The sequence below is a fragment of the Streptomyces sp. NPDC059832 genome (assembly GCF_042731715.1).
In the GTDB taxonomy this organism is placed as follows: domain Bacteria; phylum Actinomycetota; class Actinomycetes; order Streptomycetales; family Streptomycetaceae; genus Streptomyces.
The window spans coordinates 1-56112 of sequence record NZ_JBHWIY010000022.1 but is presented as its reverse complement, the minus strand read 5'-3'; the positions used below and the strand labels follow the sequence as shown (position 1 = coordinate 56112).

The window sequence follows — 56112 nt, the reverse complement described above, 5'->3', positions numbered from 1 at the left end:
CCAGGCCAAGGGGCGTCCTTCTCCATCCGGGGCCTCGCTCCCAGGGACCGCACCGCCGCGTGGGAACGCGCGCTGTCACAGGTCTTCGCGGGTCTAGAGGTCGCCGTGGAGGGCGACCGCCCGTGGGCGGGCGAGCTGACTGCCGAGCGCTTCGGCGCGCTCCAGATCGCCACTGAGGAGTTCGGCCCGGGAACGATCCTGCGCAGTGCCCGCTCGGTGGCCGCCGACCCCAGCACCCACATCCTCGTACGTCTGCAACTGGACGGCACCGCAACGCTGTTGCAGGACGGCCGCGTCGCCGAACTCCGGCCCGGCCGACTGGCGTTCCACGACGCGCGGCGCCCGTACCGGATCGTGCTGCCCACGCGGCAGCGGGCCCGGGTCCTCATGATGCCCCGCGCCCTGCTCCGGCTGGAGGAAGGGCAGCTGTCCGCGCTGACGGCAACCGTGGTGGACGACGCCGAGGAGGGAGCAGCGGCCTTGCTGCTGCCGCTGCTGCGCGGGCTCGTCGACGAGATCACGCGGACCCCTGCCACCGGACGCGACCACCTCGCCCGCATCGCGGCGGAGATCCTGGCCACCCTGGCCCTGGAGCAGGTCAGCAGTCGGCCCGCGCCCGCACTGTGGGAGCGGATCACGGCATCCGCCCAGGCCCGGTTGCAGGACCCCGGACTCAGCCCTCAGAGCATCGCCGACCAGCACGGCATCTCCCTGCGCTACCTGCATCGCCTCTTCCAGCTGCAGGGCACCACCGTCAACGCCTGGGTGCGGACGAGACGGCTCGAGTCGGCGCACGAGGAACTCGCCACGGCCGGCGCGGCCCACAGGTCGATCGCGGCGGTGGCCGCCCGCTGGGGTTTCACCAACCCCTCCCACTTCAGCCGGACGTTCCGCGAAACGTATGGGATGTCGCCGGTGCAGTGGCGCGCTGCGCACCTGGAGACCTGACATCCGGCCGGAACTGTTCCCGGAATGGCAAGACCCGGGGCGCTGTCAGCATGATCGCTCCCGCGCTCGGCGCCTAGCTTTCGCCGTATGCGGTTCCTGCGGAAAGGAACGGAAATGAAGCGCAGAGCGATGGCGTGGATGCTGCCCGCCCTCATGGTGGCACTGAGCCTTGTGGGATCCGGGGCGCCGTCCTCGGCCCAGGACGGGGCAGCCGCCGCGTCGGCCTCGACCACGGCGGTAGGTCCCCAGTACGACACCACGCACGTCTATGTCACCCCCGGAGCGGTGGACGCGTTCGTCGCCAGCTGGGGCGCGACCTTCGGCGGTACCCACACGGCCAAGGTCCTCACGACCGTCACGCCGACGCCCAGCAAGACGGAGTCGGAACTGGTGATGTCGCCCGTCGGCAACCTGTCCGTGTTCGACTTCCGGACGCCCGCCCCGTACCCGTTCGGCGCCGAACGGACGGGCTGGCTCATGAGCGACTTCGACAAGGGCGTCCGACTGGCCAGGCAGAGCGGGGCGCAACTGGTCGTCGAGCCCTTCGACGACCCCATCGGGCGGGACGCGATCGTCCAGTTCCCGGGCGGCATCAACGCCCAGCTGTACTGGCACACCACGGCGCCGTCATACGAACCCCTGGAATCCGTGCCGGACAACCGCGTCTACCTGACGCCCGACTCGGTGGGCCGATTCCTCGGCTCCTACCTGCAGTTCACCGGGGGGCGTGTCGTCGCCGACCGCCGGGCGGCGGACGGCGGTGACATCGGCTTGCCCAAGGAGACATATCGCCGGATCGCCATCCGCTCCCCGTTCGGCTGCACGGTCGTGAGCGTCACCGACGGCCATCTTCCCTACCCGTTCGGACGGGAGACCACCGGATACGCGGTGAAGGACCTCGTCGTGACACTGCGGAAGGCCGAGGCAGCGGGCGCGAAAGTGCTGTGGGGCCCGTACACCGGCGACGGCTACTCCAGCGCCATGGTGCAGTTCCCCGGCGGTTATGTGGCCGAACTGCATCAGGACAGCGGTCACCGGTGATCGACGGGGCGGCGTTCGACCTGGCGACTGATATCGCGCATCCAACGGCCGGCCCGGCCGGATCCGGCTATGACGTGGAGACGGATCTCGGCGTGGAGCCGCGTTGGCGTGGCGGCTCAGCCGTTCATCCAGCTTTCCAGGCCATTCTCCGACTTCACCGGCACCCCGGACCGCGTCGGTCCCGGGCGCCCTTCGTAGCGCCGGCTCGTCCCTGGCGACGAACCGGTCGATTCCATCGAGGGCATCGGCGAACTGCGCCGGCGGTTCGCCGGCTGAGCACACACGTTGAGTCTTCACACCGGAAAGGAACACCACCATGTCCGCAGCCGAGCGATGGTCACGGACCGGCCTGCTGGCCACAGCCGTGGCGGCGGCCCTCACGATTACCGTCACCGGCGCGGCGACCGCCACTGCCGGTCCGGTCCCGGACGCACGCTTCCTCGCGCATCTGAACATGACCGACGGGCAGCGACCGGAGAACATAGCCCTGGAGCCCGGCGGCGGCGCGTACGTCACCTTCGCCTTCTCCCGCCAGGTCGCCCGCATCACCCCCGACGGCCGGGCGCACGTCCTGGCAACCCTGCCGTCACCCCGGGCCGGGTCCGTCACCCCGGTCCTTACCTCGCCGTTTCTCGGCGGTATCGTCCGCACCCACGACGGGACGCTGTACTTCTTGTACGCCACGGGTACCAGCGAGCTGACCGGTGTGTGGCGCCTGCGCCCCGGGGGCGCTCCACAGCGCATCGCCGCGCTTCCGGCCGACAGCCTGCCCAACGGCCTGGCACTCGACAGGCACAGTGGCCTGCTGTACGTAGCCGATTCGGCCCTCGGCATCGTCTGGCGGGTGCCGGTTGCGGGCAGCACGCCCACCCGGTGGGCCGCCGCCCCCGAGCTGCTGCCCACCGGATTCCTGGGTGCCAACGGCATCAAGATCCACAACGGGGCGGCCTGGGTGTCCAACCTGGACAAGGGCACCGTGCTGCGCATTCCCCTCACGTGCCACGGCAGCGCCGGGCCCATCGAGACCCGGGCCACCGGACTGGTCGACATCGACGACTTCGACTTCACAGGCGCCGGTGACACCCTGCTCGCGGCGATCAACAAGGACAACGAGGTCGCCCTGGTCAGGCCCGACGGGAGCCACAGCATCGTGCTGACCACCGCCGACGGGCTGCAGAACCCCACTTCGCTCGCCGTACGGGGCGGCACGGCGTACATCGCCAGCGGCGCCTATTTCACGAACAGCGACCCCAACGTACTCGCGGTCCACATCGAGCACGGCAAGTGGCGGAAGGAATCGATGTGATGGGTGACCAGGAAGCCGTGGACACCAACGATTTCGACCCGGACGCCTTCCTGGTCGTACCGGCCCGGACCTTCGAGGAACTGCACGTCGGCGAGGTCTTCCGTGCGCCCAGTCGGAACCTCTGAGCGGTGGCTTCACGACCACGTGGTCGTCGTTGTCGCTGCCCGCGACGAGCCGCCGTGCGCCGTAGGACCCGCAGTGGGTCGCCGTCCACCGTGACGACCTGCAGCGGGCCCAGCGGGGACATACGGATCGTGCCGCGGTCGACCACGTCGGGAACGCCCATGTCCACCGCCCCGAACGTACGGGACAGAGCGTTGCAACCGTACGTTGGCCGTCGGTGGTCGGGCGCCGTGTCCGTGGTGTGGAGGGCGCCCGAGGGACCGGGCTCCAGCAGTGAAGAATCCGACGACATGATCTCCGCCCCAGGCCTGTGCGTTTTCCGGACACACCGAGCCAGTGGGGGCGAGTTCGCCACATCGCGTGAACGTGTGAGATCCGGGCCGGACCGGATCGCACGGGCGTGCTTGTGAGATCCGGGCCGACAGGCGGACGGCAGGTTCAGCGGGCGCTCGCCCAGGCGCGCTGCGCCCAGTCGGCGAAGCCGGTCCAGCGGATCTCCGGGTGGGCATCGTGAAGTGCGGGGATGTCGACGCGGTAGCCGGGGCCGTTCAGGAACGTCCACATCGCATGCATGTCCGGATTGCCGATGGCCGTCAGCGGTACGCGCTCATGGCGGACTTCCCGTCCCACCGCGGCACCGAGCGCAGTCGCCATCCGTGCCGGAGTGGGGGCGTCGGAGGCCAGTTCGATACGCCGTCCGACATACGGAACAGGGTTGAGCAGCACTTTCGCCGCGAACGCGCCGAGGTCGGGGCGGGCGAGCTGCTGCAACGGCCGATCGGGCGGCAGCGGCAGATCGAGAACACCGTCGAGGATGCGTTCCGCTCCGCCGAGTGCGTTGTCGAAGAAGTACGTCGGTCCCAGGATCGTGTACGGCACATCTCCCGCGGCCAGCTCCGCCTCGATGCGCGCCTTGCTCTCGAAGTGCGGTACGCCGCTGTCCTGATCGGCCCCGGCGACCGAGCTGAACACGAGATGCGGGACGCGCGCCTGCGCCGCGGCGGAGAGGATGGCACGCCCCTGGCCCACCTCCGCCTCGACACCGGCCTCGAAGGGTGTGGTGAAAGCGAACACACCGGCCACCCCTTGCATGGCTGCGGCGAGCGACCCGCGTTCGCTCAGGGACCCCGCCACCACGTCGACGTCCCGGCCGGCCAGTTTCCGCGCGGCACTGTGGCCGGGGTCGCGGACCAGCGCCCTGATCCGGGCCCCGCGGGCCAGCAGCGCGTCGATCACGGCCCTGCCCTGTCCACCGGTCGCCGCAAGCACCAATACCGGTTCATCAGACATTGAAGAACTCCTCTCCCAACAGAGGGCACCGGATCGGCAGCCGGCCCCAGCGGTCATCATCCGTGCCGGACGACGGGGCACGGTGCCGACGCGCGGAAGAAGGGCACTGGAGGGCATGTCCCGGTGCGCGCACAGTCATGACGGCCGTGCACCCGGCGCCTGGCGTTTCCCACCGCACGCGATTGCCGGAAGAGGAACCCATGTGGTTCGGCATCTTCACGCCCTCATGGCCGCCGTCCCTCCGAAGCGGTACCCGGGGACGATGTCACCGCGCGCGAAAGGAAGTTGTCCGGCCTCCGCTTCGACTGAGGCCGGCCGCCACGGGCCCTGCCGAGCCGCCGCCGGCCAGGTCCCCGCCTCGCCCGAGGCGGACGACCGCGGTGGGCGGCCGGGCGGGCAGGCCGAGGTCCTGCTCCTGCATCGCGATCACCACCGAGGTCTCGGGCAGTGTCCGGAACAGCGCGGCCAGCAGCGCCTCGGCGGTGGGCCGGTCCAGGCCGGCGGTGGGTTCGTCCAGCAGGAGCACCAGGGGGCGGCGCAGCACGGCGCGTCCGATCGCGAGGCGCCGTCGCTGCCCCTGGGACAGCAGACGTCCGCCGGGCCCCACCGGGGTGTCGAGCGGCAGCGCGGAGAGACCGACCACTTTCTGTACGGCCCGCAGGGCGGCGGTGTCGGCCGAGGGGGCGGCTTGACGGAGGTTGGCCGCCACCGTGTCGTCGGCCAGCCAGTCGTCGGCCTCCACCAGGGTGACCGTCTCGGCGACGATCCGGGCCGGCAGCTCGTGCACCGGTGTGTCGTCGAGGAGGACCGTGCCGACAGGGGCCGGTATCCGTCCGGCGAGCTGTCCGAGCAGCGTCGACTTCCCGCTGCCGTTGGGGCCGGTGACCAGCACCAGGCCGGGGCCGGACAGGGTCGTGGAGAGGGTTGCAGGCGAGCCGGGAAGCGGCAGTCCGTCTGTTTCCAGGACGTGTGAGGTCGGCCGCTGCCGACCCGCGGGTGGCTCCTCGGCAGCGAGGGGCGCGAGGCGTCCGGCTGCTTCGCCCGCCTGGGTCAGCAGGTGCAGCAGCCGGGGTAGCCGCTCCAGCAACTCCCACCCAGCGGCCACCAGCAGCACCTCGCCCACCACGGAGGCGACCGGCTGAGCCGGGGCCGCGCACAGGGCGATCACCAGCACCGAAGCCTGGCCGACGGCGGCCAGCAGGCGCAGCGCCAGACGTCCCAGCCGTTCGGCTCGGGCGGCGGCCCACTCGGCGGATTCGACAGTCGCCATCGCGGCCGTCGCCGACCGTCGCGCCTGCGGTACGGCGTCCAGGCAGCGCAGTTCGTCGAAGGCGGCCCGGCTGCCGAGCAGCACGGTACGGAGCTCGGACCTGGCCTCGGCAGCGGTGCCCAGATGGGCTCGTGCGCGGCGGTGGGCTCGCCGGGCGCAGACCAGCCCGGCCGCCCAGACGACCAGCTCTGCCGCCCCCAGGAGCGGCATCGCCCACAGCAGCAGGATCTCGATCAGGCACGCGGTGGTGACGGCCGCCGCGAGCGGTGCGCAGACGTTTGCGGGCAGACCCGCGACGGTCTCTACGTCGGAGGTGAGCCGGGCGAGCAGTGTCCCGTCGCGTTGTCCGCGCAGCTCACGGGGGGTGAGCCGGGCGGCGCCACGGGCCAGCTGGGTGCGCAGCGTCACGGAGGCGGACAGCAACGTCCGGTGGCTGACCAGGCGTTCGAGGTAGCGCAGTCCGGTGCGGGCCAGAGCCAGCGTCCGCACGGCACCCGAGGGATACATCCAGGACCAGGTGGTGTTGGCCTGGAGGGTGACCACGGTACAGGTCGTCAGAAACCATCCGGACACGCCGAGGAGCGCGGCACCGCCGAGTTCGGCCGCGATGGCCAGCAGTGTGCCGGCCAGCAGGGCGCGGCGCGGAGCCGCCATGCGCAGCAGACGCCAGGCGCCGCTCCCGTTCACCGGACTCTCCCGTGCCTCAGTGTGATGACCTGGTCCGCCAGCGGCAGCAGTGCCGGACTGTGGGTGGCGAGCAGGACCGTACGGTCGCGGGCCAGCGTCCGCAGTGCTGACAGGACCCGCGCTTCAGCCTCCGGGTCCAGGTGCGCGGTGGGTTCGTCCAGGCACAGCAGGGGCGCGTCCCGCAACAGCGCCCGGACCAGCGCCAGTTGCTGGGACTGGCCGGAGGACAGGCCGGTGCCGCGTTCGCCGAGCGGTGTGTCCAGTCCGTGGGGCAGCGCGGTCAGAAGGTCTTCGAAGCCGAGGGAGGCGATGGCGCCGAGCAGGTCGTGGTCGCTCGCGGTGGGCCGGGCCAGGAGAAGGTTCTCGCGCAGGGTGCCGGGCAGCAGGTGTGCCGGCTGGCCCACCCAGGAGACCCGGCCGGGATCGGCGGGGACGGCCCGTCCGTCCAGCATGTGGAGCGCCCGTCCCTCGTGCGGGGCGGACAGGCCCGCCGCGACGGCCAGCAGGGTGGACTTGCCCGCCCCGCTCGGTCCGGTGACGACGAGACACCGGGCCGGTGCGAGCTCCACACCGACCCGGTCCAGAGCAGGTGCCGTACGCCCCGGGTGACGGATCGTCACGGCTTCCAGACGTACGCCGGGAGGCGACGAGCCTCGGACCGGCCGGAGCGGCACGGCCGACGGCAGGTCCGTCTCCTCGGGTGCGTCCAGGATCGGGGCCAGCAGCTCGGCGGCGGCAGCGGCTCGGGCGCGGGCGTGGTAGCCGGCGGCCAGGTCCCGGGCCGGGGCGAAGTAGGCGGGTACCAGGACGAGGACGAACAGCGCGGCGGACAGGCTCATGTGGTCCGGGACGACGGGCAGGTGCAGATAATCGAGCAGGACCAGGCCGCAGTAGGTCGCCACCACGGCGAGGGTGCCGGTGATGAGCAGCTCGACCCACGCGGTCGACAGAAAGGCGATCCGCAGCACCTTCTCGGTCCGCCGGGCGACCTCCCGGTCGTCCCGCTCCAGGGCACGGGCCGCCTCGTCGTGTGCGCCGAGCCCGACCAGGGTGGGCAGCCCGCGCAGATGGTCCAGCAGCCCGGCCTGATGGGTGCGGATCCCGGCCAACTGGGCGCGGACAGCGCTCTGTGTGCCGAGGCCGATGACCTTCAGGTTGGCCGGGAGCAGCGGGGTGGCGGCCAGCACGAGCAGGGCGACGAACCAGCTGCGGCAGGCGACGGCGGCCAGGACGAGGCCACTGCCGAGCAGCATGGTCGTCCGTGCGGGCACGTATCCGGTGAGCCAGTCGGTCAGCTGGTCCACCTCGCCGTCGACGGCCCGGTCGGGTGCAGTCTCGCCCAGGTCGGTGCGGGCCGGCCCGCGGGCGGGCAGCGCCGTTTCGATGATCCGGCGGCGCAATGTCTCGCGTACCACGCGGGCGCCACGGGCGGCTGCCGCGTCACCCGCGGTCAACAGGCAGGCGCGCAGGGCGACTCCGGCCGCGGTCAGCAGGGCGGGCAGCACCAGGGCCGTCGCGGGCACCTCGCCGTGCAGCGCCGACAGACCGCGTTGCGCGCCCCAGGAGAGCCCGCCCGCCCACAGCACCGTGCCCGACCGGGCCGAGCCGCGCAGGATCCCCGCGCGACGCAGCTCGGACCGGGCGACCGCCGCCCAGGCCTTCAGCCTGACGGGCGCCGGATCGTCGGTCCGGTCCGCGGCCAGCTCGTCCAGCAGTACGGCGGTGTCGCTCACGAGGTGGTCTCCGCCCCGGTGTCCGCGTCGAAGTATCCGGCGCGGGCGTCACGGCGGTCGCCGACGATCCAGGCGGCCAGTGCGGTGCAGCCCAGCACCGTGACGCCGATCGGTCCGATGAGGTCGCAGACGCCGCCGAACACGTCCTGGGAGAGGCCGGTGGCCAGGACGCCGAGCACCGTCAGCAGGACGCGTCGCACGATCGTCCGTGGTGCGCCGGTGGACTTCGGTGCGGCCGGAAGCGAGCGGCCCCGGGCGGGCAACGGCGGTGCGGGGTCCTCCAGCGGATCGCTGTACTTGCCGCGGAAACTCCGCCACGCGTAGATGTTGTAGGCCAGGACGAACGGCATACACAGGCCGACGCCGAGGACCAGGAACAGCTGGGAGGAGTGCGGGCTCGCCGCCTGATGGACGGTCAGGCCGGGCGGCACGATCACCGGCAGGGAGACGGCGGCGAGGCCCAGCAGCCCACTGGCGGTCATGGTGGCCACGGCCGCGAATGGCCGCCAGTCTGGGCTGCGGCCGAAGCCGTGCCAGGCGACGGCGCCTGCCACGGCGGCGACCCCCACGGCGAGCCAGAACAGCACAGCCCGTACCGGCTGGCCCAGGTGGAACTGCTGCGGTTCGGCGCCCGGCAGCAGCAGGCCGAGCACGAGCGCCATGACCACGGTGGCCGACAGCAGGGACCGTCCGGTGCGCCGGACCCCCGACCGCGACCACCCTTCGGTCTTGTCCTGCAGCCAGGCGGCCCCGGCCAGCAGGTACACGACGACCAGACCGAGGGCGCACAGCACACCGTAGAGGCTGAACCAGTCGAAGGCCCCGCCGTGGAAAGCTCCGTTCCGCTGCTGCGGGCCGGTGAGCACGGCACCGAGGACGAGGCCCTGGCACACGGTGGCCGCGAGCGAAGCCCCGCCGAAGAGCAGCGCCCAGCCCCGCCGGTAGCGGCCTGCCGCGCTGTGCATCTCCAGGCCCAGTCCGCGCAGGATGATCGATACCAGCATGACGATCAGCGGCAGATAGACGCCGGGCAGCACCACGGCGTAGGCGCCGGGCAGGCCGGCCCACAGGACCACGCCGACCAGGATGAGCCAGCTCTCGTTGGCGTCCCAGGCGGTGGCGACGATCTCGCCGTATTCCCGCCGGCGCTCGGGCCCGGCCGCCAGACTGAGCATCCCCACGCCGAGGTCGTAGCCGTCGAGGACGACGTACATGCCGAGCGAGAAGAGGACCAGGGCGTAAGCGGCGTACTCAAGCAACGAGGGCCTCCGGGACGTCGGGCGAAGCGGGGCCGGTGGGCAGTGCCTCGGGGCCGGCCTTGACCGTACGGACGATGTAGCGGGCCCAGATGGCCAGCAGGGTGACGTAGAGCAGGACGAAGCACACGAGTGTGGCGGCGACTTCGGGTGTGCTGAGGTGGGAGACCGCGTCAGCGGTGCGCAACTGGCCGTAGACGACCCAGGGTTGGCGGCCCGTCTCGGCGACGATCCAGCCGCCGGTGATGGCGATGATCCCGGCCGGGGTCATCCACACCATCCACCGCAGAAAGCGTGGCGAGTCGTACAGGCGCCGGCGCATGCGCAGGACCACGCCCGTGAAGGCCGTGCCGAACATGAGCAGCGCGGTGAAGTACATGGCGCGGAAGCCGTAGAAGGTGGCCCACATGTTGGGGCGTTCGTCGGGTGGGGTCTGCAGCAGTCCGGGCGTTGTCGTCCTGCCGCTGAGGTCCTGGGCGATGACCGAGCCGAGGTAGGGAATCTCGACGTGCAGCCGGTTCTCGCCCTTGTCGGTGTCGGGGACGACGAGCAGGTTGTAGCCGTTGTTGTCGCTCTGCCAGTTGCCTTCGAACGCCTCCAGCTTGGGCAGTTGGTGCTGTCCCATGAAGACGGCGGTGCCGTCACCGACGTACAGCTGCACCGGCATCAGCACACCGAGGACGCCGAGGGCGATGGACAGACAGCGGCGGGCCATGGGCTGGGCGGAGGACCGTTTCTTCACCAGGTACCAGGCGGAAATGCCGCCGACGAACCAGGCGGAGCTGATCAGCACGGCCAGCAGCATGTGCGGGAAGCGGTGGGCGAAGGCCGGGTTGAGCAGGATGCCGATCCAGTCCTTCGCGTGGAACTGGCCGTCGACCTTCTCGTAGCCGACCGGGTTCTGCATCCAGCTGTTGGCCGACAGGATCCAGGTGGTGGACAGCAGGGTTCCGAAGGCGACCATCCAGCCGGCCAGGGCCATGGTGCGCGGGCGGATCCGTCCGTCCCCGTACAGCATCAGGCCGATGAAACCCGCTTCCAGGAAGAAGGCCGTGATCACCTCCATGCCGATGGTGACCCCGATGACCGGACCCACCGCGTGGGCGTACGTGCCCCAGTTCAGGCCGAACTCGAAGGTCATCACCGTGCCCGCGACGACGCCCAGGCCGAACCCGACCGCGAAGATCTTCTTCCAGAACCGGAAGATCTGCAGGTAGAGGGGATTGCCCGTGCGCACGTAGACCGTGTAGACGACTGCGAGCAGCACGGAGAGCCCAACGGTGAGCGCTGGGAAGGTCATATGGAAGATCGCGGTGATCGCGAACTGCCAGCGGGACAGTTCGACGACGGTGGACGAAGCCATGGGCACTCCAGGGGAGCAGCGATGTGACGGGCGTCGGGCGCGGTCCGGGCCACCGGACCGCGCCCGGGGCGGGGACACGCACCGCATGAGCGGAAGGGGCGTGGCACCCGCAGCCTGACGCCGTCGGGACGTCCGCCGGTCCACTCGCCCGACGCTGCGCACCTCTGAGTGCCGTGCGGACGGCTCAGGCGCGCACCAGCGGGGTGTCCACCAGGTGCTCGGCCAGGAACCATGCCTGCAGTTCGCCGGTGCGGACGATCTGCGAGACCAGCAGGTCGTTGGTGCCGTCGTCGCCCAGCTCGGCGGTGCGGGTGGCCGCGTCATGGGCATCCGTGAGGATGATCTCGTGGGCTTCGAGCAGTCGCGAGAGCATGGCCGGTACCTCCTCCACACCGTCCGGCGGGCGCGGAATCGACGTGATACCGGCGACGTGCCGCGGATCGCCCACGGCGACACCTCCCAGCGTCTGGACACGCTCGGCGAGGATGTCGACGAGTTCCAGTTGCTCTCCCGCGTGCTTGTCCAGGAGCAGGTGCAGCTGGTAGAAGGTCGCGCCCCGCATGCTCCAGTGGTGCTTCTTGTAGAGGCCGTAGAGTATCTGGGTGTCCGCCAGCACCTTGTTCAGGCGCTGGGAGGAGTACATGCGCGCCTCGTAGGACAGAGCGAGGGGGAACTGCTTGACGGTCCCGAACTCCTGGATGACCGAGCCCTTCTGGTGCAACCACGGCTGGCTGCTCGTGGGCTGGGAGCTGGTGGTCATGGCGTGCCTCCTGCGATGTCGTGCCGAAACGTGCGCGGTCGACGCTAGGGGCCGGACCGAGGGCCGCGTTGTCCGCGAGCGCACGCGTAGGTGCCCCTGAGCGCACCGGATCCGGGAGAGTGCGATGCACCACATCCGACGCCCGCACGCTGATCCACCAGGGATTACGGGGCAGCCCTTAGTATTCGAGCAGCTGAATTCCACCGGCGTGCCGTCCATCGAAATGGCGTCGGAATGGTGTCAGCTCCCGCAAAGACACGAACGGGGTGTTGCTGTGGAGCAATGGACAAGGCGTGAGGACGAGCGGCTGCTTTCCGGGAAAGGCCGGTATGTTGCCGATATCCACGTTCCTGGATGTCTGGACGCGGCATTCGTGAGAAGCAAGGTGGCCCACGGCGTACTGCGCGCCGTGGACTGCACGGCGGCCCGTGATGTGCCCGGGGTCGTGGGAGCCTGGTCGGCCGCGGATCTGCCGGAGCTTCCGCCGGTTCCGTACACCCTGCTGGCCAGGCTCTCCACGGAGGACGCCGTAGCGGGCCGGGAGTGGCCGGCCCTCGTGACGGACCGGGTGCGATATCCGGGCGAGGCGCTGGCGGTCGTCCTCGGGGAGGACCGGTACCGGGCCGAGGACGGGGCCGCCGAGGTCACCACCACGATCGATCCGCTGCCCGCCGTGGTGACACCCGCCGCGGCGCTGGACGATTCCGTACGGCTGTTCGACGGACTGAGCAACATCGCCCTGCGCGGCGAGGCGGGAGAGCCCGTCGATCCGTCCGTCTGGCAGGACGCCGCCGCCGTGGTCGAGGCCACGTACCGTCAGCAACTGCTGATGCCCAGCCCCATGGAATGCCGGACGATCCTCGCCGTACCGGACGGAGACCGGCTGACGGTGTGGTCGGGGCACCAGATGCCGCACCGGCTACGGCGTGAACTGGCAGCGACTCTGGGCTGGTCCGCCGACCGGATCCGGGTCGTCGTCCCGGACACCGGAGGCGCTTTCGGGTCGAAGAGTGCCGCGTTCCCCGAGTTCGTGGTTGTCGTCCACCTGGCGGTGAAGCTCGGCCGGCCGGTCCGATGGATCGAGGACCGCCTGGAGTCCATGCTCGTCGCCACCCGGGGCCGGGGACAGGACCAGACCGTACGCCTGGCCGCCGACGCGGAAGGACGGCTCCTCGCCTACGAGCTGACGATCGACGCCGATGTCGGCGCCTATCCGCACCTGGGCGCGGGACTGCCGATGCAGACGGCGTGGATGGCGACCGGCGCGTACACGACCCCACGCGTCCATGCGACCCTGCGGTCGGTGCTCACCAACACCATGGTGACCTACCCGTACCGTGGCGCCGGGCGTCCCGAGGCGGTGATCGCGATCGAGCGGGCGATGGACCTGCTCGCCCGGCGACTCGGGATCGACCCGATCGAGCTGCGGCGGCGCAACTTCATTCCGCCCGATGCCTTCCCGTACGAGACGCCGACCGGACGCCGCTACGACAGCGGGGACTACGCCGCCGCCCTGGACCTGGCGCTGGAGACGCTCGGCCACGAGGAGTGGAGCGCGGAGCGGGCCCGTCGTCGCGAGGATCCGGACGCGCTGCCGCTGGGCATCGGTGTCTCGTGCTATGTGGAGCGCTCGGGCGGCGAATCCGGTGGCCTGCACGAGTTCGGCAGCCTGGAAGTCCACGAGGACGGCACCGTCACCGCACGCTGCGGAGCGGCCCCGAGCGGCCAGGGGCACGAGACGGTCTTCCCCGCCTTGGTGGCCAAGGTCCTCGGCATCCCGGAGGCGCAGGTCCGCCTCGTCGAGGGCGACACCGACGAACAGCCCGAAGGACTGGGCTCGTTCGCCAGCCGGTCGGCCCAGGTCGACGGCGCCATGCTCCAGCACGCCGCGACCCGCCTGATCGAGGAGGCGCGCGCCAGGGCGGCGAACCTGTGGGACCTTTCGGTCGACGAGATCGAGTGGGCGGACGGCGCCGTACACACCGCCCACGACGGCTCGGCGGCCACCGGCCTCGGCGATCTGGTGAAGTCGACCGGCCCGTTGCGGGTGGAGGAGCGCTACGAGGCCGCCATGGCGTTCCCCTTCGGCGCACACGCTGCGGTGACCGAGGTGGATCCGGAGCTGGGCACGGTGAACGTCCTGCGGCTCGTGGCAGTCGACGACTGCGGCGTGGTCCTCAACCCCACGGTGGTGCGCGGGCAGGCGTTCGGATCGGCCGTACAGGGTATCGGCCAGGCCCTCTACGAAGGCATGACGTTCGACGACGCCGGCGTGCCGCAGCTGGCGAACGGATTCCTGGACTACCTGCTCCCGACGTTCACGGAGGTCCCGCCCATCGACATCAAGGACACTCGCACACCCGGCCCCGGCACCCCGCTGGGCGCCAAGGGCGCGGGGGAGTCGGGCTGCATCGGTACCCCGGCCGCCATTGTCAACGCCGTGGCAGATGCCCTGCGGATCGCCGATCCCGGCCTGCTGCAGATGCCGCTCACCCCGGGCAGTGTCTGGCGGGCGGCGCAGGCCCCGAAACATGAGGAAGGCGTCCGGTGAAACCCGCGTCCTTCGACTATGTGGTCCCCCGCACGGTCGCCGAGGCCGTCGAGGCACTCGGCGGCACCAGGCGCAAGGCCCAGGTGCTCGCCGGAGGACAGAGCCTGATCCTGGAGATGCACCTGCAGCGCATCCGCCCCGAACTCGTCGTCGACATCAACCGCATCCCGGAACTGGATTGCATGAGCGTCGAGGGCGACGAACTGCGCGTGGGCGCCCTCGTCCGCCACGCGGCCTTCGAGCCGGCCGGTGCCGTACCGGGCCCGCTCGGCACCCTGCTGTCACGGGCCGTCGTCAACATCGCCCACCCGCCGATCCGTTCTCGCGGGACCATGGCCGGCAGCTTCGGCTGGGCCCATCCCGCCTCGGAATGGTGCGCCATCGGCGTCGCCCTGGACGCCGTCGTGGAGGTGACCGGCCCCGACGACGCCCGCGCGATCCCGGCCGGCGACTACTTCCTGGGGCCGTACCGCACCGCACGCCGACCGCAGGAACTGATCACCGCCGTACGGCTCCCGCTGCTCGGCGAGCACACCGGGGTCGGCTTCGTCGAGCACCGCCGTACCCACTTCTGCTTCGCCCAGGTTGCCGTCGCGGCCGCTCTCACGGTGCACGACGGAGTGATCGGCGACGCGCGGATCGGACTGGTCAACTCCGCCGACCGCCCGGTACGGGCCCGTGCCGCCGAACGCACCCTGCTCGATACCGAAATCGGCCCGCTCCCCGCGGGGCGGCGGCTGCCCGACGACCATCCGTTCGCCCGCGCCGGCCGCGTCGCCGCCCGGGAGGACGCCGCACCGCTCGCCGAACCGTACGCCGACGTGGAGTACAAGCGGCAGGCCATCGCCGTCCTGGTCGGCAGAACACTCCGCGAGGCGGCGCTCGATCTGCGCGCACGTCTCGCCGCACGCGAGGGGGACCACCGATGAAGATCACGCTCACGGTGAACGGAACCGCACACCGCCTCGACGTGGAGCCCCGGCGCCTGCTCGCCGACGTCCTGCGTGACGACCTGGGCCTGACCGGTACGCATCTGGGGTGCGAGCACGGCATCTGCGGGGCCTGCACCGTGCTCATGGACGGCGAGCCGGTCCGCGCGTGCCTGGTGCTGGCCGTGCAGTGCGACGGCAGCTCCGTCCGTACGGTGGAGGGCCTCGAGGGACCCGACGGAGAACCCCACCCGCTGCAACGTGCCTTCTCGGCCGAGCACGCGCTCCAGTGCGGCTTCTGCACACCCGGCTTCCTCATGGTGGCCGCAGGAGCGCTCGATACCGATCCCGACCTCGCAGACCACCCGGAGGCCATCGCGGGCGTCGTCGGCTCCAACATCTGCCGGTGCACAGGCTACGAACCCATCCGACGCGCCATCACACGCGCGGCCCAGGAACAACGGGAAGCCACCGCATGACATTCGTCTGCCCCCGGCGGGAACGCGGCTCCCCGGAGTCGGCGACGGCCGTCAGGTCACGCGCAACCCGCCGTCCACGAAGAGATCCACGGCGTTGATGCCGGTGTTACGGAGGAGGAACTCGGTGGCGCCTACGACCTCCGCCGTCGTCACCAGGCGCCCGATGGGGGTGCGTGGCGCGTGGGGATGGTCCGGCACGTCGATCCACTTCGGGCTGTCTCCCACGACGCCCGGGTGGATCGCGTTGACGCGACGGGGCGCGAGCTCCACCGCCAAGGTCCGCACCAGGGCGCTGATGCCCCCGTTGGCGGTGGTCACCATGGTGGAGCCGGGATAGGGGCGTTCCTTGGCCAGGCCGCCGAAGAGCACCACGGACGCATCGAAGGTCAGCCGGTCGTGCAGAGCCCGCACCGTCTCGACGTAGGCAACCAGCTTGATGGTCACGGTCCGCACCGCGGCCGCGATGTCGAAGTCGTCGATGGAGTTGGTGCTCTGCTCGATGGCGCTGATGACCAGACAGTCGACCTCGCCCACCTCGGCGAGTGCGTCGGCGATCGTCTCCGGCCGTGCCAGGTCGAGAGCCAGCCCCTGGGCAGCGCCACCGATCTCCCTGGCCACGGCCGTGGCGCGCTCCTGGGAGCGGCTGGTGATGACGACGCTGTCGCCGCGGTCCGCGAGCCGCTGGGCCACGGCACGACCCAGCCCACTGCTTCCCCCTACAAGGACGGAGGTGGTCACGATCCAGCTCCCTACCGTGCGACGACCGACGAGTAACGGACAGAACGGGATGAACCCTACTGAAAGCTGACTGCCGTCAGTCTGTCATCGCAGCGTGGCACGTGCCGAGTGCGCGGTTTTCAGGAGGCGTCGGCATGCCCGCCTGTGTTCAGACGCCGGTGCTGTGACCTGCCCGGCCGCCACGGGGCAGGCCTTTGTCCCACAGCCTCCGGCTACGCGCACCTCCCTGGCACCCACAGCCCGAGGCTCCCTTCCCGGCGGCCTGCGCCAGTCGGTGGAGGTCGACGCCCGCCATCGGGGAAACCTGCATGCTGAGAGCTTCGAGCCACTGATCACCATGCTGGTCCGCAGTGACGACCCCTATGTGGAGCGGGACGCGGTCTTCGGGGTCAGGCGGTCGCTGGTGGTGGACTTCGTCCAGCACGATGCGGGGGAATCCGCTCCGGACAGCACCCGCATGGACGAGCCGTTCCAGACGGTGGAGCGGACCTTCGGGCCGGCTCGCAAGGAGCGGTGAAGGTGTCCCGCATCCCGCTGGTCTCCTCGAGTCATGCCCAGAGCTGCCGAGGCCACCGGCCTGATCAAGAAGGTCGCCGCAGGGGTGGCCTCATGAGACCGCTCCTGGCTCCGTGTCATGCGTAAACGCGTCGAGCGGCTTGTCCGGAACGGGGCGGCGCCCGGTCCGAGCTGCCACGTACAAGACCTGCTCCCGGAGTGCGTGCCCGTGTGTTACCCGCCCGCCGCACCGATGGTCCGTACGGTGAGTTCCTTGGCGTGTGCTCGGGCTCCCGCGCCGGTACGGGGCGTCACCGCCGCCGCGCGCTCGACGGGGCCGTGATCCCGGCGCGACGTCGCTGGGGGGGTAGGTCTGCCGAGCGGTGTCTGTTCAAGTGGCGCGGGCCTGACCGTCCCATATATTACGTTTTGCGAAACAGTTGTGTCACCGGCGGCAGTCCGGAGGCCGGTTGGGCTGCCGGGTGCGGTCGCGCGCGGTTTGAGCCGGGGCCGGTTCACGGAATCCGATGGCGGCAGCGCCGTACGGTTCGGCACCGGGCTCCTTGCCTGAGAGGAACCATGACTGACGAGACATCCGCGAGCCTGGAGGACGGGTGGAGCGGTGAAGGGTGCCCGGCGGGTGCGTTTGCCCGTCGGTCGTTTCTGCACGGCGCCGCCGCGGGCGTGGCCGGAGTGGCGGGCGGGGCAGCCTCTGGCAGCGGTGAGGCGCTCGCCGACACGATGGTCGAGAGCAAGGAGCAACCGAAATCCCGCACGGTTCCCTTTCACGGCCATCACCAGGCAGGCATCGCCACTGAGCCCCAACAGGACGCGATTTTCGCCTCGTTCGACGTGACCGCTTCCGGCCGCGCGGAGCTCACCGACCTGTTCCGCACGCTGACCGCGCGGGCCCGCTTTCTCACGGCGGGCGGCAAGCCACCGCAGGTGCCCCCGACCGCAACACCGTCGGACAACGGCATCATGGGACCCACGTTCGTGGCGGACGGTCTCACCCTCACGGTCGGAGTGGGCGCGTCCCTCTTCGACGACCGCTACGGACTGAGTAAGCGCAAGCCGGTCCAGCTCGTCACGATGACGCCCTTCCGCCACGACGACCTGGACCCCTCGCTGAGCCAGGGCGACCTGCTGATCCAGATCTGCGCCGATCACCGCGACACGACGGTGCACGCGCTGCTCGACATCCTGACCCACACCAAGTCCGCCATGAAGCTGCGCTGGCGCATTGACGGCCAGCGAAATCCGGAGCGACCCGTCGGTGTCCGGCGTGACTGGTTCGGCTTCAAGGACGGCATCTCCAACCCGAGCGTCACCGACGACGCCCAGATGAATCAGGTGGTCTGGGTCCAGCCGAAGGGCGCCGAACCGGCTTGGGCCGCGGGCGGCACGTACCACGTGGTGCGTATCGTGCACTTCTACATCGAGGCGTGGCAGAAGGTGCCCGTTGCTCAACAAGAGCGGATCTTCGGCCGCCGCAAGGCGAGTGGCGCCCCCATGTACGCCGTGGATGAGAACGTCACGGATCTCCTCGACCCCATCTACACGAACGACCCGCAAGGCCTGATCACCCCGCTGAATTCTCATATCCGCCTCGCCAATCCCCAGACTCCGCAGACCGCGGCGACCAGCACCATCCTGCGTCGCAGTTACGACTACGACCGGAGCCCCAACCCACCGGAACTCGACATGGGGCATGCGTTCGTCTGCTTCCAGCAAGAGCTGAACACCTACGTCGCCATGCAGACCCGGCTGGAGGACGAAACACTGGTGCCGTTCATCAGCCCCCGGGGCGGCGGATACTTCTTCGCACTTCCCGGAGTTCGGGACGAGAAGGACTACTACGCTCGCGGGCTTCTGACCTGATCCTTCTCTGGCTCCGGCGGGAGTCGGCGAGACGCCGTCCCGCCCGGTTTCGGACCGAACCATCGCAATGCGCACAGGAGGCGAGATGTTCTCTGCCCTGCGGACCCGAGTCGGCAACGGCCGTCGGCGCCCCGGCAGGACGCTGCGGCCGGCAGTCGCGGCGGGCATCGGGATCCTGTTGATCTCCTGTACGCCCGCCGCCCCGGTCCGCAAGGACTCCGACGTGCCGGTCGCGCCCGTCCACCCCGGTGACGGTGGCCGCGTGTATGTCACGAACCAGCAGGACGACACGATCTCGGTGATCGACGCCAGTACCTACAAGGTCATCGCGACCGCACCGGCCGGCGTGGCGCCCGAAGGCGTCGCGGTCGCCAAGGACGGCAAGCACGTGTACATCGCCAACAGCGGCTCGGACCGGGTCTCGGTACTCGACACCAGGAACAACAAGATCGTCGCAACCGTGCCGGTGGGAAAGAGCCCCACCGGTGTCGGCCTCAGCCCCGATGGAGCCTTCCTCTACGTCACCAACGGCGGTTCGGACAACGTCTCGTTGATCGACACCCGCACCGACCGGGTGGCCTCGACCATCCCGGTCGGCAAGTCTCCGGTGAACGTGGCGTTCAGCCCTGACGGTGGTTCGGCCTACGTGGCGAATTCCGGGTCCGGCAGCCTGTCGGTCATCAACGCCCGCACGCGCCGGGTCGACCGGGACCTTCCCGCAGGGCGCTCTCCGGTGGGCGTCGCCATCACACCGGACGGCAAGTCGGCCTACGTCGCCGACGAGGTGGCAGCGCACGTCCTCGCCGTCGAAACCCGTACCGGAAAGGTGACCACCGTGTCCGTCGGCGAGGGCCCCTTCGACGTGGCGGTCGAGCCCGGCGGACGCTTCGCCTACTCCGCCGACCTCGGTCCGGGCAACGTGTCCGTGATCGACACCAGGAGCCACCGTGTGTCTTCGACCATTGCCCTGGGCCCTCCCGGCACCGACCCGTTCAACCTGGAGGTCACCGACGAGGCGATCTACGTCACGAACCAGGGAGCGGGCACCCTCAAGGTCATCGACCCGAATTCCCACAAGGCCGTCGCGACCGTCACTCTCGGTGCCAGCCCCTACGGCGTGGCGGTGGGCTGACCGTGCGGCGTACCGCCGGACCGTGAGTCCGCGTCGAAGACGCCGGCGCCTGCGACCTGGATACCCGGGGACGCGGGGTGCCGGCGGAACATGGACAAATGGACAAGGAGAACAGAGAAGGGGTCTTCCATGTCTCACGCTTCCACCGTCGCTGTTCTGGGAGCAGGCGCACTCGGCGCCGCGATGGCGATGCGCCTCGGAGATACCGGCCACGACGTACGGCTCTGGAACCGCACGGAGGAGAGGGCCCGTACGGTGGCGGAGCACGCTGCCGGGGTCACGGCAGTGAGGACGGTGGGTGATGCGGTTTCCGGCGCGTCCGTCGTCATCACCGTGCTCCGTGACGGCGATGCGGTCGCGGAAGTCATGTCGGATGCCCTCGGGCGGCTCGAAAGCGATGCCGTCTGGGTGCAGGCGAGCACGGTAGGGCCGCGGCACGCAGGCCTGCTGGCCGGTCTCGCCCGTGATCACGGTGTGGCGTACCTCGACGCACCGGTCTCGGGAAGTACCGCGCCCGCTCGGCAGGGCAAACTCGTCTGGCTGGCAGCCGGTCCCGAGGGCGTCCTGGAGCGGGCACGTCCCCTGCTCGACGATCTCGGCTCGTCCGTGCTCCACGTCGGAACAGGGGTCGAGGGCAGCGCCGTCAAGCTCGTGGTCAACGCGTGGATGGCTGCCTCGACGGTCGCCATGAGCGATGTCCTCGCGCTGTGCGACGCGCTCGGCGTCGATCACACGACGTTCGTCCGGGTGCTTGAGGCCGGCCCGCTCGCCATGCCGTACGAATTGCAGAAGGTAGGCGTCATGGACGATGCCTCGTACACGCCCGGATTCGCGGTGCGACTCGCCCTGAAGGACATCGAGCTGGCCGCGGCGGCCGCCACCCCCACCCCTCTGCTCCAGGCCGTCCGGGACCGCCTCGAAGCGACCGCCGCAGCCGGCCACGACAACGACGACCTCGCCGCCGTCGACTACTTGAGGAACCCGCCGTCGTAGTTCTCAGGTGCTCCGCGATCGGAGGATCAGTGACGATGTCACCCGGCCGGGCTTCCCGGCGCGGGGCGCAATGGACAACCGGTTCTTGTGAGCCGGTTTACCGGTGTGCTGTGGGCATCGCGCGCACCGCGCACCGTGCACCGCGCTCGATGTGATCCGCCACGGTGCCGGGCGCGCTGTTGTCTGTCCCGCTCGGGGAGTACGGAGGTCTCAGGCGTCGGAGTCCGGGGTGCCGGTGGCCGCCTGATGCGGTACCGCAGGTCCGGACGTGGTGTCGAAGGCATGGGTCACCTCGGGGAGGGTCCCGGGCGTGAGCAGTTCACGAGCCCTCTCCTCGTGGCGGCGGTCGGTGGCCGTCAGCCGGACGTGATGCTGGGCGAGGTGTTCCGACCAGGAGGAGACCAGATAGGTCTCGACGAAGCGTTCCGGGTCGTTGCCGTCCTGGTAGAGGCCCCAGGTGAGGGCTCCCGTTCGGCGTCTGGACCGGGCCACGTGGTGCATGCGGTCCGTGAACTCGGCCCGGTTGTCCCGGCAGCCGTTCGTTTCCCGCGTCGGGGGTGGCCGTCGGCGGACGCCGCCACACCAGGAGGACGGCCGCGATGCCCAGGTACGAGGCCGCGTTGAAGGCGAAGACCCAGCCCGCGCCCGCCGCCGCGACCACCGCCCCGCCGAGCGCCGGACCCATGGCGCGGGCCAGGTTCATGTTCACCGCGCCGAGCGCCGTCGCCTGACCGAGCCGTCGGCGCTCCACCAGCTCCGGCTGGATCGCCTGCCAGGCCGGGCCCATCAGTGCCGTACCGCACCCCAGCAGGAAGGTGAGGACGAGCAGCAGCGTCGGCGACAGCGCGTCCGTGAACGCCAGCGCGGCCAAGGCACCGGACACCGCGAGCATCGCGGACTGCGCGACCAGCACCACCGAGCGTCGGTCGAAGCGGTCGGCGATCACCCCGGAGGGCAGGGCCGGCAGCACGACGGGCAGGCTGGAGGCGGTCTGCACGAGCGTCACCAGTGCCGCGCCGTCCCCGACCAGCAGCCACTGGGCGCCCACCGTCTGCATCCAGCTGCCGATGTTGGAGACCAACTGGGCGATCCACAGCGCCCGGAAGACACGTGCCGCGAGCGGTGCCCACGGGAAGTCGGTCCCTGCGGGTGCTGGTGACGACGGTGTGCTCTTCATGCGTGTCCAGACCGGGTGCGGGGCGGGCATGGTCGGGAGTGACCGTAGGGCCCGACGGCGGCAGGTCTTGACCCGGAACGCACAGGATGCGGCCCAGGAGCGCGGTGACTCCGTTCGGGGGCCTTGCGCGCACGGCCGGGGAGGAGGACTGAGGAGGACGAACCGGATCTCGATGGTTCCCGGTCGGGAAAGGCCCCTGGAGGCCGGCTTCTCGAAGGCGGCGAGATCCCGGCGGACGGCGTCGTGTGTCCTGCCGGCGCACTGGAACACCTGGAGCATTGCTCACAGCGCACGGGATGCGCGACCGGCAAGTGCGTCACGGGATCGCCGTTCCGGCGGCCGCCCGCCCCGCCGTCCGACCGCCGAGACGCTGTCGTGCGCTGTGGGGACATCAGAGGTGCGCCTGCGGACAACCACCGCGCGCGCAGGGGATCTACCGTGCCGAGAAGCGGCGCCGGAGTGCCCGGCACGACGAACCGGATCGGTTCCCGGAAACGACCGCCGTACCCGAAGAGTTCCAGGAGATGCGCATGTCTGATGTCTTTGCCCCGGTCGAACCGGTGCTGGAACCCGCGGCAGCCGAGTTCGCCAAGGCGACCGCCAACCCGCCCTACCTCTTCGACCTGCCGCCGGCGGAGGGTCGTGAGGCGGTCGACGAGGTGCAGTCCGGCGAGATCGACAAGCCGCTGATCGACGAGGAATGGATCACCGTCTCCGGCGGCCCGACGGGCAGTGTCCGCGCCCGCATCGTCAAGCCCGCCGGTGCCGAGGGCACCCTGCCGGTGATCCTCTACATCCACGGCGCGGGCTGGGTCTTCGGTAACGCTCGCACCCACGACCGCCTCGTGCGTGAACTCGCCGTCGGCGCGAACGCCGCGGTCGTGTTCCCCGAGTACGACCTGTCGCCCGAGGCGCGCTACCCGGTCGCGATCGAACAGAACTTCGCCGTCGCCCGGTGGATTGTGGAGCAGGGAGCCGGCAAGAACCTCGACGGCTCGCGGCTGGCGGTGGCAGGCGACTCGGTCGGCGGCAACATGACGGCCGCGCTGACGCTGATGGCCAAGGAGCGCGGCGGCGTCCGGCTGGTCCAGCAGGTGCTGTTCTACCCGGTCACGGACGCGAACTTCGACACCCCGTCGTACCACCAGTTCGCCACCGGGTACTTCCTGCGTCGCGACGGCATGCAGTGGTTCTGGGACCAGTACACGACCGACGAGGCCGAGCGCGCCCGGATCACCGCGTCCCCGCTGCGCGCCACCACCGAGCAGCTCCGCGGTCTGCCGCCGGCCCTCGTCATCACCGGCGAGGCCGATGTGCTGCGCGACGAGGGCGAGGCCTATGCCAACAAGCTCCGCGAGGCGGGCATATCCGTCACCGCCGTCCGGTTCCAGGGCATCATCCACGACTTCGTGATGCTCAACGCGCTGCGCGGCACCCACGCCGCGGAGGCCGCCATCACCCTGGCCGTCCGCACACTGCACGCGGCCCTGCACGCAGCCTGAGTCCCGGGAGACGACGGGGACACGACCGGGCCACGCGCACGGTCGTACTCGCCTCCGGCCCGGGAGAGTGGCAGGCCCCGCACTGTGTGCGAGCCGGCGAGGAACCTCTGGCTCGATGTGCTACGGGGTGAGCCAGTTGCGCAGGAGTCTGCTCACGAGGGGCATCGCCACGTACGTCTTCAGCGCATTGAAGACGCAGGCGACGATCGCGCTGCTGAGCAGGAGCGGGACAGCCCTCAGGTGTGGGACGAGGAAGAGGCTGCCGAGCACGGAGATCGGGTAGATCGCCAGGGGCGCGCTGATCGCCGTCTTCCACGGGGGCGGTGCGGGTCGTGTCGAGCCCGGCTCGGCGAACCAGGCCTCCATGCCGGTCAGTTCGCGTCGGGCGACCTCGGTGTGGTGGTGTCCCCGGCTGCCGGCGGACCAGGCCGCCCGCTCGGGCGACTCCGGCCAGGCCCGGCAGGCCTCCTCGTCCCGGAAGCGGTGGACGAGGAGCCAGGGGGCGTCGCCGCCGGAGGGGCGGAAGAGTCAGTGTCCCAGGTGGCGGCGGAAGGCGGCCGCGCTGTCGAGGATGCCTTTCGCCCACACCTCGAAGGCGGCTTCGTAACCGGGCTCCACCCGGCGGGCCATCAGAAGGGTCACCTCGCCGGTGTCGGCGGGGAGAGTGGCGTGCTCAAGGCTGACCGCAGTCACACCTACTCCTCATGATCACGCCGCGCCCGTCCACACTTTACGCCTTGCTCGATCGGCCCGAGCTGTTTGTCCGGTGGCGTCAGCGTCCCAGTTGGGCGTCGAGCCATGTGAGGACCTCGGGGCTCACGGGGTCGGTGATTTCCGCGAACTCCTGGTGCTTCTTGAGGAACTTGGCCACGTACGGGCAGACGGGGACGACCCGCATCCCCGAGGCGCGGACGTCGATCAGGGCCTGTTCGACGAGGATCGCGGCGAGTCCCTGGCCGGCGTGGGCGTCGTCGATCTCGGTGTGGAAGAAGACCCGCCGGTCGTCGAGGTCGCGGTAGGCGGTCAGGCCGGCGCGCTTGTCGTCGACGAGGATCTCGTAGCGGTGGCGGGCGTCGACGCGTCGGACGAGGGGGGTGGTGGTCGGCTCGTTCATGACGGTCCTTTCGGTGGGGGGTTCAGTGGTGGGAGGGGTTCTTGCGGGGTGCGATGACGGCGTTCGGCAGGGCGGGGGCGGGCAGCCGGTCGCCGGGGTAGCCGTCGACGCTGCCGAATCGGTCGGAGGCCCGCTCCCATTCCTCCCGCGCCTCGACGATGTCCTGGTGGCTGCGGCCGATGAAGTTCCACCACATGACGATCGCCTCGTCGAACGGCGTGCCGCCGAGCAGGACCGCCCGTGCGCGTTGGTCGGAGGCGTTGGTGAGGGTGAGTGTCGTGCGCCCCGTGGCCACGCAGCCGAGTTCGGCGGGGTGGAGGACCGTGCCGGCGAGGTGGACGTCGCCTTCGTCGACGAGCAGGCCGTGTTCGAAGGCCGGGTCGACGTCGAGGGTGACGGTGGCGCCGGGGGCGAGGAGGAGTTCGGCGCCGAGGAGCGGGGTGAAGGTGCGGACGGGGGAGGTCTCGCCGGCCAGCGTGCCGAGGAAGACCCTGAGTTCGGCGCCGTCGACGCGGAGCGGCTCAGGGGCGTGGTGCTGGAAGTCGCGAGGGGCGTGGCGGTGTTCTTCGGGGAGGGCCAGCCAGAGCTGGACGCCGTGCAGGACGGTGGTGTCGGGTGTGGAGACCTCTGTGTGGCTGATGCCGTGTCCGCCGGTCATGAGGTTGATCTCTCCGGGCCGTACGAAGGCGTGGGTGCCCAGGCTGTCGCGGTGCTCGATCTCGCCGGTGAAGAGCCAGCTCACGGTCTGCAGTCCGGTGTGCGGGTGAGGGGCGACGTCCATGCCGCCGGATTCGGCGACCAGGTCGGGGCCGTAGTGGTCGGCGAAGCACCAGGCCCCGATGAGTGTCCGGGCCCGCTGGGGCAGCGTGCGGCGTACGGTCATGGCGCGCGGGCCACCCAGCGGGACGTCCCGGGCCGTGAGGACCTCGACCTCTGTGTCACCCATCTCCAGACCCCTCCAATTAGTTCTGATTTCAACAATTGTGGAGGATGGTAGTCGTGACGACAACGCCCGGCAACAGACGAAGGAGCACAGGGTGAGCGAGACGGTACAGGTCACGGCAGCCCTCCGGTCCACCGGACGGATCCACCTCGACAAGCAGAGCCCCACCGCGTACCAGGCACTGGTGAAGACGGCCGACGCCGTCCGCACCACCGCCGCCGATGCGGGTCTCGACCGGATCCTGGTCGAGCTGGTCAACCTCCGTGTCTCCCAGCTCAACGGCTGCGCCTACTGCCTCGACGTGCACACCCGGGCCGCGCTGCGGGCCGGTGAGACTACCCGGCGCCTCGGCGTGCTCGCCGCCTGGCGCGACACCGAACTCTTCACCGCCCGCGAGTGCGCCGCCCTCGCTCTGGCCGAGGCCACCACCCACCCCGCCGACGCCCTCGCCCAGGAGCGGGCGTACGCCGAGGCCCACGAGGTGCTGAGCGACGACGAGCTGTCCGCGGTGATCTGGGTGGTCATCACCATCAACGCCTTCAACCGGGTCTCGATCCTGAGCAGGCACCCGGTACGGGAGACCCCCTCCCGCTGAAGCGCATGACCCGGCTCACGGCGCGGCGGCCCACCCCGCATCCGGGACCGAGAGTCGCCACAGAACCGCCGCGCCCGTGGCGAGCAGTGCCAGCGCCACCGCCAGGACGAGGGAGATCCCGATCTTCAGGAGTACGGCTCCGGCGAGGGCGCTGAGGAACATCGCCAGCACGGACAGGATCCGTCGGCCGGGTCTGGGCGCCGCGCCGCCGGCCGGGCCGGAGTCGGCGGCGAGCCCGGTGAGAGTGAGGGTGAGCACGGTCGTCGTCAGGTCGGGGACGCCGAGCCGCCGGGCGACCGCGTTCTGCAGCCCCATCGCGAGGCCGAGGAGCACGATCAGGGTGTACTGGACGGTGGTCCCCACTGTGTCGTGCCCCGCGACGGTCGTGCCGAGCGCCCCGGCGAACAGCACCGTCTGCACGGCCATGGCCGAGGCGAGCAACCGGCCTCGGTGCATGGCGAACCGGACGCCGAAGCGGCCGCCGGCCAGCGCGCCGGTGAGAAAGGCGGCCAGGGAGACGACGGAGGCGAGTGCGGACAGGCCATCGGCTCCCGCCAGGGCGAAGCCGAGGAACACCACGTTGCCCGTCATGTTGGCGACGAAAACATGTCCGAGCCCCAGAAAGCTCACCGCGTCCACCAGACCGGTCACCACTGTGAGGGCCAGCATCAGCGGCGGCAGCGGGCCGTGCCGGTCCCCCTTCGGGGGGACCAGCGTGCGGGCCGCGTCAACCAGCAGCGTGCGCATCCCGGGATGCTCCTTCCGCGACGGAGGGGTGGTGCAGCAGTGCGCGCGTCAGCAGCCCGCTGACGGGACCGAGGACGAGGGCGGCGGCGGAGACCCACACGGGCCACGGGGCCAGCCCGAGCGCGTGGTCCGCCGACCAGCGGCCGGGGCCGGTGAGCGCGAGCACCCCGGCCACGACGACGAGGAAGAACGGGTACTCGTACCCGTCGTGCTGCACCCACAGCCCATTGCGCCACTTGACGGTCGTGGCCACCGTCATCACTCCCGCGGCGGCCATCGCCGCCGCGGGAGTGAGCAGCCCCGCCGTCAGGAACAGGCCGGCGCCGACCTGGCCGCCGCCCGCCGCGAGCGCGGTGAGCCGGCCGCCGCGGAACCCGTCCCGCCGGAACTCCTCGGTTCCCCCGGCCAGGCCCTCGCCGCCCAGCCGGAAACTGACTTTCTGCACTCCGTGCCCGGCGACGAGGAGCCCCGCCACCAGCCGGAGGACCAACAGTCCGGTGTCCATCACGTTCCTGCCTGTTCCCGTCTTCTCCGTCCCTGCCCGTCCCGGGTTCTCAGCCGGCCGCGTGGGTGCCGATCATGGCCTGGGCGTAGACCACCCCGAGGCCGTAGGCACCGGCGTGCCCCTTGACGACGTCGGTGGTGGCGACGTACGTCTCGGTGCGCGCCCAGTCGCGCTGGAGCTCCAGGAGCACCTGGACCCAGGTCACCGGTATCGCACCGCCCTGGATCATGCGCTGCACGGCGTGCTCGTGCGCCTGTGGGCTGACGCCGCCGGACGCGTCGGTCACCACGTACACCTCGTAACCCTGGGCGATGGCGGACAGCGTGGGGAGGACCACACAGACCTCGGTCCACAGGCCGGCGATCACGAGCTTCTTGCGTCCGGTCGCCTTCACCGCCTCGACGAAGGCCTCGTCCTCCCAGGCGTTCATCGAGGTGCGGTCGATGATCTTCTGGTCGGGGAAGACGTCGGCGAGCTGCGGCAGGATCGGGCCGGAGAAGGACTCGGCCGCCACGGTGCTCAGCACGACCGGTACGTCGAAGACCCGGGCGGCCTTTGCCAGGCCGACGGTGGAGTTGATGACCGCGGTGCGGTCGCCGCTGCCGGTGCCGAAGAACATCTGCGGCTGGTGGTCCACGAAGAGGACGGCGCAGTTGTCGGGGGTGAGCAGGTCGGGGCTGGGGGCCGCGGTGACCTGGGCGATGTCGACCATGGGAGTACTGCCTTTCGTCGGTGGACACAGTGGATACACAGGTGAATCGGGGTGGCTTCAGAGGGAGACACAGGGGTCGAGAAACCCGTCCCCGTACGCGTCCCCGCCCTGAGGTGCGAGGCCCCGGCGGACCCGCCACCGCAGGTGCTCGCCGGCCTCCCCGACGGCCTCGCCGATCAACTCGGCCTGGCGGACGCCGCCGAGGTGCGCGGTGTCGGCGGACCGGTAGCCACCGAAGTGCGCGACCGGGCTCCAGGCGGGGGTAACGGGGGGCAGTTCCTCGTCGAGGCCCTCGTACTCGCCGGCGGCGTACACGATGCGGCCGCCCACGACCGTGAGCAGGGACTCGATGTGAGGGATCACGGGTTCCGGCACGGTCAAGCAGTCCTCGGAGAGGACCGCGAAGTCGCCCAGGTATCCCGGGCGCAGGACGCCCTTGACGTCCTGTTCGCCGGTGAGTTCGGCGCCCGCCGTGGTGAACATCGCGAGCGCGGTCCGCCGGTCGACCCGGTTGCACGGCGGGCGGACGAGGACGTCGCCGACGGTGCGGCCGGAGACCAGCCAGTGGAGGGCGACCCAGGGGTTGTACGTGGAGACGCGGGTGGCGTCGGTGCCGGCACCGACGGTCAGGCCGCGCTCCAGCATGGCCCGGATCGGCGGAGCGGCGGCGGCAGCGCCGATGCCGTAGCGGCGGGCGAAGGCCTCGCCCTGGAACGACAGCCGGTTCTGCACCGACAGGGCGCCGCCGAGCGCGGCGATCCGGTCCAGGCTGTCCTCGGTGACGGTCTCGGCGTGGTCGAAGAGCCAGCGGTTGCCGGACGGGAACAGGCCTTCGGCGGCGAGCCGTTCGAAAACGGCGAGGTCCCTGCGGATGGTCTCGTCGTAGGTGGCGTGCAGCCGGAAGCCCCAGCCGTTCTCCATGAGGAGCCGCACGGCCTTCTCGAATTCCGCCTCGTAGCCGGAGGCGAGTTCGGGGCGGGGCTGGGCGAAGTTCTCGAAGTCCGCCGCGGCCCAGGTCAGATTCTCTCCCGCGCCGTTGAGCCGCAGCCACTCGTCGCCGTCCTCGGGGCGGGCCGTCTCGACCCAGCGGGTGAGGTCGGCGATCTCCTGGCCCGCGGTCTGCGGGAAGAGGTGGTAGGCGATGCGCAGCGACAGCTGTCCCGCCTTCGCGAGGTCGACGACCGTGGCGTAGTTGTCGGGGAAGTTCTGGAAACCGCCGGCCGCGTCGATGGCCGAGGTGAGCCCGAAGCGGTTGAGTTCCCTGAGGAAGTGGCGGGTGGAGGCCTTCTTGTCCTCGCCGTCGAGGACCGGGGCCTTGGCGAGGGTCGAGTAGAGGATCAGGGCGCTGGGTGCGGCGAGCAGCATGCCGGTCGGCTCTCCGCCCCGGCCGCGTACGATCTGGCCGCCCCGGGGTTCGGGGGTGTCCCGGGTGAAGCCGGCGGCCCTGAGCGCCGCCCGGTTGAGCACCGCCGACTGGTACAGGTGCAGCACGAACACCGGAGTGTCGGGGGCGGCGGCGTTGAGTTCGGCGACGGTCGGCAGCCGCCGTTCCGCGAACTGCTCGGCCGACCATCCGCCCACCACACGCACCCACTGCCCCTTGGGCGTACGGGCGGCCTGCTCGCGCAGCAGCGACAGGCCCTCGCGGAGACTCGGCACGCCGTCCCAGCGCAGCTCCAGGACATAGTTGAGGCCGCCGCGAATGACATGGAGATGGGAGTCGTTGAGTCCGGGCACCATTCGGCGCCCGAGCGCGTCGACGACTCGGGTCGCGGGGCCGACATGGCCGGCCATGTCGTGGTCGTCGCCGACGGCGAGGACACGGCCGTCGCGGACGGCGATCGCCTGGGCCGCGGGGCGGGACGGGTCTCCCGTGTGGATCTTCGCGTTGCGGACGACGAGGTCCGCCGCGTTCTCGGTGGCGCGGGGCACCAGCCCCCCGACCGGCATCGTGGACACCTTCCGCAAACCTCCTGCGACGTGGACGAACGGCTCTCGGTCCGCTTCGTCGTCACGCTAAGTCGGTTCACGGCGCCCGGTTTTCCCGAGAGCGCACCGGCATCGTTCCGACAGTGCACTCAGGGCGTCGCGTGCTCCAAGGAGCATCGCGGTGCGGGCGCGGGCAAGTCCCCGAGACCCTCGCGGCCCAGTACCGCAAAGGTCTTCTGGGTGACGGTGGGTCGGCTTCCGGTGGTGCGTGGCCTCGTCGTCCGTAGTGGCTGGTGCGGGTCCCCTTCCGCCGGGGCAGATGCCCGCACTCAGCGCGTCGGCGACTGATCCGGCCCTGCTTCAGGCGGGTGCCAGCAGACGCGACGCCGCCTTCCGGGCCAGGCCGGCGGCGGCAGTGTCGCCGAGGCTGACACGGGCGCAGGCCGCTCCGTCGGCGAGCATGAGCACGGTGGCCGCGGTCGCCTCGGGATCGGTCTCCTCCGCTTCCTCGGCGAGTGCTCCCAGGTAGTGGAGGATTTCGCGTTTGTGGTCGCGGATGGCGACCCGCACGGGGTGATCGGGGTCGGGGTATTCGGCGGCGACGTTCACCAGATCACTGCCGCGGTAGGCGGGGTCGGCGAACTCCTCGGCCAGCAGGTCGAAGATCGCAAGGAGCCGGTCCTGGGGCGTCCGCGCGGCCGCGGCACTCGCGCGCAGGCGCGCGCACCACGCGTTGTTGCGTCGGCGCAGAACAGCGGCGACGAGTTCGTCCTTGGAGCGGAAGTGCTGGTACAGGGTCGATTTGGCCACCCCGGAGGCGCGCCAGATCTCATTGATACCCACGGCGCGCACGCCGCAGCGGGTGAAGAGGTCGGCCGCAGCCGTGACGATCCTGCCGCGAGTGGTCTCAGAAGCGGTCATCGGCACCTCCGGTGAAGGGCGGGAATGGGCAAGGCCCCACCGCCGTTGTCATCGAACAGACTAGTCGGTTCGATTGGGAGGCTCTACCCATGATCGACCTTGATGTGTTCAGCGATCTGATCTGCCCCTGGTGCTACATCGGCGGGCGCCGGCTGCAACGGGCCGTCGACATCGTGACGGAACGCACCGGTCAGGAGTTCCGCATCCGCCACCACGCCTTCGAGCTCAACCCGGCGATGCCGACGGCCGGTGTGGACCGGCGTACCTATCGCAGTGAGAAGTTCGGCAGCTGGGAGCGTTCGCAGCGGCTGGATGCCGGCACGGTGCCGGCCGGCCGGGACGAGGGCATCGTCTTCGATTACGAGGCGATCACCAGGACACCGAACACCCGGGCCGGACACCGGCTGATCGCGCTGGCCGAGCAGAGCGATCAGTCGAGTGCGGCCATGGCCGACCGCCTGCTCGTGGCCTACTTCTCCGAGGGGCAGGACATCGGCGATGTGGACGTGCTGGCCCGGATCGGTAAGGAGATGGGGCTCGGCGACGGTGTGGCCACACGGCTGACGGACCCTGCGCTGGAGACGGCCGTGGCGAAGGACGAACAACTGGCCGAGTACATCGGCCTTCGCGGAGTGCCGCTGCTGATCATCGGCGACAAGGCGGTCAACGGCGCCGTCGGCACCGACACGCTCGTGGAGATCCTTCAGCGTCATGCCACCCAGGTGCCGGACGGCGCCGTGTGTGAGAACGGAGTGTGCTCGCTGTGACCACCGTGCCGGACATCGAGTCAGTGGGCGTCGTCGGCGGTTCGCTGGGGGGCCTGTTCCAGGCGGTCGCGCTCACCGAGCTGGGACTGGACGTCACCGTCTGGGAGCGGTCCTCCGGCCGCCCCGACGACCGCGGGGCGGGGATCGTGCTCCAGCCGAGCGTTGCCTGGTTCCTCAGCATGTTCTGCGGCGTCGACCCCGACCGGATCAGCGTGCCCGTCACGCACCGGCAGTTCTTCAGCCGGGACGGGCGTAGCCATCACACGCTCATGCGGCAACAGATGATCTCCTGGGGTGCGCTCTACACATCCCTGCGGGACCGCCTCGACCCCGCGCGCTACCACGACGGGAAACCAGTGACGGCACTCGCACCCAGGCCCGACGGCGTAGACGTCCACCTCGGTGACACCGTCCACTCCGTGGACCTCGCAATCATCGCCGACGGCTCCGCCTCCCGCCATCGCGGGCTCGTCACACCCGACAGTGCTCCCCGTTACGCCGGGTATGTCGCCTACCGGGGCGTCATCGGCGAGGCCGACCTCTCCGAGGACTTGAGCGCAGTCTTCCGCGACCGTTTCAGCTTCTACGACGGGGACCGCACCCAGTTCCTGTGCTACTTCATCCCGGGCGACTTCGGCACGACCACGCCGGGAAAGCGCCGGATGAACTGGGTGTGGTACGTACGGGCCGACGCGGCCGGCCTGGACCGCATCACCACCGACCGGAACGGCACCGCCCACGGACTCTCCCTGCCCCCGGGGCTGATGGCCCCGGGGGTGCACGACGAGCTCCTGGACCGTACGCGGAAGTTGCTTCCCGAGCCCATGCGTGAGCTCGTGGAGCACACCAGGGAGCCGTTCGCGCAGGCGATCCTCGACGGGCGGGTCACCCGGATGCGCAACGACCGGATGCTGCTGACCGGCGACGCGGCCTTTGTCGTCCGGCCGCACACCGCGGCCAGCGCGGAGAAGGCGGCCGCCGACGCCATCACCCTCTTCACCGCCCTGCAGCAGGTTCCGTCCCTCGACGGCGCCCTGCGGGCGTGGGAGAAGAGCCGGCTCGCTGAAGGAACGGCCCTCTACCAGCACGGCGTCGGCCTCGGACACCGGCTCGGCCTGGGCGGCCCCGCCACGCCCGCCGCCGCTGCTGGACCAACCGGCTGACGGCCGGGTACCGCAGGACACAGACACGGTCCAGTTGGGCGAGGGACGGCGGCCCGGAGAACTCGACCTCCGCGAGCCTGCACAGCGCGTACACGATCGCTTCCGTCCACGCTCCGTCCGCTCCCGTGTCCCGCAGAGCCCCGTTCCTCGCCAGGGCGCAACAGCCGTGGCAGTAGAAGAGCCCCTGGCGTGCCGACTGGGAGTAGCGCCCGCAGAGCCGGCACGGCCCGCGCCCCGCCAGGTCCACGGGGGCACCGAAGAGCGCCTCCAGGGCTCGCCGGTAATACGGGTTCTCCACCGCGTCGTCGACGGGCGGCAGCAGCAGGCTCCCCGCCTTCGCGGCAAGCGCCTCCCCGTCGTCGGGCTTCGCGCCGAGCCAGCGGCGGTGGGGCTCCGGGACCAGCCGCCGCGCGGCGGCCGTCACCCGGCTGGAGCGGCCGACCGGGATGATCCCGGCCGGCGCGACCGCGGCACGGAGGTTGTGCCGCTCCACCTCCTCGCGCGGCGTGCCCCAGGTCACGAGGCAGCGCAGACTGCGAAGCCCGGGGCGAAGTCCTTCGCCGGATCGCCCGGAGCCACCATGACAGGCGAGCCGAGACCGCTTCGAGGACCGGGCTGAACGTCGAGCCGAGAGCACTCGATGTCGAGCTCAGCTTCTTCTCAGCCGGTGTCGCCCAGGCTTGAGACGACCGAGCATCTTTCGCACCGGATGAGGGGGAGTTCATGGTCTCCCGCACCGCTGCGCTGCCCGACGTCCTGATCGGTGACTGGACCGAATCGAGGAGAACGGGCGACGCGGACAGACTGAACCAATTCTTCGAGGGCGCCTGCGACCGCACACCGGCAGCCATCGCGCTCGAATGCGGTGCACACCGGTTGACCTACGCCGACCTCGACGTCCGGGCCAATCGAGTCGGCCATTACCTGCGTCGGATCGGAATCGGTCCGGGCAGGCTCGCGGCCCTGCTGCTGCCGCAGTCCGTGGAGACGTACGTGTGCGTGCTGGGTGTCTGCAAGGCGGGGGCGGCGTTCGTTCCGATCGACCCCGCGGCGCCGCCCGACCGGGTTGCCTTCATCCTGCGTGATGTGGGCGCCGACGTGGTGCTGACCACGTCCGCTCTCGCCTCCGACGCCGTCCGGGCGGGGCCGCACAAGGAGTGCCCGGTGGTCGAGGTCGACGCGCGCGCCGGGGAATTCGATCTGCTGCCGTCCTCGCGCCCGTCCATCGAGGACCGGCGCGCGGAGGACCCGCTGGCGTACGTCATCTACACGTCCGGGTCCAGCGGCAGGCCCAAGGGCGTGGAGATCGCCCAGTCGAGCATCTGCAACTTCCTGCGGGTCGTTTCCCCGGTCTACGGTGTCCGGCCGCGGGACCGGGTGTACCAGGGCATGGCGATCTCGTTCGACTTCTCCATCGAGGAGATCTGGCCGACCTGGGCGGCCGGAGCGACGCTCGTCGCCGGACCGGCCGGCCCCGGACGCCTCGGTGCCGAGCTCGCCGATTTCCTCCAGGAACACGGGGTGACCGTCCTGTACTGCGTACCGACGCTGCTGGCGACGATCCCGCGCGACCTCCCGCGGATCCGCAGCGTCGTCGTGGGCGGTGAGGCATGTCCCGCCGCACTCGTCGAACGATGGAGCAGGCCGGGACGGCGCATGCTCAACACGTACGGACCGACCGAAGCAACCGTGACGGCCACGTGGCAGGAGCTCCTTCCGGGCCGGCCTGTCACCATCGGCCGGCCCCTGCCGACGTACACGGTCGTGCTCCTCGACGAGCGGCGCCGCCCCGTCCCGCAGGGCGCCGTCGGCGAGATCTGCCTGGGTGGCCCCGGCCTCGCCCGTGGCTATGTGGGACGACCGGACCTGACCGCCGACCGCTTCGTCGAACACCCTCTGGCGCCCGGGAACGGCCCTCTCTACCGCACCGGGGACCTCGGCAGGATGACCGCCGACGGGGAGATCGAGTACCTCGGCCGGGCCGACGCGGAGGTGAAGATCCGCGGGTATCGCGTGTCACTGGAGGAGATCGACAGCGTACTGATGGAGGACCCCGGTGTCGCCCAGGCGGCCACCGCCCTCATGGCCGCGGGCGACGGCGACCGTGTCCTCGCCGCCTACGTCGTGCGCACCGAGGACCGCGAAGGCTCCGAGGGCGATCTCACCGCCCGGCTGCACGAGCGCCTGCGCCGTGCACTGCCCGCCTACATGGTGCCGTCGACCCTGGACTTCCTCAGCCGGCTGCCGGTCATGCCCAGTGGCAAGGCCGACCGCAGACGACTGCCGCCACCGGCCGGCCGCCGGCTTGCCGGTACCGGCCGCGTGGTGTCGGTCCGCGGGGACCTGGAGACGAGAGTGCGCGACGCCTGGGCGCAGGCGCTCGGCATGGCCCCCGGGGAGCTGTCGGCGGAGGCCGACTTCTTCACGGACCTCGGCGGACATTCCCTGCTCGCCGCCCGTGCCGTGTCGTTGCTGCGCGACCAGGACGGCACGGCAGGACCCACCCTGCGGGACCTGTACGAGCACCCCACCGTGCGGGCGCTCGCGGCACGCCTGAGCTACCTGGCGGCCCGCCCCGCCCCGACGGCGCGGCCCCGCCCCGCCCCGCTACAGCACGGCCGTGGGCGGATCGCGCGTGCCGGGCTGGCCCAGCTGGCGGCGATGTACGGCCTGCTCCTGCTGCTCACGGGGCCGGTGGCTCTCTCCTACTCGGTCCATCACGGCCAGGATTCGGGCTGGGGAGCGGTGTGGTCCACCCTCACCGTGCTGGCCGGCTATCTCGCCGTGCGCTGGCTCGTTCCCGTCGCTCTCGCCCGGCCGTTGGCGGCGGGCATCAGGCCCGGCCGGTACCCGCTGTGGGGAGCGACCTATCTGCGGCTGTGGGTGCTGGACGTGCTGGTGCACGGTATCAGTCCCCTGCGGGTCCTCAGCGGGTCGCCCATGATGGGCCGCTACCTGCGGCTCCTGGGGGCACGCATCGGCCCTGACACCACCATCGCCACCAGCCTGGTCGGCCTGCCCACGCTGCTGCGCATCGACCGTGACGCCGCGATCGGCTACGGCGCCGTACTGCGTCCCTGGCAGGTCGCCGACGGCTGGGTCACGATCGCCCCGATCACCATCGGCGAGCGGGCCTTCGTAGGTGCCAACGCGGTCTGTGAACCCGGCGCGTCCCTGGGACCCGGATCCGCGCTCGGCGAGCAGTCCGTGGCGGGCCCGGACGATCCGGTACCCGCCGGGGCGCGCAGCGCCGGATCGCCCGCACGTCCTGTCACCTCGCTGTCGCCCTCTGTCGAGGCGATGCTGGGAACCCGCGGCGAGACGGACCGCTGGCAGCCGAGGCAGCTGCTCGCCGTCCTGCTCGGTCTGGTCCTGCTGGAGGCAGTCGCGGTCGCCATGGTCCTGCCGAGTGTCTCCCTGCTCTGGTGGGCCTGGCAGCACGGCGGCCCGATCACCGGACTGGCCGCCGCCGTGCTGTCCGGCCCGGTCTTCGTGATCACGGTGTGCCTGACCGTCGCGGTCGGCAAGCGCATGGTCCTGCCGAGGACACCCCCGGGAACCCACCCGGCGCGTTCGGCACTCGGCGTACGCAAGTGGATCGCGGACAAGCTGCTGGAACACAGCCTCATGTTCACCAACTCGCTGTACGCCACGCTCTACACGGCCCCGTGGCTGCGGCTGCTCGGCGCCCGCATCGGCCGCCGCGCCGAGGTGTCCACCGTGTCGCACATCGACCCGGACCTGCTCACCCTCGGCGACGGCAGCTTCGTCGCCGACATGGCCGGCATCGGCGTCGCCACCTTCGCGGCCGACCGCATGACCTTCGAGCCGACCGCGGTCGGCGAACGTTCCTTCGTCGGCAACTCGGCGCTCGTTCCCGCGGGAACACGGCTCGGTCCGGGCTGCCTGATCGGTGTGGGCACGGTCCCGCCCACGGACCGTGTGCCTGCCGACAGCACCTGGCTGGGCTCGCCCGCCCTGCGGCTTCCCGTACGCCAGGACAGCGGGACGTATCCCGAGAGGCTGACGTTCTCGCCTTCCCGCACGGCCGTGCTCGGCCGTCTGGCCATCGAGTTCCTCCGGACCACCATGCCCGCCTCGGTACTGGCCGTCAGCGGCTGCCTGTACCTGCTGGCCCTGGCCGACACCGCACACCGCACAGGGCCGCTCGTGCCCCTGCTGGTGTCCCCGCTGCTCGCCATGGGCGCCGCGCTGGCGGTCATCGCGTACTGCGTGCTGGCCAAGTGGGTGGTCGCCGGAAAGTACCGGCCGCGCGTCGAGCCCCTGTGGAGCCTGTTCGTGCGCCGTACGGAGTTCGTGACCGGACTGTTCGAGGCGGCCGCGGTCCCGATCGGTGTGGGCCTTCTGGTGGGGACACCGCTCCTGCCGCCGGTGCTGCGCCGGTTCGGCGCCCGCATCGGACGGCGCACCTGGATCGGTACCACGTTCCTCACCGAGTTCGACCTGGTGGAGGTGGGCGACGACGCCGAGATCGGTATGCACGTCTCGCTGCAGAGCCATTTGTTCGAGGACCGCGTGATGAAGATGTCGACGGTGACCGTCGGCCCCGGGGCGAGCATCGGCCCGCGGACGGTCGTGCTCTACGACACGGTGGTGGGCGCCGACGTCCGGCTCGGAGCGCTGTCGCTGGTCATGAAGGGCGAGCGGCTGACTTCGGGTACGAACTGGCAGGGGCTCCCGGCCGAAGGAACCGCCGTGGCATCCGCCGGTCCTGTGTTTGCCGGTCCTGCGCCCGTCGGCCCTGTGTCTGCCGCTCCTGCGTCCGTCGGTCCGGCCCGGTCCACGCACTGAGGGAGACCGCCATGACACACACCGAGGCGTTCGCCGGGCACCGCCGCCTGGCCCTCGTCTACCGAGGGCCGGCCTCACAGCCCGGCTGCCCCGAGGCGGTCGCGGGGCTCCTCGCCGCGGCTCGATGGAATCTGGACGTCCGATTCACCGGGCCCGACGAGGCACTTCCGCTGACGGCCCGGACCCTGTCCCACGCCGCGCTGTACGCCCAGCCCGGTGGCGGCACGCTCTCGTCCGCCTACCGGAGACTACGAAGGCAGCGCCGGGCAGTACGTGACTTCGTCCACCGAGGAGGGAGCTATCTGGGCTTCTGCCTCGGCGGCTACCTCGCCGGAGCCACCCCGGGCTTCGGTCTGCTGCCCGGTGACACCGACCAGTACATCTCCTCCCCGGGCGCCACGGTCCACGACGAGCGCGACACGGTGATCCAGGTGACATGGCGCGGCCGTCCGCGCACCGTGTTCTTCCAGGACGGCCCCCTCTTCGTCCTCGACGAGAACGCCGACGCGAGGATCCTCGCCACCTACGACAACGGTGCCGCCGCCGCCCTCGTGACCCGGTTCGGCCAGGGCCGCGTGGCGGTCACCGGACCGCACCCCGAGGCCACCGCGGACTGGTACACCGACCACGGCCTGCCGATTCAGCACACCCAGGACCTGGCCGAGGAACTGGTGGAAGCCGTGATGCGGGAGTGACCCGGGAACCCGCGCCCCGCGCGTGCTCGAAGTCCGATGTCGCCGAGAAGCGCACTCGGCCTTTGGCCCGAGGCACGGGCCTGCCAAGTGCGCTTCTCGATATCGGTAGTTGCTCACTCCGCCATTCAGCCGAGTGGCTGATCGGTGACACGCGAGGCACGAGCCAGACGCTCACGTTCCCCGGTGCCGGGCTCACGTCGTCCTTCGGGCCGCCTGTTGTCCCGCCGCTCGTCGGATTCCCGCCGGTCGCCGCTGTCGTCGTACCGCCTGCGCTCAGGGGCGTCCTCGTCCCTGCCCCGGCGTCCTTCCCTGAGGTCGCTCATCGTTCCTCTCCTCGACTGACCATTTCCGATTGACGACTCCAGCCTGTGGCCGCGGCACTGAGAAGAGACTGAGAACCGGCTCGCCTCTCAGCGTCCTTTCAGGAAACAGCAACTTCGGCCCGGGGCTATGGTGGACGGAGAGGTCACCATGCGGATGCTGATCACCGAGGACGAGCCCGCGCTCGCCGATGCCATCGCCGACGGACTGGCTGCAGAGGGGTTCGTCGCCGACATCGCGTACGACGGGGCGGACGGACTGTGGCGGGCCCTGCACGAGCCCTACGACGTCATCGTGCTGGACATCATGTTGCCCGAACTGTCCGGATACGAAGTGCTGAAACGGCTGAGGGCAGCCAGGATCTGGACGCCGGTGCTGATGCTCACGGCGAAGGACGGCGAGTACGACGAGGCGGACGCCCTCGACCTCGGCGCCGACGACTATCTGAGCAAGCCGTTCTCCTACGTGGTGCTCGTCGCCCACCTGAGAGCCCTGCTGCGCCGTGGCGCACCCGCCCGGCCCGCCGTGCTCACCGCCGACGACCTCACCGTGGACCCCGCCTGCCACCGCTGCTGCCGCGGGGAACGGGACATCAACCTGACAGCAAGGGAATTCGCTCTCCTGGAATACCTGCTCAGGCACGCCGACGAGGTGATCAGCAAGACCGACATCCTCACCCACGTCTGGGACGAGAACTTCGACGGCGACACCAACATCGTCGAGGTGTACGTCGGCTATCTCAGGCGCAAGATCGACGCCCCGTTCGGCCGCCGGACCATCGAAACCGTCCGCGGTGCCGGATACCGACTCCACAGCACTGCGAGATGACCGATGGCCGCCGACGTCCGCTCCTGGTGGGCCCGCCGGTCGCTGCGACTGAGGCTGACCGCCGCCGCGGCCCTGGTCATGGCAGCCGGACTGGCCGGAGCGGCCCTGCTGCTCGTCGTCTGGTTGCACGCCAGTCTGATCAACGGCCTCGATCAGACCGTGCTGCAACGTGCCCAAGTCGTGGCCGCTGACGTGGACAACAACCAGATCGGCGCAGAAGTGCCGGCCACCTCCCACGCGGAAGCCGCCGTGCAGATCGTCGACAGAAAGGGAGACGTACTCTCCAGCTCGGCCAACCTGCGCGGTCTGCCACGGCTGTTCACCTTCCCGGCAAGCCGGTCCGGGACCCCGCACGCCCACGCCGTCCACGACATCCCCGAGCACGAGAAAGGAACCTGGCGGGCCGTCGGCGTACCCGCAGGCACGCCCCACAACCCCGTGACCGTGTACGTGGCCGTGCCCACCGAGAGTGTCGACCACGGATTGGCGCAACTCTCCGCAGGCCTGGCCACCGGCGTACCGGCAGTCGTCGCCCTGCTCACCGGAATTGTCTGGCTGCTCACCGGACGCGCGCTGCGACCCGTGGACGCCATGCGCGCCCAGACGGCCGAGATCACCGGGTCCGATCTGAGCCGCCGTCTCGACGTGCCACCCGCCAACGACGCGCTGGGCCGACTGGCCACGACCTTCAACGACCTGCTCGGCCGCCTGGACGCCGCGACCCGGCGACAACGGAGGTTCATCGCGGACGCCGCCCATGAACTGCGCAGCCCCCTCAGTACCCTGCGCACCCGCCTCGAAGTCGCCGACCACCACCCGGAATCCGCCAACTGGCAGACCCTCGCGCCCGACCTGCTCCGGGAGACCGAACGGCTCAACCGTCTCGTCGACGACCTCCTCCGGATCGCACGACTCGACGCCCGGCCCCGGCTGCGGACCCGGCCCGTGGACCTGGACGAGATCGTCTTCGCCGAGGTGCGCGAGGCCCGCAGCCGCACCCGCCTCGTCATCGACCAGCACGCCGTCGGCGCCGCACGCCTGACAGGCGACGAGGACGCCCTCGCCCGCGTCGTACGCAACCTCCTCGACAACGCGCTGCGCTACGCCGCGACCCGCGTCGACATCAGCCTCCATACGCTGCACAACACCGCACACCTGGTCGTCGCCGACGACGGCCCCGGCATTCCCGAGGCCGACCGTGAGCGCGTCTTCGGCCGATTCACCCGCCTGGACGATGCCCGTGCGCGGGGCACCGGCGGCAGCGGGCTCGGCCTCGCCATCGTCCGCGACATCGTCACGGCCCACCACGGCAGTATCCACATCGAGGACAACCATCCCGGTACACGGCTGGTCGTCCAACTGCCGACAGGCGAACCGTAGTCGCCACGCCGGGACGGACCCGGCAGGAGTCCGCGGGGCATGCGGGTCATCGGGCCGCTCGTCGCGGGACGGACGACCGATGACGGCCGTACCGCTGCACCCCGCGCGTCCTCAGACGGGGTACGCGTGGGTCTGCGTCGCCTTCACCGTCGCCCAGACCTCCGCCCCCGGGTGCAGGTCGAGTTCGGCGGCGGCGACCGTGGTGAGATCGGCGGCGAGGGGGAGGTCGCCGGTGAGGGCGGCGCGGATCTGGTCGCCGTGGGTCTCCAGACCGGCGACCTCGCAGCGCCAGACGTTGCGGGCGCTGGAGCCGGTGGGACGGCTGCCGTGGAGGGTGACGGCGCTCGGGGGGAACGCCACGAAGACCGGTCCGGACAGGAGCTCCGCGACGGTGATGGCGGGGCCGGTGTCGAGGCGGACCGTATGACCGTCCGCGTGACCCCGGTGGAGGTTGAGGCCGACGAGCTGCGCGATGTAGTCGGTACGCGGATGGCGGGCGATGTCGGACGGGCTGCCCTTCTGGACGACTTCGCCGTGCTCGACGACGACCAGGCGGTCGGCGAGGACCATGGCGTCGAGCGGATCGTGCGTGACGAGTACGGCGACCGCTTCGAACTCGGCCAGATGGCGCCGGAGTTGGGTACGGACCTCCAGGCGGGTGCGGGCGTCGAGGGCGGCGAGGGGCTCGTCGAGGAGGAGCAGGCGCGGGCGGGTGGCGAGGGCGCGGGCGAGGGCGACGCGCTGCGCCTGGCCGCCGGAGAGCCGCCGGGGCCTGGCGCCGGTGTGCTCCGCGAGACCCAGGCGGTCGAGCCACTCGGCGGCCTGTGCACGTGCCTGGGCCTTGGTCGCCCCCTGACAGCGCGGCCCGAACGCCACGTTGTCCAGGGCGGTCAGGTGGGGGAAGAGCAGGTAGTCCTGGAAGACGACGCCGACGGGGCGGGACTCCGGCGGCGTACGCTCCAGCGTCGCGCCGTCCAGCCGCAGATGACCGCCGGTGAGCGGTGTCAGGCCGGCGAGGGCGCGCAGGGCCGTGGTCTTGCCGGCGCCGTTCGGGCCGAGCAGGGCGACCACCTCGCCCGGCGCGACGGTCAGCGCCACGTCGAGGCGGAAGGCGCCGCGGTCCACCACGAGGCGGGCGTCGAGCCCGTCCGGGGCGGTGTCGGTGCGGTCGTCGTGGGTCTCGGTCATCCGGCGGTCATCCAACGGTCACGCAGCCCGGCCAGCACCGCGATGGACACGGCCAGCAGCACCAGGCTGAGGGCGATGGCCGCCTCCGGATCGCTCTGCAGGGCGAGGTAGACAGCGAGGGGCATGGTCTGGGTGCGGCCGGGGAAGTTGCCGGCGAAGGTGATGGTCGCGCCGAACTCGCCGAGCGCGCGGGCCCACGCCAGGACCGCGCCGGCCGCGATGCCCGGCGCGATCAGCGGGAGCGTGACCCGGCGGAACGCGGTGAAGCGGGACGCGCCCAGGGTGGTGGCCGCCTCCTCGTAGCGCGGGTCGGCGGCCCGCAGGGTGCCCTCGACACTGATGACGAGGAACGGCATCGCCACGAACGCCTCCGCGACCACGACCCCCGCCGTGGTGAACGGCAAGGTGACGCCGAACCAGGAGTCCAGCCACTTACCGACGATGCCGTTGCGGCCGAGCGCCGTCAGCAGCGCCACACCGCCCACGACCGGCGGCAGGACGAGCGGGAGCGTGACGAGAGCGCGGACGAGGCCGCGCCCGGGGAACTCGACCCGGGCCAGCAGCCAGGCCAGCGGCACCCCGATGACCAGGCTCACCGCGGTGGCGGCGGTGGCGCAGATCAGGGACAGCTGGAGCGCCTGCCATACCTCGGCACTGGTCAGCTGCTCGGGCATGCTGCGCCACGGGGCCCGTACCAGCAGGGCGACCAGGGGCACGACCAGGAATGCCAGGCCGATCAGCGCGGGCACGAGCAGCGGCAGCGGTACGCCGCGGACACCACCCGCCCGGACACGCCGACGCCGCGGCCCACCCCGGGGGGTGCCGGTCGCGGCGTCGGACTTCGCGGTCGAGGTCACGGCTTCAGGAACCCGGCCCCGGTCAGGACCTTCTGGCCCTCGGCGGACTGCACCAGCGCGATGAACGCCTTGGAGGCATCGGCGTTGGGGGCGTCCTTGAGCAGCGCGATCGGGTAGTCGTTGACGGCCTTGGCCGACTCGGGGAACTCCACGCCCTCCACCTTGTCACCGGCCGCCTTCACATCGGACTTGTACACGACCGCCGCGTCGGCCTCCTTCAGCTCGACCTTGGTCAGGGCGCTCTTGACGTCCTGCTCGTACGACACCGGAGTGAGCTTGAGTCCGCTGGCGTCGAGGGCCTTCCGGGCGGCGGCGCCGCACGGCACCTCCTTGTCGCAGAGCACGACCTTCAGGCTCGACCCGGTGAGGTCCTTGAGGGAGGAGATCTTGTCGGGGTTGCCCGGCAGAGTGGCGATCTCCAACTGGTTGCGAACGAAGGTGGCGGGCGTGCCGGAGGCGTCGCCCGCGTCGGTGACGATCTTCATCGTCTTGGGACTGGCCGCGGCGAAGACATCGGCCGGCGCACCGCCGGTGATGCTCGCGGCGAGAGAGTCGCTGCCGCCGAAGCTGAAGGTCACCTTCGTACCCGGGTGCTGCTTCTCGAACTCCTTGCCCAGGGCCGTGAAGCTCTCCTTCAGCGAGGCCGCGGCGAACACGGTCACCGTGCCGGACAGCTTGTCCGACGAGGAGGCCGGGGTGGAGGAGTCCGACTTGACCGACGAGGAGTCGCCGGACGAGGAGCAGGCGCTCAGGGCCAGCAGCGCGGCGGCGCCTGCACCTGCCATCTGCAGGGTCCGGCGGGTCCTGCGCGCAGTACGGGTTATCACGGTTCCACTCCCTCTGGTCCTGACGGACGTATCCACGGTCTGTCGACGACCACGTCGGTCGACTTGATCACGGCAATCGCCGGAACACCGGGCTCCAGCTTCAGTTCCTCAGCCGACTCGCGGCTGACCATCGCCACCACCCGGAACGGCCCGGCCTGGATCTCCACCTGCGCCGAGACGTCCCCGAGGATCGCGTCGGTGGCGATGCCGGAGAGGCGGTTGCGGGCCGAGGATCCGGTGGAATCCCGCTCCGTACGCCGCGACTGCCGGGCGTAGGCCGCGAGGGCCGGCCCGGGGGTGATCCGGCGGCCGGTCCCGTCGCGTTCGGCGGTGATTTTCCCGCCGTCGACCAGACGCCTCACGGTGTCGGCGCTGACGCCGAGCAAGGCGGCAGCGTCCCCGATCCGGTAGGTGTGCATGCGCTGATGATACTGCCGCAGATGCGAGGGAAAAGTCTTCTGTGGCTTTGCATGAGCCGGATCATGGATCTGTCCGGATAGCATGTGCGTTTGTACAGGGTGGCTGTCCGGGTAGGGGAATCCGGGAGGTGGTAGCCCGTGAGTCAGTCCCCCGCAGCGGCGGACCCGGTGGCGGAATTCGCCCTCGCCGGCGATCTGACCCGTCCGGTCCGCCTGACGGTGCCCGACCTGCTCGTCTGGCCGCAGCACGAGGCCGATGTCAGTTTCGAGTGCGCCACCAGCGGTATCCAGCACCACCGCTTCACCGGGCCGCTCCTGCACGACGTCCTGTCGGCGGCCGGTCCCGTCTTCGACCCCGCGCGCCGCAAGGACCGCCTGCGTTTCCTGATCGCGGTGTCCGGCGCGGACGGCCACCACGCCCTGCTGTCCTGGGCGGAGATCGACCCCGATTTCGGCCGCGCGCCCGTACTGCTCGCCGCCACGATCGACGGCGCTGCGCTCGACCGCGCCGGCGCTCAGCTCGTCCTGCCCCAGGACCGCTGCGGGGCCCGGCACATCAGCGGCATCAACGCGATTCGGGTGGACGGCGGCTACGCCTCCTGGGCGTGACACCGGGCCGTACCCGTACGGAAAGGACGGAGGGCGAGCTGTGAGCCGGGCGGGACCGAGGGCGTCCTGACCGTCCGGCGTGTGCCGCGCGGCCGACACCGGTGACGGCGGACGGCGTGGCCCGCCCCGGCGATGCCCGGCAGATCCGCGGATCGCCGCTCCCGGCGGAGGGCCGGCGGAAGCCACCCGCACAGGAATCGCGTTGCCGGAGGTGAGCGGCATGGCTACGGTCGGTTCCATGGCGGATGACGAACCCACGCGCTCGGCACGACTGTTGGACGCCCAGGCGAAGGCAGCGCGGCTCTTCGCGGAGATCGAGGAGCGCGGGCTGGTCGCGCCCGGCGAGGGGGAACGGGCGGTCAGCGACCGGATCCGGGACCTCGCGAACGAGCTGTTCGGCACGACCCGGCACTGGCACAAGCGCATCGTGCGCTCCGGGCCGAACACGCTGATGCCGTACCGGGAGAATCCGCCGGACCGGCCGATCGGCGCGGACGACATCGTGTTCGCCGACTTCGGGCCGATCTTCGAGGAGTACGAGGCCGACTTCGGGCGGACCTTCGTCCTCGGCAACGACCCCGTCAAGCACCGGCTCCACGACGACCTGCCGAAGGTCTTCGCGGCGGGCCGGCGCTTCTTCGAGGCCGACCCGGAGATCACGGGCGCGCGGCTGTACGCCGAGATCGAACGGCTGGCGGCGCAGGCCGGTTGGGAGCTGGGCTGCTGGCACGCCGGGCACCTGGTCGGGGAGTTCCCGCACGAGCGGATCGACGGCGCGGACATGGAGTCGTACATCACCCCCGCCAACGACACCCCGATGCGGCGCACCGACAAGGCCGGGCGCCGCTGCCACTGGATCCTGGAGATCCATCTCGTCGACCGGGAGCGGGAGTTCGGGGGCTTCTACGAGGAGCTGCTCACGCTCTGATCCGACAACGCCAGCCACACCCGGTCGCGGGTGAGGGGGAGCCGGGTGAACCGGATGCCCGTCGCGTCCCTGGCGGTGCACGGTGGGGGTGCCGTTGCCGAACTCCGCCGTACCGACGCCCAGTTCGAAGCTCCCGTCGGGCATGCGCCCGACACGGCATTCCGCTGGCCGCCGTGCCGGCCGACGTGATGTTCCGGGCTGCCACCGACACCGTCTACCTCCAGCAGTGGGGCGAGTTGAGTTGCCACCACGCACTGCCGGAGAGAGCGCGGGCGCGGCTGAGTCGCCTGGGCGCCCAGGACGCCGGTCCGGACGCGAGCGTTGCCGCGGCCTTCGCTCATCTCGACCGGGCGGTCGTCGCCCATGTCCTCACCCCGGCCGGCCGTACGGTCGCAGCCACGGAGGGCGGGAGCGCGCTCCCCGCCGCAGAGGCCGCGTCGCTGTTGGCCGGCGGCCCCGGCACCGGCACCACGATCCCCGTCGACGCGGGCACCGCCTCTCCGTACGTACGCTGGCACCTGTGTACCTGCCCGACCCCGGCGCCGTGCCGCCCCGCATGCTGCACGAGGTCGCCGCGATCCTGGGCCGCTGCCAGGAGACACGGAGCCGACGCAGGGCCGCCGATCACCGGGTGACGGGCGAACTGGGCGCGCTGCTCGCCGCCCCCGGGGCGGGCCTGCGGGCTTCCGGCCGAGGGGCCGCACCGGGTGATCACCGCCGACACCTGCCCACGGCGGACGGGGCTGGAGGAAGAGGCACTGGCGGAGGTGGTGGCTCATGCGGGGGCCGGGCCGGCCGCGGTCGGACGCCTTCCGGACGGCACCGCGTTCGCGGTCGTCCACGGCGCCGTCGCCGCGAGCGAGGTGTGGCCGCCGGTCGCCGCCTGCGAACCCGTCCGTCCCCCTGCACGGCGGGAGCGGACGCCCCGCCGCCGGACCGCAGGACCTGGCCGGAGCGCCGGCACAGGCCCGCTACGCCCTGACCTCCGCCAGGATCACCGCCCCGGACGCCGCGCTCCTCAGCGACGCCACGTCCTTCACCAGCCTCGACGCGCTCCTCACCGGTGTGCCGCCCGAGGTCCGCACCGTCTACTGCCGTGCCGTCCTCGGCCCCCTGACCGACGCCATGAGCCCCTCCGCGGCGCCCTTCCTGGAAACCCCGAGGACCTTCCTCGCCTGCGACGGATCATGGGCGCGTACGGCGGAGGCCCTGCACCTGCATGTCGACACCGTCCACTACCGCATCCGGCGCATCGAACACTTCACCGGCCGCGACCTGTCCGGTCTCACCGACCGCCTCGACCTGTGGGCCGCCCTGCTCTGCCACGAGGAACCGGCGGGCGATCGGGCCCTACCGGCACTCGTCGAGCACGCTCGTCGACTTCGCACGGGCGGTGACCCCGACGACGACCGGGGGCGCGGGTGTTCGGAGCGGTGACGATGCCGGTGAACGCGTTACGCACGGGGAGGCCGGCGCTTCTCGGTCAGACACGGTCGATGTGCACGTTCGTCGACTTCACCCGGGCCGTGGCCTCCATCCCGACCTCCAGCCCCAACTCCTCCACGGCCTCCCGCGTCAGTAGCGACACCAGCCGGTGCGGACCGGCCTGGATCTCCACCTGGGCGGCGACGTCACCGAGCTTCACCGCGGTGACGATCCCGGGGAAGGCATTGCGGACCGAGGTGTACGAAGCGTCCTCCTCGCCGCCACCGCCCTTGGCCAGCTCCACGGAGAAGGCGGCAAGATCCTTCCCCTCGATGAGCCGCCGTCCGCCCTCGTCCCGATGGGTGGCCACCCGGCCTGCGTCGGCCCAGCGCCGCGCGGTGTCGGGGCTCACGCCAAGGAGCCGGGCGGCCTGGCCGATTGTGTAGAACTGCATACGCGCCAAGATAGGCCCATCCGCGGATGCCCTGCCCACCGCACTGGTCCGGTCAGGTCGGAAGCTTTCCGGGCGGGCGGCGGTATCCGGCATCAGGTGCGGTCACCACCGCCGGCTCGTCGCCGTTGGCCGGCCGGATATCATCCGTTGATGATCAAACTTCGCGCCCGCACACTGGTTTTCGACATCGACGGCACGCTCTGCTTCGACGGACGGACGATCGATGATCGGATTCTCGCGGCGATCGGCGAGTGCGAGCGCGTCGGCCATCGCGTGGTGTTCGCTTCCGCCCGGCCTGTCCGGGACCTGCTGCCCGTCCTGGACGGAGCCTTCGCGTCCGCCGGACTGATCGGCGGGAACGGGAGTCTCGTCTCGGTCGACAGAGAGGTTCGGGCTCGGGCCGCATTCGATCCCGCCGGACTCGGCGCGCTGCTGGAAGCGGTCGGGAAGTACGAGGCGACGTACCTCGCCGACGGCCCCTGGGACTATGCCTACACCGGACCTGCGGACCATCCGATCCGGGGCCGTGTCGATCAGGGCAACCTCGCGAGAATGGTGGACATCGCCGAGCTTCCCGAGGTCGTGAAGTTCCTCGTCGTCGGTGCGTCGGACATGGCGGCACTCGCCGAGGTCGGCCGTGGGCTGGGGATGACGGTCAATCACCACCTCGACGAGGCCATCATCGACTTCGCGCCGGGTTCGACGACGAAGTGGGAAGCCCTTCGGTGGATGGGGGTCGGCGAGTACGTCGCATTCGGCAACGACATCAATGACGTCGATCTGCTGCGGAACGCGGAGCGGGCAGTGCGCGTCGGCTCGCACCCGGGTCTGGACGAGGTCGCCCACGTCACCGTCGTGGCCGACCCGGAGGCGGTCGCGGCCGAGATCTCACTGCTGGCCGAGGCGGCCCAGGACATTGTCCGGGCGGTGTGATCGCGGGCGTCACACGTGCCTGACGGCCTCGGCCCGTCCTCGCGATGAGTCCATCCCGTGCCGGCAAGGTACGGAGCCGTGGTCGGGCGCCCGAAGGTCCGTCCCGCGGGCCGTCGCCTTCGGATCCGCCCCGGCATCGCACCCCGCGACCCGGCGCGGCCGACGCACTGACGAGGCGCGGGCCGCCCGGCCGGATCCTGCCTCTCGGGCCGGAGCCCTCTCCGTGCTCCCCGGCCGCCGGCGCATCGTCAGCCGGGTCCGGGCGCCGTGCTGTCGCGCACCACGAGCCGCGTGGGCACCAGCGTCGTTCCCCGCTCCGCCTCGCCCTGCCGCACCTGGCGCAGGGCGCTCTCCACGCAGCGGCGGCCGACCTCGGCGAAGTCCTGGTGGACCGTGGTCAGCGGGGGAAGGAACGAGCCCGACTCCGGGATGTCGTCGAAGCCGATGACCGACACGTCCTGGGGGACCTTGCGGCCGCGTTCGTGGAGGGCGCGCAGCAGGCCGAGTGCCATCTGGTCGTTGGCGGCGAACACCGCGGTGCAGTCGGCCAGTTCGGCCAGGCGGAGGCCCGCGCGGTAGCCCGACTCCGCCGACCAGTCGCCGCGGACGAGGGGTGGCGGCACGCGCCCCGCTTCCTCAAGCGTCCTGCGCCAGGCGTCCGTCCGGCGTTGCGCCGCGAACGACGCCTCCGGTCCGGCGAGGTGCCACACCGTGCGGTGCCCGAGGCCGAGCAGGTGCTGCACGGCGTCCCGCGTGCCGCCCGCCTGGTCCGTGTCGACGACCGCGTACCGGTCCCCGGCGTCCGAGTCCGCGACCACGATCTTCACGTGCGGCGGCAGCGACAGGCTCGCCGAGTCGAGCAGATGGACCTCCATGATGACGATGACCGCGTCCACCGCCAGCTCGCCCAACCGGGAGAAGGCGCCGCGCACTTCGTCCTGGGTGGGAACCGCGACCGGCAGCAGCGTGACCGAGTACCCCTCCTGTGCGGCCGATGTCGCGATGGCCTCCAGCGTGCGCACATTGCCCGTCGTGGACAGCGTGAAGGTGATCACGCCTATCGTGCGGAACTCGCCCCGCTTGAGCGCGCGGGCCGCGCTGTTGGGCCGGTAGCCGAGCTCCTTCATCGCCGCGAGCACCCGTTGCCGCGTCTCCTCGTTGACGCCGGGGAAGCCGTTGGAGACGCGGGACACCGTCTGCGAGGAGACGCCCGCGACCCGGGCGACGTCCGCCATCGACGCGTTCTGCGTACGGCGTCGGCCACCGGCCCCGCCACCCGCCGCGGTGCTGTCCGCTGCTCCCACCGGCCCCGCCACCCGCCGCGGTGCTGTCCGCTGCTCCCACCGTCCCCCTCACCGGCCGCCCCGTTCGTTTACGTTCACGGTGCCCGCGCAGTCGGTGACCTCGTTCGTCGTCGACGGGGTGTCCGGTGCCGCGAAGGACGCGGCGACCCTGCGCAAGGGCCACGCCTACGAGCTGACGGGGGTGCAGAGCGGCAAGGACCTGACCGTCGCCGACAACGGCAGCGGGCTCGTTGTCAAGGCCGGCGCCTCTACCGCGGACCGGCAGTGGCAGCTCCGGCAGATCAGCGGAGAGGGGGCGGACAACCGCAAGCAGTACGTGTTCACCAGCGCGGCGAGCGGCAAGCGCCTTGCCGTACGCGACGGTGTACCGCTCGTCGAACCCGACACGGGCCGGCGCGACGCGGCCACCCGGTGGATCATGTCGTCGACCGGTGACCACACCTGGACGCTCGTCAACGCCAAGACCGGCAGACTCCTGGAAGTCGGCGGCCAGGCCACGAACGACGGCGCCGCCGTCACCACCTGGCTGCCCAACTCCGGGGCGAACCAACGGTGGAAGGTCGCCGATGTGACTCCGTAGACGTACGACGTGCCGGGCCCCACGGCGACTGCTGTGGGCGACCCGGGCTCGAAGCGGTTGCCGGGCCGAAGTCATGGAAGACCGCCGGTCCTGGGCCCTGTCGTCGAACTGCCGTCGTCGCCCGGACGGCGGCGGTACGGCAGACGGCGGCTTTGACGACAGGACCTGGCTTCGCCTCTGCTGCCGCGCACCGTGTGTCGTACCGGGGCCGGGGCGCTCGTGGGCGCCCCGGCCCGTCGGGCGCCTGCCGTCAGGACGCGGGCAGCTCCCCGCGTACCGTGCGGGCCGCGGCGACCAGGTTCTCCAGGGACGACTTGGTCTCGGGCCAGCCGCGTGTCTTCAGACCGCAGTCGGGGTTGACCCACAACCGTTCGGCGGGAATGGCCTTGAGCCCCTTGCGGAGCAGGGCGGCGGCCTCGTCCGCATCGGGCACGCGCGGGGAGTGGATGTCGTAGACACCGGGTCCGGCCTCGCGCGGGTAGCCGTGCGCGGCGAGTTCGCGGGCGACCTGCATGTGGGAGCGGGCGGCCTCCAGGCTGATGACGTCGGCGTCGAGGTTGTCGATGGCCTGGACGATGTCGCCGAACTCGGCGTAGCACATGTGGGTGTGGATCTGGGTGTCCGGACGCACGCCGCTGGTGGTGAGACGGAACGACTCGGTGGCCCACTCCAGGTAAGCGGCGTGGTCCGCCGCGCGCAGGGGGAGGGTCTCGCGCAGGGCGGGTTCGTCGACCTGGATGACCGAGGTGCCACTGGCTTCCAGGTCGTCGACCTCGTCGCGCAGGGCGAGGGCGACCTGCCGGGCGGTGTCGCCGAGCGGTTGGTCGTCGCGGACGAAGGACCAGGCCAGCATGGTGACCGGCCCGGTCAGCATGCCCTTGACCGGACGGTCGGTGAGCGACTGGGCGTACGAGGTCCAGCGCACCGTCATCGGTTCGGGGCGGGAGATGTCACCCGCGAGCACCGGCGGCCGGACGTAGCGGGTGCCGTAGGACTGGACCCAGCCGTGCTGCGTGGCGAGGTAGCCGGTGAGCTGTTCGGCGAAGTACTGGACCATGTCGTTGCGTTCGGGTTCGCCGTGCACCAGGACGTCGATGCCGGCCTTTTCCTGGAAGGCGACGACCTCGCCGATCTCGGCCCTGATCCGCTCCTCGTAACCGGCCGTGTCGATCCGGCCCGCGCGCAGGTTGGCGCGGGCCGTGCGCAGTTCGTCGGTCTGCGGGAAGGAGCCGATGGTGGTCGTGGGCAGCAACGGCAGTCCGAGGTGGGCCCGTTGGGCGGCGGCGCGCTCGGTGTACGGCTGGGAGCGACGGCCGTCGAGGTCGGTGACGGCCGCGGTCCTGGCGCGTACGGCGGGGTCGCGGGTGAGGGGGGAGTGCGCGCGTGAGGCGAGGTCGGCCCGGTTGGCGGCGATCTCCGTGGCGATGGCGCCGGTGCCCCTGGCCAGCCCCTTGGCCAGAGTGACGATCTCGGTGGTCTTCTGCCGGGCGAAGGCGAGCCAGCGAAGGACCTGGGGGTCGATGTCCCGTTCGGGTGCTGTGTCGAGGGGGACGTGCAGCAGGGAGCAGGAGGCGGCCACGTCGACCCGGTCGGCGAGGCCGAGAAGTGTGGCGAGGGTGGCCAGCGACTTCTCGTAGTCGTTGATCCAGATGTTGCGGCCGTCGACCACGCCCGCGACGAGCCGTTTGCCGGGCAGCCCGCCGGCGGTGGCGAGGTCCGCGAGGTTGGCGGCGGCGGCGTCGGTGAAGTCCAGTGCCAGTCCGTCCACCGGGGCCTTCGCCAGTACGGGGAGCGCCTCGCCGAGCCGGCCGAAGTACGAGGCCACGAGCAGCTTGGGCCGGTCGGTCAGGCCGCCGAGTTCACGGTACGTGCGGGCAGCGGCGTTCAACTCGGCCGGCGTCCGGTCCTGGACCAGTGCGGGCTCGTCGAGCTGGACCCACTCCGCGCCGGTGGCGCGCAGATCGCCGAGTACCTCCGCGTAGACCGGCAGCAGACGGTCCAGCAGGGTGAGCGGTTCGAAGTCGGCCGCCACCCCGGGGGCGGGCTTGGCGAGCAGCAGGTACGTGACGGGGCCGACGAGCACCGGCCGGGCGGTGTGTCCGAGCGCGAGGGCTTCCTTCAGCTCGGCGACCTGCTTGGTGGAGTCGGTGGTGAAGACGGTGTCCGGGCCGAGTTCGGGGACGAGGTAGTGGTAGTTGGTGTCGAACCACTTGGTCATCTCCAGCGGCGCCACGTCCTGGGTGCCGCGGGCCATCGCGAAGTAGCCGTCGAGCGCGTCGGATTCGACGGCCTCACGGTGCCGGCGGGGGACTGCGCCGATCATGACGCTGGTGTCCAGGACGTGGTCGTAGTAGGAGAAGTCGCCGGTGGGCACCTCGTGGACACCGGCGTCCGCCAGTTGCCGCCAGTTGGACCGGCGCAGGCCGGCCGCCGTTTCCCGGAGGGCGTCGGCGGTGACCCGGCCCTTCCAGTAACCCTCGATGGCCTTCTTCAGTTCCCGGTCCGGACCCTGGCGGGGGTAGCCGTACACGGTGGCGTGTGCTGCCGCGGCTGCGGGCTGTGCTGTCACGGAAATCTCCTTCGCGAGATGACTCCTTGAGATCCCGGGACGGGACACGGACGCGAAGGGATGACGAACCGGACGGATGCGCACGCCATGGGTGCGGTCTTCCGTCCGGTATGTACGCCGACCCGCCCACGAGGTCACCGGGATATCCGCACACGAGGGGTCGCGTGCGGGCAACGGGCAGGTCTTCGGACTCGCGGGCACATCTGCCGAGGGCAGACACCTACTGGCCGTCGCTTCCCGGATCCGTCCGGATCCAGTGCGTATGACGGCGGTCGTTCCCGCTCACCGCTGCGGGGCAGTCCCGGATTCCCACCGGGTTCCCTCTTACGACGCGCCTGCCTGGCGGGCAGGGCGAACCAGCTGCACCGGCCAGACTAGAGGGCGGATCGCTCCCGGGGCACCGCAGTTCACATTCCGGAACGTGACATGAGCCACGGGATCGGTCCGGCCGGGCAGGCTGAAGGGGCGCGCGACGGACCACCGGCCGCCACACGACCCTCCGGCGTCGCACCTTCCCCGAGCGGCGTGACACCGCCGCCTCGGTGATCCTCGACCCGATGGCTGGTTCTCGGCCGCGCCGCGCCCCTGGGCGTGCTTCCGAAGCGCTCGTCCGCTCTCTACCGTGGGAGGAGCAACTTCACACGCGCGCAGCGCGACGGCGACACAACGGGGGCATCGTGGAAGCGGAGTTGGCGGCGCTGGCGGAGACGGGGGCGACGACCTTGATGGGGCTCATGGTCTCGGACGCCTGGACACAGACGCGGGCGCGAGTGGCACGTTTCCTCGCTCGGGGCGAGGAAACCGGTGGTGTGGACGAAGAACTCGAAGCGTCCCGGGCGGAACTCATCTCGGCCCGTGACGGTGAGGCGCCGGATGTCGCGGAGGACATCGAGGACGAGTGGCGGCTCAGACTGCGTCGAGCGCTGCGGGCGGACCCGGCGGCAGCACAGGAACTGCGACTCCTGCTGGATGAACTCGCCCCCGCAGCGGCGGGTGTGCCGACCGTGACAGTTCACAACAGCGTCAGCGAGGGCGCCCGGACCGGCCCGGTCATCCAGGGGCAGCAGCAGAATTTCTCCGACACGACTTTCAACTGACGGGCGCACGTGCGCCCGAGAGGGATCGCAGACAGCGTGAACGGCGCGGGATGCGGGACCGGCGCCGAGCACACGTACATCGGCAACGATGTCGGTCCAGGGCGCGCGTCGTCCGGGAGTCGCCGTGGCAGGTCCCGGTCCGTCCGGCTCGGGCCGTGGGGCGCGGCCGATGTCTCCGGGGGCAAGGTGGTCAGGTTGGAACCGGACCTGCTCCGGGGCGCGGGCGCCCGCGGGACCGCCCCGGCCGATGGGGAGGTCCCGGGCCGGCCCGCGCCCCGGAGCGCGCTTCAGGACTTGGGGGAGAAGCGCAGCCGCGTGGCCGCCACTGCGCCGAGGGCCAGCAGGACGATGGACACCCACAGGCCGGACAGATGGTTGCCGGTGGCGTCCTCGGCGTAGCCCATGATGTACGGGCCGACGAAGCCGCCGGTGATGCCGATGGTGTTGAGCAGGGCCAGGCCGCCGGCGAGGGTCTTGCCCGAGAGCCGGGTGGCGGGGAAGTTGAACAGCAGGGGCTGGACGACGAAGAACGCCAGGCCGGTGAAGCAGAAGCCGAGCAGGGCGATCACGGGACCGGCGACGGCGGCGACGATGAGGCCGGTGAACATCATCAGCAGTCCGACCACCACGAAGTTGCGGGAGCGCCGGGGTGTCGTCGCGCGCGGCGGCACCAGTACGGCACCGACGGCCGCGGTGAGCCAGGGCAGTCCGGTCAGCAGGCCGATGGTGAACGGCGAGAGATCGCCCCAGCCGCCGATGATGCCGGGCAGGAAGTAGACGACGGAGTACAGGGCGACCTGGTGGGTCCAGTTGGCGAAGATGGCCAGCAGCATCTGTTTGTCGCGCAGCACCGTCAGCAGGGAGCCGGATCCGGAGCCGTTGCCGGCCGCCTCGGCGCCCTCGGCCTGTTCGCGGGTGACCGCGTCCTGGACCAGCCGGGCCTCCTCCGCCGTCAGCCAGGGCGCCTTGGCCGGGCCGTCGGGCAGGAACCGGAAGATGGCGAATGCCAGGAAGAGGCAGGGGACCCCCTCGATGACGAACATCCACTGCCAGCCGTGCCAGCCGCCGAGCCCGTCCATCTCCATGAGCAGTCCGCCGAGCGGGTTCCCGACGACGCTGGCGATGGAGGCGCCGAGCAGGAGCAGTCCGATGGCCCTGCCGCGGATCTCGGAGCGGAACCAGTAGGTGAAGTAGAGCAGGATGCCCGGCAGCAGCCCGGCCTCGGCGGCGCCGAGCAGCAGCCGCATGGCGTAGAAGGACTTCTCACCCTGTACGAAGGCCATGCAGGCGGAGATGACGCCCCAGGTCAGCATGATCCGGGTGATCCACCAACGGGCGCCCACGCGGTACATGATCAGGTTGCTGGGCACCTCGGAGATCGCGTAGGTGAGGAAGAACAGCCCCGCGCCCAGCCCGTAGGCCGCGGCGGAGATGCCCAGGTCGACCTCCAGGCGTTCCTTGGCCAGGCCGATGTTGGTCCGGTCCAGGAACGACATGATGTAGGCGGCCAGCAGCAGCGGCATCAGCCGCCGCAGATTGCGCTGGTCCAGCTCGCCGAGCGCATCGCGCGGGGTTTCTTTTGGTCTGGCGGCACTGGGCGTGCGGGAACCGCGGATCAAAGACATCGGTGTCCTCTTGGAGTGCTCTGGCAGCCGTCGGGCGCGGACTGCGGCCTAGGGGGTGTTTGAGAAGTAGCGTCGTCCGCCCGGAGGGCGGGTCTCGCGGGGTCTGGCGTGTGATCGCAAGGCGCCGGGGTGCCCTCGTAGCGGAGCTACCAGGGCATTTCGGCAACGCGGCGAGCGTGCGTGTCAGACCCCGCGAGACAGACGGGACTTC

Annotated in this window: 51 protein-coding genes, 2 pseudogenes and 1 riboswitch (1 of these 54 only partly in view); of the genes and pseudogenes, 26 read left to right on the top strand and 27 right to left on the bottom strand. The window is 71.0% G+C overall.

Translation table 11 applies throughout. From position 1 onward, the window contains the following. From ACFV8T_RS30685 to ACFV8T_RS30670, 4 genes are all read left to right on the top strand, one after another. A protein-coding gene (locus tag ACFV8T_RS30685; RefSeq protein WP_385333962.1) for a helix-turn-helix domain-containing protein crosses the window boundary here: on the top strand, nucleotides 1-948 show its 3' portion. It extends 24 nt beyond the left edge of the window; only the last 948 of its 972 coding nucleotides appear in the window; its start codon lies off the left edge, out of view; it ends in the stop codon at nucleotides 946-948. Between the two features lie 114 nt (nucleotides 949-1062). Beyond that, on the top strand, nucleotides 1063-1989 hold the full coding sequence (locus tag ACFV8T_RS30680; RefSeq protein WP_385333959.1) for a glyoxalase: 927 nt from the start codon (nucleotides 1063-1065) through the stop codon (nucleotides 1987-1989). 316 nt (nucleotides 1990-2305) lie between these two features. Then, complete coding sequence (locus ACFV8T_RS30675) at nucleotides 2306-3295, top strand: hypothetical protein (protein ID WP_385333957.1); 990 nt, start codon at nucleotides 2306-2308, stop codon at nucleotides 3293-3295. After that, nucleotides 3295-3420: a hypothetical protein gene (locus ACFV8T_RS30670; protein WP_385333954.1), complete on the top strand. Its 126-nt coding sequence runs from the start codon at nucleotides 3295-3297 to the stop codon at nucleotides 3418-3420. The genes ACFV8T_RS30675 and ACFV8T_RS30670 overlap by 1 nt, the downstream gene beginning before the upstream one ends. 436 nt (nucleotides 3421-3856) lie before the next feature. On the opposite strand, the gene ACFV8T_RS30665 is transcribed toward ACFV8T_RS30670, so the two are convergent. From ACFV8T_RS30665 to ACFV8T_RS30640, 6 genes are all read right to left on the bottom strand, one after another. Then, nucleotides 3857-4708: an NmrA/HSCARG family protein gene (locus tag ACFV8T_RS30665; protein ID WP_385333951.1), complete on the bottom strand. Its 852-nt coding sequence runs from the start codon at nucleotides 4706-4708 to the stop codon at nucleotides 3857-3859. Nucleotides 4709-4973: 265 nt separating this feature from the next. Beyond that, complete coding sequence (locus ACFV8T_RS30660) at nucleotides 4974-6665, bottom strand: ATP-binding cassette domain-containing protein (RefSeq protein WP_385333948.1); 1692 nt, start codon at nucleotides 6663-6665, stop codon at nucleotides 4974-4976. Next, a complete protein-coding gene (locus tag ACFV8T_RS30655; protein ID WP_385333945.1) occupies nucleotides 6662-8398 on the bottom strand; it encodes an ABC transporter ATP-binding protein/permease in 1737 nt (578 codons plus the stop codon). Before ACFV8T_RS30655 ends, ACFV8T_RS30660 begins: the two co-directional genes overlap by 4 nt. After that, entirely contained in the window at nucleotides 8395-9657 is a 1263-nt protein-coding gene (locus ACFV8T_RS30650) for a cytochrome d ubiquinol oxidase subunit II (RefSeq protein ID WP_385333942.1), read from the bottom strand. Before ACFV8T_RS30650 ends, ACFV8T_RS30655 begins: the two co-directional genes overlap by 4 nt. Continuing rightward, entirely contained in the window at nucleotides 9650-11017 is a 1368-nt protein-coding gene (locus ACFV8T_RS30645; RefSeq protein ID WP_385333940.1) for a cytochrome ubiquinol oxidase subunit I, read from the bottom strand. The genes ACFV8T_RS30650 and ACFV8T_RS30645 overlap by 8 nt, the downstream gene beginning before the upstream one ends. Nucleotides 11018-11201: 184 nt before the next feature. Beyond that, nucleotides 11202-11777, bottom strand: coding sequence for a Dps family protein (locus tag ACFV8T_RS30640; protein ID WP_385333937.1), 576 nt, complete (start codon nucleotides 11775-11777; stop codon nucleotides 11202-11204). Between the two features lie 373 nt (nucleotides 11778-12150). Here ACFV8T_RS30640 and ACFV8T_RS30635 point away from each other — a divergent pair, with 373 nt between their 5' ends. Genes ACFV8T_RS30635 through ACFV8T_RS30625 form a run of 3 tightly spaced genes read left to right on the top strand, consistent with a single transcriptional unit; the run spans nucleotide 12151 to nucleotide 15736 of the window. Further along, nucleotides 12151-14328 (top strand): xanthine dehydrogenase family protein molybdopterin-binding subunit, encoded by a 2178-nt coding sequence (locus ACFV8T_RS30635; protein WP_385333935.1) that lies wholly within the window; start codon nucleotides 12151-12153, stop codon nucleotides 14326-14328. Then, nucleotides 14325-15257 (top strand): FAD binding domain-containing protein, encoded by a 933-nt coding sequence (locus ACFV8T_RS30630; RefSeq protein ID WP_385333933.1) that lies wholly within the window; start codon nucleotides 14325-14327, stop codon nucleotides 15255-15257. Before ACFV8T_RS30635 ends, ACFV8T_RS30630 begins: the two co-directional genes overlap by 4 nt. Further along, a complete protein-coding gene (locus ACFV8T_RS30625) occupies nucleotides 15254-15736 on the top strand; it encodes a (2Fe-2S)-binding protein (RefSeq protein ID WP_385333930.1) in 483 nt (160 codons plus the stop codon). The genes ACFV8T_RS30630 and ACFV8T_RS30625 overlap by 4 nt, the downstream gene beginning before the upstream one ends. A gap of 51 nt (nucleotides 15737-15787) precedes the next feature. Here the strand turns inward: ACFV8T_RS30625 and ACFV8T_RS30620 are convergent, their stop codons facing one another. Further along, nucleotides 15788-16474, bottom strand: a complete 687-nt coding sequence (locus ACFV8T_RS30620) for an SDR family NAD(P)-dependent oxidoreductase (protein ID WP_385333927.1) — start codon at nucleotides 16472-16474, stop codon at nucleotides 15788-15790. Between the two features lie 337 nt (nucleotides 16475-16811). Here ACFV8T_RS30620 and ACFV8T_RS30615 point away from each other — a divergent pair, with 337 nt between their 5' ends. The 4 genes from ACFV8T_RS30615 to ACFV8T_RS30600 all read left to right on the top strand — a co-directional run bounded on the left by ACFV8T_RS30615 (nucleotide 16812) and on the right by ACFV8T_RS30600 (nucleotide 20975). After that, the gene (locus ACFV8T_RS30615; RefSeq protein WP_385333924.1) at nucleotides 16812-16991 is read left to right on the top strand and encodes a hypothetical protein; all 180 of its coding nucleotides are present in this window, start codon (nucleotides 16812-16814) and stop codon (nucleotides 16989-16991) included. Between the two features lie 557 nt (nucleotides 16992-17548). Then, nucleotides 17549-18850, top strand: coding sequence for a Dyp-type peroxidase (locus ACFV8T_RS30610; protein WP_385333921.1), 1302 nt, complete (start codon nucleotides 17549-17551; stop codon nucleotides 18848-18850). Between the two features lie 85 nt (nucleotides 18851-18935). Further along, nucleotides 18936-19982, top strand: a complete 1047-nt coding sequence (locus ACFV8T_RS30605) for a beta-propeller fold lactonase family protein (protein WP_385333918.1) — start codon at nucleotides 18936-18938, stop codon at nucleotides 19980-19982. 90 nt (nucleotides 19983-20072) lie between these two features. Continuing rightward, nucleotides 20073-20975, top strand: coding sequence for an NAD(P)-dependent oxidoreductase (locus ACFV8T_RS30600; protein ID WP_385333915.1), 903 nt, complete (start codon nucleotides 20073-20075; stop codon nucleotides 20973-20975). 210 nt (nucleotides 20976-21185) lie between these two features. On the opposite strand, the gene ACFV8T_RS30595 is transcribed toward ACFV8T_RS30600, so the two are convergent. Together ACFV8T_RS30595 and ACFV8T_RS30590 are read right to left on the bottom strand one after the other, a co-directional pair. Continuing rightward, nucleotides 21186-21476, bottom strand: a complete 291-nt coding sequence (locus tag ACFV8T_RS30595) for an MFS transporter (RefSeq protein WP_385333913.1) — start codon at nucleotides 21474-21476, stop codon at nucleotides 21186-21188. A gap of 94 nt (nucleotides 21477-21570) precedes the next feature. After that, nucleotides 21571-22152, bottom strand: a pseudogene (locus ACFV8T_RS30590) (MFS transporter); the annotation flags it as partial. Between the two features lie 530 nt (nucleotides 22153-22682). Here ACFV8T_RS30590 and ACFV8T_RS30585 point away from each other — a divergent pair. Then, the gene (locus ACFV8T_RS30585; RefSeq protein WP_385333910.1) at nucleotides 22683-23654 is read left to right on the top strand and encodes an alpha/beta hydrolase; all 972 of its coding nucleotides are present in this window, start codon (nucleotides 22683-22685) and stop codon (nucleotides 23652-23654) included. Nucleotides 23655-23774: 120 nt separating this feature from the next. On the opposite strand, the gene ACFV8T_RS30580 is transcribed toward ACFV8T_RS30585, so the two are convergent. The 4 genes from ACFV8T_RS30580 to ACFV8T_RS30565 all read right to left on the bottom strand — a co-directional run bounded on the left by ACFV8T_RS30580 (nucleotide 23775) and on the right by ACFV8T_RS30565 (nucleotide 25714). Next, nucleotides 23775-24020 (bottom strand): hypothetical protein, encoded by a 246-nt coding sequence (locus ACFV8T_RS30580; RefSeq protein ID WP_385333907.1) that lies wholly within the window; start codon nucleotides 24018-24020, stop codon nucleotides 23775-23777. Nucleotides 24021-24182: 162 nt separating this feature from the next. Beyond that, nucleotides 24183-24347, bottom strand: coding sequence for a hypothetical protein (locus ACFV8T_RS30575; protein WP_385333904.1), 165 nt, complete (start codon nucleotides 24345-24347; stop codon nucleotides 24183-24185). Nucleotides 24348-24426: 79 nt separating this feature from the next. After that, nucleotides 24427-24768 (bottom strand): GNAT family N-acetyltransferase, encoded by a 342-nt coding sequence (locus tag ACFV8T_RS30570; RefSeq protein ID WP_385333901.1) that lies wholly within the window; start codon nucleotides 24766-24768, stop codon nucleotides 24427-24429. A gap of 22 nt (nucleotides 24769-24790) precedes the next feature. Beyond that, nucleotides 24791-25714 (bottom strand): pirin family protein, encoded by a 924-nt coding sequence (locus tag ACFV8T_RS30565; protein ID WP_385333898.1) that lies wholly within the window; start codon nucleotides 25712-25714, stop codon nucleotides 24791-24793. Between the two features lie 91 nt (nucleotides 25715-25805). On the opposite strand from ACFV8T_RS30565, the gene ACFV8T_RS30560 reads away from it, so the two are divergent. Continuing rightward, nucleotides 25806-26306 carry a carboxymuconolactone decarboxylase family protein gene (locus ACFV8T_RS30560; RefSeq protein ID WP_385333895.1) on the top strand — a complete coding sequence of 167 codons (501 nt, stop codon included), beginning with the start codon at nucleotides 25806-25808 and terminating at the stop codon, nucleotides 26304-26306. 15 nt (nucleotides 26307-26321) lie between these two features. Here the strand turns inward: ACFV8T_RS30560 and ACFV8T_RS30555 are convergent, their stop codons facing one another. The 5 genes from ACFV8T_RS30555 to ACFV8T_RS30535 form a co-directional block, all read right to left on the bottom strand. Then, on the bottom strand, nucleotides 26322-27053 hold the full coding sequence (locus tag ACFV8T_RS30555; protein WP_385333893.1) for a YoaK family protein: 732 nt from the start codon (nucleotides 27051-27053) through the stop codon (nucleotides 26322-26324). Beyond that, nucleotides 27034-27558: a DoxX family protein gene (locus tag ACFV8T_RS30550; protein WP_385333891.1), complete on the bottom strand. Its 525-nt coding sequence runs from the start codon at nucleotides 27556-27558 to the stop codon at nucleotides 27034-27036. The genes ACFV8T_RS30555 and ACFV8T_RS30550 overlap by 20 nt, the downstream gene beginning before the upstream one ends. A 49-nt stretch (nucleotides 27559-27607) precedes the next feature. Further along, a complete protein-coding gene (locus ACFV8T_RS30545) occupies nucleotides 27608-28270 on the bottom strand; it encodes a hydrolase (protein WP_385333888.1) in 663 nt (220 codons plus the stop codon). A 57-nt stretch (nucleotides 28271-28327) separates the two neighbouring features. Beyond that, complete coding sequence (locus tag ACFV8T_RS30540; RefSeq protein ID WP_385334149.1) at nucleotides 28328-30220, bottom strand: amidohydrolase; 1893 nt, start codon at nucleotides 30218-30220, stop codon at nucleotides 28328-28330. 339 nt (nucleotides 30221-30559) lie between these two features. Further along, entirely contained in the window at nucleotides 30560-31120 is a 561-nt protein-coding gene (locus ACFV8T_RS30535; RefSeq protein ID WP_385333885.1) for a TetR/AcrR family transcriptional regulator, read from the bottom strand. A gap of 89 nt (nucleotides 31121-31209) precedes the next feature. On the opposite strand from ACFV8T_RS30535, the gene ACFV8T_RS30530 reads away from it, so the two are divergent. From ACFV8T_RS30530 to ACFV8T_RS30515, 4 genes are all read left to right on the top strand, one after another. After that, the gene (locus ACFV8T_RS30530) at nucleotides 31210-31887 is read left to right on the top strand and encodes a DsbA family oxidoreductase (RefSeq protein ID WP_385333883.1); all 678 of its coding nucleotides are present in this window, start codon (nucleotides 31210-31212) and stop codon (nucleotides 31885-31887) included. Continuing rightward, nucleotides 31884-33050: a hypothetical protein gene (locus ACFV8T_RS30525; protein WP_385333880.1), complete on the top strand. Its 1167-nt coding sequence runs from the start codon at nucleotides 31884-31886 to the stop codon at nucleotides 33048-33050. Before ACFV8T_RS30530 ends, ACFV8T_RS30525 begins: the two co-directional genes overlap by 4 nt. Before the next feature lie 723 nt (nucleotides 33051-33773). Further along, nucleotides 33774-37862, top strand: a complete 4089-nt coding sequence (locus tag ACFV8T_RS30520) for a Pls/PosA family non-ribosomal peptide synthetase (protein ID WP_385333876.1) — start codon at nucleotides 33774-33776, stop codon at nucleotides 37860-37862. A gap of 11 nt (nucleotides 37863-37873) precedes the next feature. After that, nucleotides 37874-38557, top strand: a complete 684-nt coding sequence (locus tag ACFV8T_RS30515) for a BPL-N domain-containing protein (protein ID WP_385333873.1) — start codon at nucleotides 37874-37876, stop codon at nucleotides 38555-38557. 125 nt (nucleotides 38558-38682) lie between these two features. Here ACFV8T_RS30515 and ACFV8T_RS30510 read toward each other — a convergent pair whose 3' ends face one another. After that, a complete protein-coding gene (locus tag ACFV8T_RS30510) occupies nucleotides 38683-38880 on the bottom strand; it encodes a hypothetical protein (RefSeq protein ID WP_385333871.1) in 198 nt (65 codons plus the stop codon). Nucleotides 38881-39028: 148 nt separating this feature from the next. On the opposite strand from ACFV8T_RS30510, the gene ACFV8T_RS30505 reads away from it, so the two are divergent. Together ACFV8T_RS30505 and ACFV8T_RS30500 are read left to right on the top strand one after the other, a co-directional pair. Then, nucleotides 39029-39706 carry a winged helix-turn-helix domain-containing protein gene (locus tag ACFV8T_RS30505; RefSeq protein WP_385333868.1) on the top strand — a complete coding sequence of 226 codons (678 nt, stop codon included), beginning with the start codon at nucleotides 39029-39031 and terminating at the stop codon, nucleotides 39704-39706. 3 nt (nucleotides 39707-39709) lie between these two features. Next, nucleotides 39710-41086: an ATP-binding protein gene (locus tag ACFV8T_RS30500; RefSeq protein ID WP_385333865.1), complete on the top strand. Its 1377-nt coding sequence runs from the start codon at nucleotides 39710-39712 to the stop codon at nucleotides 41084-41086. Nucleotides 41087-41197: 111 nt separating this feature from the next. Here ACFV8T_RS30500 and ACFV8T_RS30495 read toward each other — a convergent pair whose 3' ends face one another. Genes ACFV8T_RS30495 through ACFV8T_RS30480 form a run of 4 tightly spaced genes read right to left on the bottom strand, consistent with a single transcriptional unit; the run spans nucleotide 41198 to nucleotide 44377 of the window. After that, nucleotides 41198-42274: an ABC transporter ATP-binding protein gene (locus ACFV8T_RS30495; protein ID WP_385333862.1), complete on the bottom strand. Its 1077-nt coding sequence runs from the start codon at nucleotides 42272-42274 to the stop codon at nucleotides 41198-41200. Next, nucleotides 42271-43131, bottom strand: coding sequence for a molybdate ABC transporter permease subunit (gene modB, locus ACFV8T_RS30490; protein WP_385333859.1), 861 nt, complete (start codon nucleotides 43129-43131; stop codon nucleotides 42271-42273). The genes ACFV8T_RS30495 and modB overlap by 4 nt, the downstream gene beginning before the upstream one ends. Continuing rightward, on the bottom strand, nucleotides 43128-43955 hold the full coding sequence (modA, locus tag ACFV8T_RS30485) for a molybdate ABC transporter substrate-binding protein (protein ID WP_385334147.1): 828 nt from the start codon (nucleotides 43953-43955) through the stop codon (nucleotides 43128-43130). Before modA ends, modB begins: the two co-directional genes overlap by 4 nt. Continuing rightward, nucleotides 43955-44377 carry a molybdopterin-binding protein gene (locus ACFV8T_RS30480; protein ID WP_385333857.1) on the bottom strand — a complete coding sequence of 141 codons (423 nt, stop codon included), beginning with the start codon at nucleotides 44375-44377 and terminating at the stop codon, nucleotides 43955-43957. The genes modA and ACFV8T_RS30480 overlap by 1 nt, the downstream gene beginning before the upstream one ends. Nucleotides 44378-44515: 138 nt before the next feature. Here ACFV8T_RS30480 and ACFV8T_RS30475 point away from each other — a divergent pair, with 138 nt between their 5' ends. From ACFV8T_RS30475 to ACFV8T_RS30460, 4 genes are all read left to right on the top strand, one after another. Next, the gene (locus ACFV8T_RS30475) at nucleotides 44516-44986 is read left to right on the top strand and encodes a molybdopterin-dependent oxidoreductase (protein ID WP_385333854.1); all 471 of its coding nucleotides are present in this window, start codon (nucleotides 44516-44518) and stop codon (nucleotides 44984-44986) included. 238 nt (nucleotides 44987-45224) lie between these two features. Next, nucleotides 45225-45914, top strand: a complete 690-nt coding sequence (locus tag ACFV8T_RS30470; protein ID WP_385333852.1) for a M24 family metallopeptidase — start codon at nucleotides 45225-45227, stop codon at nucleotides 45912-45914. A 173-nt stretch (nucleotides 45915-46087) separates the two neighbouring features. Next, nucleotides 46088-46549 carry a hypothetical protein gene (locus ACFV8T_RS30465; RefSeq protein WP_385333850.1) on the top strand — a complete coding sequence of 154 codons (462 nt, stop codon included), beginning with the start codon at nucleotides 46088-46090 and terminating at the stop codon, nucleotides 46547-46549. A 142-nt stretch (nucleotides 46550-46691) separates the two neighbouring features. Then, a complete protein-coding gene (locus ACFV8T_RS30460; protein WP_385333847.1) occupies nucleotides 46692-47351 on the top strand; it encodes a PucR family transcriptional regulator in 660 nt (219 codons plus the stop codon). 46 nt (nucleotides 47352-47397) lie between these two features. Here the strand turns inward: ACFV8T_RS30460 and ACFV8T_RS30455 are convergent, their stop codons facing one another. Next, complete coding sequence (locus ACFV8T_RS30455) at nucleotides 47398-47793, bottom strand: molybdopterin-binding protein (RefSeq protein ID WP_385333844.1); 396 nt, start codon at nucleotides 47791-47793, stop codon at nucleotides 47398-47400. 150 nt (nucleotides 47794-47943) lie between these two features. Between ACFV8T_RS30455 and ACFV8T_RS30450 the strand changes: the two genes are divergently transcribed. Beyond that, on the top strand, nucleotides 47944-48726 hold the full coding sequence (locus ACFV8T_RS30450; protein ID WP_385333841.1) for an HAD hydrolase family protein: 783 nt from the start codon (nucleotides 47944-47946) through the stop codon (nucleotides 48724-48726). Nucleotides 48727-48974: 248 nt separating this feature from the next. Here the strand turns inward: ACFV8T_RS30450 and ACFV8T_RS30445 are convergent, their stop codons facing one another. Further along, the gene (locus ACFV8T_RS30445) at nucleotides 48975-49961 is read right to left on the bottom strand and encodes a LacI family DNA-binding transcriptional regulator (protein ID WP_385334146.1); all 987 of its coding nucleotides are present in this window, start codon (nucleotides 49959-49961) and stop codon (nucleotides 48975-48977) included. 139 nt (nucleotides 49962-50100) lie between these two features. On the opposite strand from ACFV8T_RS30445, the pseudogene ACFV8T_RS30440 reads away from it, so the two are divergent. After that, nucleotides 50101-50610 (top strand): annotated as a pseudogene (locus tag ACFV8T_RS30440) (RICIN domain-containing protein); the annotation flags it as partial. A gap of 250 nt (nucleotides 50611-50860) precedes the next feature. On the opposite strand, the gene metE reads toward ACFV8T_RS30440, so the two are convergent. Beyond that, the gene (gene metE, locus ACFV8T_RS30435) at nucleotides 50861-53179 is read right to left on the bottom strand and encodes a 5-methyltetrahydropteroyltriglutamate--homocysteine S-methyltransferase (RefSeq protein WP_385333838.1); all 2319 of its coding nucleotides are present in this window, start codon (nucleotides 53177-53179) and stop codon (nucleotides 50861-50863) included. A 158-nt stretch (nucleotides 53180-53337) separates the two neighbouring features. After that, a riboswitch (cobalamin riboswitch) is annotated at nucleotides 53338-53555 on the bottom strand. Nucleotides 53556-53856: 301 nt separating this feature from the next. On the opposite strand from metE, the gene ACFV8T_RS30430 reads away from it, so the two are divergent. Continuing rightward, nucleotides 53857-54276, top strand: coding sequence for a hypothetical protein (locus tag ACFV8T_RS30430; protein WP_385333835.1), 420 nt, complete (start codon nucleotides 53857-53859; stop codon nucleotides 54274-54276). A 287-nt stretch (nucleotides 54277-54563) separates the two neighbouring features. Here the strand turns inward: ACFV8T_RS30430 and ACFV8T_RS30425 are convergent, their stop codons facing one another. After that, a complete protein-coding gene (locus ACFV8T_RS30425; RefSeq protein WP_385333832.1) occupies nucleotides 54564-55901 on the bottom strand; it encodes an MFS transporter in 1338 nt (445 codons plus the stop codon). Nucleotides 55902-56112: the final 211 nt, after the last annotated feature.

Bases quoted from the DNA above. Each gene is read 5' to 3' on its own strand.
- ACFV8T_RS30680 (WP_385333959.1), top strand. From the start codon at position 1,063: ATGAAGCGCAGAGCGATGGCGTGGATGCTGCCCGCCCTCATGGTGGCA.
- ACFV8T_RS30675 (WP_385333957.1), top strand. From the start codon at position 2,306: ATGTCCGCAGCCGAGCGATGGTCACGGACCGGCCTGCTGGCCACAGCC.
- ACFV8T_RS30670 (WP_385333954.1), top strand. From the start codon at position 3,295: ATGGGTGACCAGGAAGCCGTGGACACCAACGATTTCGACCCGGACGCC.
- ACFV8T_RS30665 (WP_385333951.1), bottom strand. From the start codon at position 4,708: ATGTCTGATGAACCGGTATTGGTGCTTGCGGCGACCGGTGGACAGGGC.
- ACFV8T_RS30645 (WP_385333940.1), bottom strand. From the start codon at position 11,017: ATGGCTTCGTCCACCGTCGTCGAACTGTCCCGCTGGCAGTTCGCGATC.
- ACFV8T_RS30640 (WP_385333937.1), bottom strand. From the start codon at position 11,777: ATGACCACCAGCTCCCAGCCCACGAGCAGCCAGCCGTGGTTGCACCAG.
- ACFV8T_RS30625 (WP_385333930.1), top strand. From the start codon at position 15,254: ATGAAGATCACGCTCACGGTGAACGGAACCGCACACCGCCTCGACGTG.
- ACFV8T_RS30615 (WP_385333924.1), top strand. From the start codon at position 16,812: ATGCTGGTCCGCAGTGACGACCCCTATGTGGAGCGGGACGCGGTCTTC.
- ACFV8T_RS30610 (WP_385333921.1), top strand. From the start codon at position 17,549: ATGACTGACGAGACATCCGCGAGCCTGGAGGACGGGTGGAGCGGTGAA.
- ACFV8T_RS30605 (WP_385333918.1), top strand. From the start codon at position 18,936: ATGTTCTCTGCCCTGCGGACCCGAGTCGGCAACGGCCGTCGGCGCCCC.
- ACFV8T_RS30600 (WP_385333915.1), top strand. From the start codon at position 20,073: ATGGACAAATGGACAAGGAGAACAGAGAAGGGGTCTTCCATGTCTCAC.
- ACFV8T_RS30595 (WP_385333913.1), bottom strand. From the start codon at position 21,476: ATGCACCACGTGGCCCGGTCCAGACGCCGAACGGGAGCCCTCACCTGG.
- ACFV8T_RS30585 (WP_385333910.1), top strand. From the start codon at position 22,683: ATGTCTGATGTCTTTGCCCCGGTCGAACCGGTGCTGGAACCCGCGGCA.
- ACFV8T_RS30580 (WP_385333907.1), bottom strand. From the start codon at position 24,020: ATGGAGGCCTGGTTCGCCGAGCCGGGCTCGACACGACCCGCACCGCCC.
- ACFV8T_RS30570 (WP_385333901.1), bottom strand. From the start codon at position 24,768: ATGAACGAGCCGACCACCACCCCCCTCGTCCGACGCGTCGACGCCCGC.
- ACFV8T_RS30565 (WP_385333898.1), bottom strand. From the start codon at position 25,714: ATGGGTGACACAGAGGTCGAGGTCCTCACGGCCCGGGACGTCCCGCTG.
- ACFV8T_RS30555 (WP_385333893.1), bottom strand. From the start codon at position 27,053: ATGCGCACGCTGCTGGTTGACGCGGCCCGCACGCTGGTCCCCCCGAAG.
- ACFV8T_RS30550 (WP_385333891.1), bottom strand. From the start codon at position 27,558: ATGGACACCGGACTGTTGGTCCTCCGGCTGGTGGCGGGGCTCCTCGTC.
- ACFV8T_RS30545 (WP_385333888.1), bottom strand. From the start codon at position 28,270: ATGGTCGACATCGCCCAGGTCACCGCGGCCCCCAGCCCCGACCTGCTC.
- ACFV8T_RS30540 (WP_385334149.1), bottom strand. From the start codon at position 30,220: ATGCCGGTCGGGGGGCTGGTGCCCCGCGCCACCGAGAACGCGGCGGAC.
- ACFV8T_RS30535 (WP_385333885.1), bottom strand. From the start codon at position 31,120: ATGACCGCTTCTGAGACCACTCGCGGCAGGATCGTCACGGCTGCGGCC.
- ACFV8T_RS30530 (WP_385333883.1), top strand. From the start codon at position 31,210: ATGATCGACCTTGATGTGTTCAGCGATCTGATCTGCCCCTGGTGCTAC.
- ACFV8T_RS30520 (WP_385333876.1), top strand. From the start codon at position 33,774: ATGGTCTCCCGCACCGCTGCGCTGCCCGACGTCCTGATCGGTGACTGG.
- ACFV8T_RS30515 (WP_385333873.1), top strand. From the start codon at position 37,874: ATGACACACACCGAGGCGTTCGCCGGGCACCGCCGCCTGGCCCTCGTC.
- ACFV8T_RS30510 (WP_385333871.1), bottom strand. From the start codon at position 38,880: ATGAGCGACCTCAGGGAAGGACGCCGGGGCAGGGACGAGGACGCCCCT.
- ACFV8T_RS30505 (WP_385333868.1), top strand. From the start codon at position 39,029: ATGCGGATGCTGATCACCGAGGACGAGCCCGCGCTCGCCGATGCCATC.
- ACFV8T_RS30500 (WP_385333865.1), top strand. From the start codon at position 39,710: ATGGCCGCCGACGTCCGCTCCTGGTGGGCCCGCCGGTCGCTGCGACTG.
- ACFV8T_RS30495 (WP_385333862.1), bottom strand. From the start codon at position 42,274: ATGACCGAGACCCACGACGACCGCACCGACACCGCCCCGGACGGGCTC.
- ACFV8T_RS30480 (WP_385333857.1), bottom strand. From the start codon at position 44,377: ATGCACACCTACCGGATCGGGGACGCTGCCGCCTTGCTCGGCGTCAGC.
- ACFV8T_RS30470 (WP_385333852.1), top strand. From the start codon at position 45,225: ATGGCGGATGACGAACCCACGCGCTCGGCACGACTGTTGGACGCCCAG.
- ACFV8T_RS30460 (WP_385333847.1), top strand. From the start codon at position 46,692: ATGCGGGGGCCGGGCCGGCCGCGGTCGGACGCCTTCCGGACGGCACCG.
- ACFV8T_RS30455 (WP_385333844.1), bottom strand. From the start codon at position 47,793: ATGCAGTTCTACACAATCGGCCAGGCCGCCCGGCTCCTTGGCGTGAGC.
- ACFV8T_RS30450 (WP_385333841.1), top strand. From the start codon at position 47,944: ATGATCAAACTTCGCGCCCGCACACTGGTTTTCGACATCGACGGCACG.
- ACFV8T_RS30445 (WP_385334146.1), bottom strand. From the start codon at position 49,961: ATGGCGGACGTCGCCCGGGTCGCGGGCGTCTCCTCGCAGACGGTGTCC.
- ACFV8T_RS30425 (WP_385333832.1), bottom strand. From the start codon at position 55,901: ATGTCTTTGATCCGCGGTTCCCGCACGCCCAGTGCCGCCAGACCAAAA.